Source organism: Providencia sp. PROV174 (assembly GCF_028480685.1).
GTDB lineage: Bacteria > Pseudomonadota > Gammaproteobacteria > Enterobacterales > Enterobacteriaceae > Providencia > Providencia rettgeri.
Window position 1 is genome coordinate 1 of sequence record NZ_JAMPOT010000010.1, and the last position, 57,671, is coordinate 57,671.

General features: G+C 40.5%; 49 protein-coding genes and 1 other annotated feature (1 of these 50 running past the window's edge). Of the genes, 29 read left to right on the plus strand and 20 right to left on the minus strand.

The window, feature by feature from the left end; translation table 11 throughout:
* Positions 1 to 2,006: DNA translocase FtsK 4TM domain-containing protein (locus PSE60_RS10160; protein WP_272665340.1), on the minus strand; the 2,006-nt coding region annotated here is incomplete at its 3' end.
* A 423-nt stretch (positions 2,007 to 2,429) separates the two neighbouring features.
* A complete protein-coding gene (gene lrp, locus PSE60_RS10165; RefSeq protein ID WP_004256338.1) occupies positions 2,430 to 2,924 on the minus strand; it encodes a leucine-responsive transcriptional regulator Lrp in 495 nt (164 codons plus the stop codon).
* A 535-nt stretch (positions 2,925 to 3,459) separates the two neighbouring features.
* Between lrp and trxB the strand changes: the two genes are divergently transcribed.
* From trxB to infA, 6 genes are all read left to right on the plus strand, one after another.
* Positions 3,460 to 4,419, plus strand: a complete 960-nt coding sequence (gene trxB / locus PSE60_RS10170; protein WP_109911028.1) for a thioredoxin-disulfide reductase — start codon at positions 3,460 to 3,462, stop codon at positions 4,417 to 4,419.
* Positions 4,420 to 4,601: 182 nt separating this feature from the next.
* A complete protein-coding gene (locus PSE60_RS10175) occupies positions 4,602 to 6,281 on the plus strand; it encodes a DUF7057 domain-containing protein (RefSeq protein WP_272665341.1) in 1,680 nt (559 codons plus the stop codon).
* Between the two features lie 414 nt (positions 6,282 to 6,695).
* Complete coding sequence (gene cydD / locus PSE60_RS10180; protein ID WP_272520076.1) at positions 6,696 to 8,462, plus strand: heme ABC transporter permease/ATP-binding protein CydD; 1,767 nt, start codon at positions 6,696 to 6,698, stop codon at positions 8,460 to 8,462.
* 2 nt (positions 8,463 to 8,464) lie between these two features.
* Positions 8,465 to 10,207, plus strand: a complete 1,743-nt coding sequence (gene cydC / locus PSE60_RS10185; protein WP_272665342.1) for a heme ABC transporter ATP-binding protein/permease CydC — start codon at positions 8,465 to 8,467, stop codon at positions 10,205 to 10,207.
* A gap of 7 nt (positions 10,208 to 10,214) precedes the next feature.
* Positions 10,215 to 10,916 carry a leucyl/phenylalanyl-tRNA--protein transferase gene (gene aat, locus PSE60_RS10190; protein ID WP_210836811.1) on the plus strand — a complete coding sequence of 234 codons (702 nt, stop codon included), beginning with the start codon at positions 10,215 to 10,217 and terminating at the stop codon, positions 10,914 to 10,916.
* A gap of 141 nt (positions 10,917 to 11,057) precedes the next feature.
* A complete protein-coding gene (gene infA / locus PSE60_RS10195; RefSeq protein ID WP_004244560.1) occupies positions 11,058 to 11,276 on the plus strand; it encodes a translation initiation factor IF-1 in 219 nt (72 codons plus the stop codon).
* 60 nt (positions 11,277 to 11,336) lie between these two features.
* On the opposite strand, the gene clpA is transcribed toward infA, so the two are convergent.
* Together clpA and clpS are read right to left on the minus strand one after the other, a co-directional pair.
* Positions 11,337 to 13,619 (minus strand): ATP-dependent Clp protease ATP-binding subunit ClpA, encoded by a 2,283-nt coding sequence (gene clpA, locus PSE60_RS10200; RefSeq protein WP_210836810.1) that lies wholly within the window; start codon positions 13,617 to 13,619, stop codon positions 11,337 to 11,339.
* A 31-nt stretch (positions 13,620 to 13,650) separates the two neighbouring features.
* Complete coding sequence (gene clpS, locus PSE60_RS10205) at positions 13,651 to 13,971, minus strand: ATP-dependent Clp protease adapter ClpS (RefSeq protein WP_004256357.1); 321 nt, start codon at positions 13,969 to 13,971, stop codon at positions 13,651 to 13,653.
* A 390-nt stretch (positions 13,972 to 14,361) separates the two neighbouring features.
* On the opposite strand from clpS, the gene cspD reads away from it, so the two are divergent.
* Positions 14,362 to 14,607, plus strand: a complete 246-nt coding sequence (gene cspD, locus PSE60_RS10210; RefSeq protein ID WP_272665343.1) for a cold shock domain-containing protein CspD — start codon at positions 14,362 to 14,364, stop codon at positions 14,605 to 14,607.
* A gap of 77 nt (positions 14,608 to 14,684) precedes the next feature.
* Here cspD and PSE60_RS10215 read toward each other — a convergent pair whose 3' ends face one another.
* From PSE60_RS10215 to PSE60_RS10245, 7 genes are all read right to left on the minus strand, one after another.
* Positions 14,685 to 15,632: a DUF1177 domain-containing protein gene (locus tag PSE60_RS10215; RefSeq protein WP_272665344.1), complete on the minus strand. Its 948-nt coding sequence runs from the start codon at positions 15,630 to 15,632 to the stop codon at positions 14,685 to 14,687.
* Positions 15,633 to 15,876: 244 nt separating this feature from the next.
* The gene (locus PSE60_RS10220) at positions 15,877 to 16,650 is read right to left on the minus strand and encodes an IclR family transcriptional regulator (protein WP_272665345.1); all 774 of its coding nucleotides are present in this window, start codon (positions 16,648 to 16,650) and stop codon (positions 15,877 to 15,879) included.
* Positions 16,647 to 17,480 (minus strand): nitrilase-related carbon-nitrogen hydrolase, encoded by an 834-nt coding sequence (locus PSE60_RS10225; protein WP_272665346.1) that lies wholly within the window; start codon positions 17,478 to 17,480, stop codon positions 16,647 to 16,649. The genes PSE60_RS10220 and PSE60_RS10225 overlap by 4 nt, the downstream gene beginning before the upstream one ends.
* A gap of 10 nt (positions 17,481 to 17,490) precedes the next feature.
* Positions 17,491 to 18,837, minus strand: a complete 1,347-nt coding sequence (locus tag PSE60_RS10230; protein ID WP_004909397.1) for a purine-cytosine permease family protein — start codon at positions 18,835 to 18,837, stop codon at positions 17,491 to 17,493.
* Positions 18,838 to 19,245: 408 nt separating this feature from the next.
* Positions 19,246 to 21,189: a macrolide ABC transporter ATP-binding protein/permease MacB gene (gene macB / locus PSE60_RS10235; protein ID WP_210836804.1), complete on the minus strand. Its 1,944-nt coding sequence runs from the start codon at positions 21,187 to 21,189 to the stop codon at positions 19,246 to 19,248.
* Between the two features lie 2 nt (positions 21,190 to 21,191).
* Positions 21,192 to 22,298, minus strand: coding sequence for a macrolide transporter subunit MacA (gene macA / locus PSE60_RS10240; RefSeq protein WP_272665347.1), 1,107 nt, complete (start codon positions 22,296 to 22,298; stop codon positions 21,192 to 21,194).
* Between the two features lie 210 nt (positions 22,299 to 22,508).
* Complete coding sequence (locus PSE60_RS10245) at positions 22,509 to 24,173, minus strand: ATP-dependent nuclease (RefSeq protein WP_109911018.1); 1,665 nt, start codon at positions 24,171 to 24,173, stop codon at positions 22,509 to 22,511.
* Between the two features lie 402 nt (positions 24,174 to 24,575).
* On the opposite strand from PSE60_RS10245, the gene PSE60_RS10250 reads away from it, so the two are divergent.
* The 7 genes from PSE60_RS10250 (at position 24,576) to PSE60_RS10280 (ending at position 31,337) form a co-directional block, all read left to right on the plus strand.
* A complete protein-coding gene (locus PSE60_RS10250) occupies positions 24,576 to 25,475 on the plus strand; it encodes a lysine exporter LysO family protein (protein WP_115167661.1) in 900 nt (299 codons plus the stop codon).
* A 51-nt stretch (positions 25,476 to 25,526) separates the two neighbouring features.
* Positions 25,527 to 27,008, plus strand: a complete 1,482-nt coding sequence (locus tag PSE60_RS10255) for a DUF2867 domain-containing protein (RefSeq protein ID WP_004909389.1) — start codon at positions 25,527 to 25,529, stop codon at positions 27,006 to 27,008.
* 98 nt (positions 27,009 to 27,106) lie between these two features.
* A complete protein-coding gene (gene artP / locus PSE60_RS10260) occupies positions 27,107 to 27,835 on the plus strand; it encodes an arginine ABC transporter ATP-binding protein ArtP (RefSeq protein ID WP_210840301.1) in 729 nt (242 codons plus the stop codon).
* Positions 27,836 to 27,853: 18 nt separating this feature from the next.
* Entirely contained in the window at positions 27,854 to 28,597 is a 744-nt protein-coding gene (gene artJ, locus PSE60_RS10265; protein WP_004256405.1) for an arginine ABC transporter substrate-binding protein, read from the plus strand.
* Between the two features lie 12 nt (positions 28,598 to 28,609).
* Positions 28,610 to 29,350, plus strand: a complete 741-nt coding sequence (gene artQ, locus PSE60_RS10270) for an arginine ABC transporter permease ArtQ (RefSeq protein ID WP_210840300.1) — start codon at positions 28,610 to 28,612, stop codon at positions 29,348 to 29,350.
* Positions 29,347 to 30,015 (plus strand): arginine ABC transporter permease ArtM, encoded by a 669-nt coding sequence (gene artM, locus PSE60_RS10275; protein WP_210840299.1) that lies wholly within the window; start codon positions 29,347 to 29,349, stop codon positions 30,013 to 30,015. Before artQ ends, artM begins: the two co-directional genes overlap by 4 nt.
* A gap of 146 nt (positions 30,016 to 30,161) precedes the next feature.
* A complete protein-coding gene (locus PSE60_RS10280) occupies positions 30,162 to 31,337 on the plus strand; it encodes a hypothetical protein (protein ID WP_272665348.1) in 1,176 nt (391 codons plus the stop codon).
* 66 nt (positions 31,338 to 31,403) lie between these two features.
* On the opposite strand, the gene rlmC is transcribed toward PSE60_RS10280, so the two are convergent.
* The 3 genes from rlmC to PSE60_RS10295 all read right to left on the minus strand — a co-directional run bounded on the left by rlmC (position 31,404) and on the right by PSE60_RS10295 (position 33,529).
* Positions 31,404 to 32,537: a 23S rRNA (uracil(747)-C(5))-methyltransferase RlmC gene (gene rlmC / locus PSE60_RS10285; RefSeq protein WP_272665349.1), complete on the minus strand. Its 1,134-nt coding sequence runs from the start codon at positions 32,535 to 32,537 to the stop codon at positions 31,404 to 31,406.
* A 9-nt stretch (positions 32,538 to 32,546) separates the two neighbouring features.
* The gene (locus tag PSE60_RS10290; RefSeq protein WP_210840384.1) at positions 32,547 to 33,062 is read right to left on the minus strand and encodes a YbjN domain-containing protein; all 516 of its coding nucleotides are present in this window, start codon (positions 33,060 to 33,062) and stop codon (positions 32,547 to 32,549) included.
* 140 nt (positions 33,063 to 33,202) lie between these two features.
* Positions 33,203 to 33,529 carry a YbjC family protein gene (locus tag PSE60_RS10295; protein WP_272665350.1) on the minus strand — a complete coding sequence of 109 codons (327 nt, stop codon included), beginning with the start codon at positions 33,527 to 33,529 and terminating at the stop codon, positions 33,203 to 33,205.
* A 160-nt stretch (positions 33,530 to 33,689) separates the two neighbouring features.
* Between PSE60_RS10295 and PSE60_RS10300 the strand changes: the two genes are divergently transcribed.
* The gene (locus tag PSE60_RS10300) at positions 33,690 to 33,953 is read left to right on the plus strand and encodes a GrxA family glutaredoxin (protein ID WP_004256424.1); all 264 of its coding nucleotides are present in this window, start codon (positions 33,690 to 33,692) and stop codon (positions 33,951 to 33,953) included.
* A gap of 247 nt (positions 33,954 to 34,200) precedes the next feature.
* Here PSE60_RS10300 and PSE60_RS10305 read toward each other — a convergent pair whose 3' ends face one another.
* Positions 34,201 to 34,629, minus strand: coding sequence for a secondary thiamine-phosphate synthase enzyme YjbQ (locus PSE60_RS10305; RefSeq protein ID WP_272665432.1), 429 nt, complete (start codon positions 34,627 to 34,629; stop codon positions 34,201 to 34,203).
* A 199-nt stretch (positions 34,630 to 34,828) separates the two neighbouring features.
* Between PSE60_RS10305 and ybjG the strand changes: the two genes are divergently transcribed.
* From ybjG to PSE60_RS10320, 3 genes are all read left to right on the plus strand, one after another.
* Positions 34,829 to 35,437, plus strand: coding sequence for an undecaprenyl-diphosphate phosphatase (gene ybjG, locus PSE60_RS10310; protein ID WP_210840385.1), 609 nt, complete (start codon positions 34,829 to 34,831; stop codon positions 35,435 to 35,437).
* Between the two features lie 851 nt (positions 35,438 to 36,288).
* Positions 36,289 to 37,605 (plus strand): serine/threonine transporter, encoded by a 1,317-nt coding sequence (locus PSE60_RS10315; RefSeq protein ID WP_115167670.1) that lies wholly within the window; start codon positions 36,289 to 36,291, stop codon positions 37,603 to 37,605.
* A 75-nt stretch (positions 37,606 to 37,680) separates the two neighbouring features.
* Positions 37,681 to 39,048: an L-serine ammonia-lyase gene (locus PSE60_RS10320; RefSeq protein ID WP_272665351.1), complete on the plus strand. Its 1,368-nt coding sequence runs from the start codon at positions 37,681 to 37,683 to the stop codon at positions 39,046 to 39,048.
* A gap of 81 nt (positions 39,049 to 39,129) precedes the next feature.
* On the opposite strand, the gene PSE60_RS10325 is transcribed toward PSE60_RS10320, so the two are convergent.
* A complete protein-coding gene (locus PSE60_RS10325; RefSeq protein ID WP_272665352.1) occupies positions 39,130 to 40,335 on the minus strand; it encodes a serine hydrolase in 1,206 nt (401 codons plus the stop codon).
* A gap of 218 nt (positions 40,336 to 40,553) precedes the next feature.
* Here PSE60_RS10325 and PSE60_RS10330 point away from each other — a divergent pair, with 218 nt between their 5' ends.
* A complete protein-coding gene (locus PSE60_RS10330; RefSeq protein ID WP_272665353.1) occupies positions 40,554 to 41,177 on the plus strand; it encodes a glutathione S-transferase family protein in 624 nt (207 codons plus the stop codon).
* On the opposite strand, the gene PSE60_RS10335 is transcribed toward PSE60_RS10330, so the two are convergent.
* On the minus strand, positions 41,178 to 42,005 hold the full coding sequence (locus PSE60_RS10335) for an SDR family oxidoreductase (RefSeq protein WP_272665354.1): 828 nt from the start codon (positions 42,003 to 42,005) through the stop codon (positions 41,178 to 41,180).
* A gap of 268 nt (positions 42,006 to 42,273) precedes the next feature.
* Positions 42,274 to 42,401: a sequence feature (His leader region), on the plus strand.
* A 53-nt stretch (positions 42,402 to 42,454) separates the two neighbouring features.
* On the opposite strand from PSE60_RS10335, the gene hisG reads away from it, so the two are divergent.
* From hisG to hisIE, 8 genes are read left to right on the plus strand one after another with little or no spacing between them, the layout of a single operon-like run.
* Complete coding sequence (hisG, locus tag PSE60_RS10340) at positions 42,455 to 43,354, plus strand: ATP phosphoribosyltransferase (RefSeq protein WP_210838862.1); 900 nt, start codon at positions 42,455 to 42,457, stop codon at positions 43,352 to 43,354.
* Positions 43,355 to 43,360: 6 nt separating this feature from the next.
* Positions 43,361 to 44,677: a histidinol dehydrogenase gene (gene hisD, locus PSE60_RS10345; RefSeq protein WP_272665355.1), complete on the plus strand. Its 1,317-nt coding sequence runs from the start codon at positions 43,361 to 43,363 to the stop codon at positions 44,675 to 44,677.
* A gap of 3 nt (positions 44,678 to 44,680) precedes the next feature.
* Positions 44,681 to 45,751, plus strand: a complete 1,071-nt coding sequence (gene hisC / locus PSE60_RS10350; RefSeq protein WP_272665356.1) for a histidinol-phosphate transaminase — start codon at positions 44,681 to 44,683, stop codon at positions 45,749 to 45,751.
* Between the two features lie 13 nt (positions 45,752 to 45,764).
* Positions 45,765 to 46,832, plus strand: coding sequence for a bifunctional histidinol-phosphatase/imidazoleglycerol-phosphate dehydratase HisB (hisB, locus tag PSE60_RS10355; RefSeq protein ID WP_272665357.1), 1,068 nt, complete (start codon positions 45,765 to 45,767; stop codon positions 46,830 to 46,832).
* Complete coding sequence (gene hisH, locus PSE60_RS10360; protein ID WP_115167675.1) at positions 46,832 to 47,425, plus strand: imidazole glycerol phosphate synthase subunit HisH; 594 nt, start codon at positions 46,832 to 46,834, stop codon at positions 47,423 to 47,425. Before hisB ends, hisH begins: the two co-directional genes overlap by 1 nt.
* A 5-nt stretch (positions 47,426 to 47,430) precedes the next feature.
* Positions 47,431 to 48,168: a 1-(5-phosphoribosyl)-5-[(5-phosphoribosylamino)methylideneamino]imidazole-4-carboxamide isomerase gene (hisA, locus tag PSE60_RS10365; protein ID WP_272665358.1), complete on the plus strand. Its 738-nt coding sequence runs from the start codon at positions 47,431 to 47,433 to the stop codon at positions 48,166 to 48,168.
* Complete coding sequence (hisF, locus tag PSE60_RS10370) at positions 48,150 to 48,926, plus strand: imidazole glycerol phosphate synthase subunit HisF (protein WP_210838850.1); 777 nt, start codon at positions 48,150 to 48,152, stop codon at positions 48,924 to 48,926. Before hisA ends, hisF begins: the two co-directional genes overlap by 19 nt.
* Positions 48,920 to 49,531, plus strand: coding sequence for a bifunctional phosphoribosyl-AMP cyclohydrolase/phosphoribosyl-ATP diphosphatase HisIE (gene hisIE, locus PSE60_RS10375; RefSeq protein ID WP_004909325.1), 612 nt, complete (start codon positions 48,920 to 48,922; stop codon positions 49,529 to 49,531). The genes hisF and hisIE overlap by 7 nt, the downstream gene beginning before the upstream one ends.
* Positions 49,532 to 49,564: 33 nt before the next feature.
* Here the strand turns inward: hisIE and PSE60_RS10380 are convergent, their stop codons facing one another.
* Entirely contained in the window at positions 49,565 to 50,551 is a 987-nt protein-coding gene (locus tag PSE60_RS10380) for an ABC transporter substrate-binding protein (RefSeq protein WP_272665359.1), read from the minus strand.
* Between the two features lie 58 nt (positions 50,552 to 50,609).
* The gene (locus PSE60_RS10385; protein WP_442959776.1) at positions 50,610 to 52,676 is read right to left on the minus strand and encodes a TonB-dependent receptor; all 2,067 of its coding nucleotides are present in this window, start codon (positions 52,674 to 52,676) and stop codon (positions 50,610 to 50,612) included.
* Between the two features lie 462 nt (positions 52,677 to 53,138).
* On the opposite strand from PSE60_RS10385, the gene PSE60_RS10390 reads away from it, so the two are divergent.
* Positions 53,139 to 53,615 (plus strand): YbaK/prolyl-tRNA synthetase associated domain-containing protein, encoded by a 477-nt coding sequence (locus PSE60_RS10390; RefSeq protein WP_371031507.1) that lies wholly within the window; start codon positions 53,139 to 53,141, stop codon positions 53,613 to 53,615.
* A gap of 48 nt (positions 53,616 to 53,663) precedes the next feature.
* Here PSE60_RS10390 and PSE60_RS10395 read toward each other — a convergent pair whose 3' ends face one another.
* Positions 53,664 to 54,305, minus strand: coding sequence for a CatB-related O-acetyltransferase (locus PSE60_RS10395; protein ID WP_272665362.1), 642 nt, complete (start codon positions 54,303 to 54,305; stop codon positions 53,664 to 53,666).
* Positions 54,306 to 54,643: 338 nt separating this feature from the next.
* On the opposite strand from PSE60_RS10395, the gene PSE60_RS10400 reads away from it, so the two are divergent.
* Positions 54,644 to 57,671, plus strand: partial view of a M66 family metalloprotease gene (locus PSE60_RS10400; RefSeq protein ID WP_272665363.1) — the 5' portion only. 206 nt of this gene lie beyond the right edge of the window; 3,028 of the gene's 3,234 nt are visible here — the first part of the coding sequence; the start codon lies at positions 54,644 to 54,646; the stop codon falls past the right edge of the window.

Here is a 57,671-nt window from a genome sequence, read left to right on the forward strand (position 1 = left end):
TGTGCAAAAGTTTGTGTTACCGATTGTGGGTTGCCAAGCCCTTTAGCAATATTATCAATATTATTTTGCGAAGCCGCAGGTGGAACAGAAGACGCACTAAATGACGGCATAAATAATGGGTCAGCCGGCTCGTTATCAACCAAGTCATCAATAGGGGTAAAACTATCCAGTACAGAAAACTCTTTTCTTAAATCAATCCTAGGTTCAAAGTCCTCTTGTACTTGCGGAGAATACTCTTGCGTGAACTGAGGTTGATAGCCATTATCCACGATTGGCGTAATCTCCTCAGGCTCTGGAATTGTATGTGTATTATTAGACAATTGCGAAGCCGACGCCCAACGGTGTTCAATTTCTGGCTGTGTAAATGAGCTGATTTTGCTTTCTGTTATTGGCTCATCTTGCAATGGTTCCTCATCTGAATGTACGTTATTCAACGGAGCTTCATAATCCGTTTCATCAACTTCACCATAACGTTCACGTTGCTGCTCTAAAAACTGCGCTCGTAGTAATTCACCTTGTTGTGCTTCATCATCAGTTTCAAGTTGCTCAGACTCACTCGCAGACCACTGCTGATATATCTGCTCACGCTTAGAGGCTTCTTCTTCACGCCGTTGTAGTTCTGCATCACGTAACGATGGAATGCGAATACCATATAACTCACGACGAGTCGGTAAGCGAACAGGGTTTGGCCGTGGAAGCTCTGGTTCCATATTTTGTTTAACCTGAGCATGACGTTCCAGCGCAGCCACTGAAATACCCGCAGCTGCTAATGCCGCAGGGTTAGAGCCCCTTTCAATGACTGATGAAGGAATAACACTTTGCGTTATATTTGCAGCGTCAAGTGGTGGAGCTGAGTGAGTTTGTGGTTCAAAAGCAGCTTGCTGAACAGGCGTTTTTTGTTTATCTGAATACTCTTGGTAAGCGGTATTACCTTGTTTCTGTGGTTCTGTTTGTTGATGATGTTGAACACTAAACAGCTGTTCTTCTGGTGCAACATATGGCGACGCTTGAACTAACGGCTCATTAACGGTATCAGATGTTATATCAAAACCAGCACCCAGCTTAGGCTGGTAATCTTCAGGTACTTCAAAATGATAAGTGCTCGGCTCATCCACTGCCGAGAAGGTCGGTACTGGAACTTGCTCAGATACGCTTTGATTCGCTAATGGGATTGAGTTTTCTGTCGCAGTAATCGTTTCATTCGTCGTTTTTTCTGTTGTTGGAACGATTTCAGTGACTAATTCAGCCACTGTGGGAGCAGAAAATAAAATATCATCCGCATCAATATTTTCTAGATCGTCATTAGCCCTGTGCTCAGCTTCTTGCGCACGCTGTAAAGCCCCTTCAGTCTCTTCAACGTCATAATCATAGTTATCTAAATCATCTCCCCTAGCTCGATTTGTCAGCAACGTAATTGGGAGAAGCACAGCCGCACCAATTTTTTCTGCTATTGTAAGCCATGACCACCCAGTAAACAGGGTAAAGCTTATTGCCCATAAAAATAGCAATGCTAACGTAGCACCTAATGAATTGAACCACGGCATAATTGCACTGCTAAATACACTGCCAATCACACCACCAGAGGCGAAGTTAGGTAAGTCATCAAAATTGAGAGCCGCGAGCCCACAAGAGGATAAAATAAGTGCTAAACCACCAATTAATCTTAATGATAAAGAGAAAAAGTCAATATATCGGCGCTGACTTTCGTATTGGAAAATCGCCCAGCACCCTAGAAGTAATAAGGGAGGAATAGCAAATGCAAGAATACCAAAAGCAGAGAAAAGGATATCAGCGCTCCATGAACCAACACTCCCCCCTAAATTTTTCACTGGGGCATTCCAAGTTGTCTGTGACCAGCTTGGATCTGAAGGGCTGAAGCTCAATAAAGCCACCATTAAGAAGAGTGCGCTCAAGCATATTGCGAGCAAAATAACCTCTAATAGCCGTCTTCCGCTACTTAGTTTTTTAAATTTGATGTGTTTATCTTCTGTATATTCTTGGCTCATTATTGTTTCTTTGCTAACTGATGTTCTTGACTAACCTAGGTTTATTCTACCATTAAACGCCTGACTCTGCCTGCTTTACAACATCTAAGGTAAATCAGGACATTATGAAAACGCTAAGATGCAGTATTCCATCTAATGTATGACGATTCAATTTCTATTTCTCATCAAAAGTCCTAAATATTTATAGCTTTAGAATCAATAAATTGGAAATAAAATTTATCAATTGCTAAGTAATCTTTGCAAAATAACACAGAAAGACTTGGATTACGGTCAGACAATGCCTTTTAAAGGAGAGATATTACGTTTTTATCTAGCTGCAAATGAGGTGAGAAAACGGAACAACGCTGAGTAAACTCAGCGTTGAAACTGCAGTGCGGCAACAAAGCTGAAATGCTGTGCTGAAGCGAGGTTAAAAAGCTATGATTAGCGAGTTTTGATCACTAAGCGGTTGCTTTGTTTAACTTCTTCCATAACTACATAGGTGCGAGTGTCGTTCACGCCTGGTAAACGTAACAGAGTTTCACCTAACAGTTTACGATATGCGGACATATCTGGCACACGCGTTTTCAACAGGTAGTCAAAGTCACCAGAAACCAAGTGGCATTCCTGAATTTCTTCCAGTTTTTGAACTGCAGTATTGAATTGCTCAAACACATCAGCTGCACCGCGGTTGAGTGTAATTTCAACAAACACGAGTAAAGATGCATCTAAGTAGTGTGGGTTTAATAACGCCGTATAGCCAGAGATAAATCCTTGTCTCTCAAGACGACGCACACGCTCTAAACAAGGTGTTGGGGATAAACCAACTCGTTTAGATAATTCTACGTTAGAAATTCGCCCGTCTTTTTGTAACTCGTTTAATATATTCCTGTCGATACGGTCAAGGTCTTTGCCTGGACGCTTTTTATTGTCAATCATCTCTTTATCTCTCTTTCTCTAATTGTTATTTTCTACATCTAAAAATAAGCACCTTAGCCGCCACCTTTTTTATTTAGGAATTCGTGTTCAGGAGCAAATTTTATTCGTAATGCTGAAGTTAGTGTGAATGTAATTATCACCCACAATTTTTACTTGTATTTTAAATTTGTAAGTAGTGTAAAGTTAATTTTCCAGTGAGAACAAAAATGCGCCATTTCCATTGATCCGCTAGATAATTAACTCTTACACTGATGTTTTCGCAAATGCGCAGCCGATTGTCAAAGCAAATGAATAAAAATCAGTACAAGATTTCGCTTTTTTTTCCAGTAAAACGTTTCGCAGCCTTAATTCAAGATAATTCCTAAAAATTGTGATGCGTGACACAAGCAACTTTTTGTCACATTTTTTTACATTTTGTCGGTTTTACCTATTGATGAAATAAGCCAAATGAAACTAAGTCGCACTTAAACCACTTTTGTTAGCCTCTTATTTCTCCTACAATCTGATAAATGCTTTTTAGATTAAAGAGGAATTCATGAGCACAACAACACATCGCAAGTTAATCATTCTTGGTTCTGGCCCAGCAGGCTATACTGCGGCTGTCTATGCTGCACGTGCAAACTTAAACCCAGCATTGATTACTGGGGTGGAAAAAGGCGGTCAATTGACCACCACAACTGAAGTTGAAAACTGGCCTGGTGACCCAGAAGGTTTAACCGGTCCAGGGCTTATGGAACGCATGCATGAGCACGCGTCAAAATTTGATACTGAAATCATTTCTGACCATATCCAAAAAGTGGACTTAAAACAACGCCCTTTCCGTTTAATTGGCGATGAAAATGAATATACCTGTGACGCTTTAATTATTGCGACAGGCGCTTCCGCGCGTTATATCGGTCTGCCTTCAGAAGAAGCGTTCAAAGGCCGTGGCGTTTCAGCTTGTGCAACCTGTGATGGTTTCTTCTATCGCAATCAAAAAGTGGCTGTCGTTGGTGGTGGAAACACTGCAGTAGAAGAAGCGTTGTACCTTTCTAATATTGCATCAGAAGTCCATTTAATTCATCGCCGTGATAGCTTCCGCGCGGAAAAAATCCTTATTAACCGTTTAATGGATAAAGTTGAGAACGGTAATATTATCCTGCATACCGACCGTACATTAAATGAAGTCTTAGGTGATGACATGGGAGTAACGGGTGTACGCTTAGAGTGTACTAAAACACACGCAACAGAAGATATCCCTGTTATGGGTGCATTTATTGCTATCGGCCACAGTCCAAATACAGGCATTTTTGAAGGCCAACTCGATTTAGACAACGGTTATATTAAAGTGCAATCAGGCACCCAAGGCAATGCAACCCAAACCTCTGTTGAAGGTGTGTTCGCTGCCGGTGATGTCATGGACCACATCTACCGTCAAGCCATTACCTCTGCGGGCACAGGCTGTATGGCAGCCTTAGATGCAGAGCGTTATCTTGATGGCTTAGCATCTAAATAATCAATAAATTATTGTGATTTAAATAGGCTTCAATGTTTATTCAATTGAAGCCTTTTTTGTTACTGATATTATCCATCTTAACTATTGGTTTTACATATATTTTTAAGAGCAAGTTTATATTGTACTTCTCGAATACTCCCTATACTGTTTTTACATAACATTTACGAATATAGGGTGTAGGTATGGGGCAACAGTTAGAACGTGATGCCATTCGCGGTTATTCTTATTTTATTATTGTCATACTTGCCGTGATGCAAGGCATCGTCATCACTGCCACCACTGATTACGCCATCCGTATAGAAAGCCAATTAAGCGCGACCACTCTATATCTGCCTATTTTGCTCGCTATTTTTGTTCCTTCAGCAATAAGTTACCTAATTACCAATGCAAAATCCGGTATTTTTTATCTCAACATCGTCGTTATTATTGGGTTAATTTTCTGGCTCAATTACTGGCATGCCCAAGACTTTAAAAATCCTGCAGATACAGACCCATTCTTCGCCTTTATCACCCTAACCGTCCTGTTCTTTTTTATGCTTCCTTGGATGCAACTGTGGCAAGCAACAAGAACATGGAAAATCGATTACGGTTGCTTAATGGGGCTATATATTAAAAATACCTTTTTAGGTGTTCTAGCTGCTGCTATCGGTGGGTTGCTAACTTTAATCATAAAAATAGCCAGTTTCCTATTTGATATTGTTAACCTTAATTTTTTGAGTGAGGCTCTTGATAACGACGTTATCTACTGGGTGAGCTTTGCACTTGGCTTCAATGTAAGTTTAGTTTTTTTACGGGCAACACTAAATGTACAGCTCAGTAATTTTGCTAGCTTTATTGCTCGTTTTTTCTTACCTCTCTTAAATATAGTTGCCGTTATTTTCTTAGGTGGTTTTGTTGTTTCCTACTTTTCAGGTTTAAGCTACTCGGAATTAGGCTCCGCCGTGATGCTATGGTTTTTAATTTTAAATCTCATTTTTATCAATTTTGTGTATGGCGATGGCACGAGCCAATATCAATACCGTACAGGTTTAAATGGTTTTGTCTTAATTAGCATTATTCTACTCAATGCATTTTCAGTGCTTTCTCTCTATGGCATTTTGGTTCGAGTTAACCAGTATAGTTGGAGTGTTGAACGCCTGTATGCATTTACTATTGCCTTATTCCTATTTGTATTGGTTTTTGCTTACAGCATTGCCATTATTTATAAAAGATCAGCTTGGATGTCCTATTTAGGGTTTATCAATAAAGCGGGGGTCTTGTCTCTAATTGCCATTATATTGGTCACTAACAGCCCTATTGCTGATTTTAAACGTATCACACTAAACAGTATTCTTGCTGGCGTTGAAAATGGCAAAATTAAAGTCAATAGCTCGCTAGCTTATGACTTAAAACAATTAGGTGAAAAAGGGCAACAGGCTTTTGAGCAACTCAATAACAACCCTGAATATCAAAAACTATTCCAAACTAGCCCTTATGAAGAAGAACAGCGCAAACCACTGAAATCAGTATTAATTCAGGCTCAAAATAGCCCCACAATACCAGACAGCTGGTTCGATCTCGGAGAAAATGTTAGCAGTGCGTGGTATTGCACTTCACAATATGACCCATACCCATGTGTGGGCTTTATGGCCGATGTAAACCAAAACAACCAAAATGATGTAGTTATGTGCTATTCCTACCCAAGTAGTTCGAGTATTGATTGCAATATATGGCAACAAACGGAACAGACCTGGGAGTTAATGGATACGCAAACTCGCACATTTAATAGCATGCAAGAAAAAGATCAGGCTTGGGATAATTTATTAAAAGGAAACTTTAAACTAAAACCCAAAGAATGGTTAATGATAGACCCCACTTCTTAATACTAATTAAAAATGCAGGTGGCTTAACATTTCTTTGTTAAGTCACCTTTTCATTACGTAAAAATACAGTAACATCTCAAGATTATTACATTCCAAACCTTACTGAAATATTAAATTTACCTTTACAAAACAATTTAATAACAAAACACAACTCACCGTAAATAACCCACTTTTATTATGTAACATATCGTGGTGAAACTGTTATGATGTACCCTAGTACCCGAATTTATGGGTAAGATCAAAAACGCAGATTTCCTTATAACCACCAATTGCGTTACCAGATCAAAAAATTATCGTTCTCATGCGGTATAAAATAGTCCAGCTGCAATATAGCGCATGGTAAAAGCAACGTTAGGTTGGTATTTCCTAACTATACTCAATGACATTAAAACTACACCTGCTAACTAAATCATTATGGATAAATCAAGACAGACTGAATTGGTACGTTGGTTAAAACAACACAGTGCCCCTGCCAAGCGCTGGTTGCGGATCTCTATGTTACTAGGTATTTTGAGCGGATTACTGATTATTGCTCAAGCCTGGTTCTTAGCTGTTATCTTACAAGCATTGATTATGGATAACGTTCCTCGAGAACAGCTATTAACTCCCTTTATTCTTCTGATTTGCGTTTTCGTCTTACGTGCAATTGTCACCTATATACGAGAACGTGTTGGCTTTCGTTGTGGCCAAGTGGTGCGCCAAGAAATACGCACCATGGTACTCGATAAACTCCAAGAACTCGGCCCTGTTTGGGTTAAAGGTAAGCCAGCGGGTAGCTGGGCTACGATTATTCTTGAACAAATTGAAGACATGCAAGACTACTATTCACGCTATCTTCCACAAATGTATTTAGCGGGGATCATCCCCATTATGATCCTGATTGCTATTTTCCCATTTAACTGGGCTGCTGCACTTATTTTATTCGTCACTGCCCCGCTAATTCCTATTTTTATGGCATTAGTCGGGTTAGGCGCTGCGGATGCTAACCGCCGTAATTTTATTGCATTAGGCCGTTTAAGCGGTAGTTTTCTCGATAGATTACGAGGCCTTGATACCTTGCGGTTATTTTTTCGTGAAAAAGCAGAAATTAAGCAAATTCGCGAATCAACAGAGGATTTTCGTTCTAGAACGATGGAAGTACTAAGAATGGCATTTCTATCTTCTGGTGTACTTGAGTTTTTTGCATCGATTTCTATTGCTGTTGTTGCCGTCTATTTTGGTTTTTCTTACCTAGGTGAAATGAACTTTGGTAGCTACGGTCTACCTGTCACACTATTTGCCGGTTTTCTTGCCCTGATACTGTCTCCAGAGTTTTTCCAACCACTACGAGATCTTGGCACATACTACCACGCCAAAGCACAAGCTGTTGGTGCCGCTGAAACACTCGAAACATTGTTAAACAGTGATGGAGAACAAAACACTCAACAAGGAACCCAAACACTGAGCGATGATGCTATCTATATTCAGGCTAAACAATTAGAAATTTTATCCCATGATGGCGTGCGCCTTGCTGGGCCATTAGATTTCAATATTGAACCACAACAGCGTATTGCGATTGTTGGTCAAAGTGGCGCAGGGAAAAGCTCATTACTCAATTTATTGTTAGGCTTTTTACCTTATCGTGGCTCCATCACCGTCAATGGTGTTGAACTTCGTGAATTATGCCCTGATAAATGGCGTGAATTACTTGGTTGGGTTGGGCAAAACCCTCACCTTCCAGAGCAAACACTGGTTGAAAACATCTGTTTAGGCAAGCCAAATGCTACAGAGGCAGAAATTCAACAGGCTATTGATAATGCATATGTTTCCGAGTTCTTAGCCCATTTGCCTGACGGTCTAAATACCAAATTAGGTGACTATGCCGCCCGCCTTTCGGTCGGACAAGCTCAACGTGTTGCCGTTGCACGAACCCTGTTGAAACCTTCTCGTATGCTACTTCTAGATGAGCCCGCTGCGAGCTTAGACTCCCACAGTGAGCAACGTGTCATGCAAACACTTAACCAGCTATCAAGTCAGCAAACAACCCTTTTAGTCACCCATTTGCTGGAAGAAACCCTTGATTATGACCAAATTTGGGTAATGGCTAATGGGCAAATCATTCAGCAAGGTAATTACACACAATTAAGTCAATCAGAAGGCGCTTTTGCCCAATTACTTGCCCATCGTAGTGAGGAGCTTTGATAATGAAAATTTTATTACCTTTCTTAGCTCTTTACCGCCGCCATTGGTTTTTAATTACATTAGGTATCATCTTAGCGATTGTGACCTTACTGGCGAGTATTGGCTTACTTACCCTTTCCGGTTGGTTTTTAGCCGGAACCGCAATTGCTGGTTTTCCGGGTCTTTACTATTTTAATTACATGTTACCCGCTGCGGGCGTCCGTGGCGCCGCTATTTTTCGTACCGCTGGCCGCTATGGAGAACGCCTAGTTAGTCACGATGCCACCTTTAAAGTACTTGCTCATTTGCGAGTTTTCGCTTTTAGTAAAGTATTACCCCTTTCACCGGGCGGTATCAGCCGTTTCCGTCAGGGGGAATTACTCAATCGCCTCGTCGCCGACGTAGAGACCCTAGATCACCTCTATTTACGCGTTTTATCGCCGATCATTACTGCGTTTTTTGTTACCTTTGTCCTTATTTTTGGTTTAAGTTACCTCGACCCTCGTCTTGCATGGACTCTGGGTGGCATCATGTTGTTCTTACTGTTTACCATGCCATTTATATTTTATCGTGCTGGTAAACCTATCGGCCGTGAACTAACCGAATTACGTGGAAGTTATCGCACTATTTTAACCTCTGCACTGCAAGGGCAAGCTGAGCTAACATTGTTTGGCGCCACTGACCGTTTTCGCCAAAATTTGCTTAATATTGAAAATAAATGGCAAATACGTCAACAACAGCAAGCAGCACTTACCGGGCTATCTCAAGCCATTATTTTATTTGCCTCTGGTGTGACTGCTACACTACTTCTTTGGATGGCAGCCGACCATGTCGGGGGGGATACCAAGCCGGGTGCTCTGATTGCTTTGTTTGTTTTCTGTGCGCTGGCTGCTTTCGAAGCATTAGGCCCTGTAGCGGTAGCCTTCCAACATATGGGGCAAGTGATTGCGTCTGCTACTCGCGTTTCCCAATTAATGACCGCAAAACCGGAGGTAACTTTCCCGAGTGAAAGCCCTTCAATCGCAACATTGGAATGCCTGACTGTCGACAATATTTCATTTACCTATCCAGAACAACCATTTGCCGTTCTTCACAATGTATCTTTAACGTTAAATAAAGGCCAACACCTTGCTTTATTAGGTAAAACTGGCTGCGGTAAATCAACACTCCTTCAATTATTAACTCGAGCTTGGGATGTTGATAGCGGAACCATCTACTTAAATGGCACGCCTATTAACGAATTTAGCGAAAAATCGTTACGCAATATGATGTCTGTTGTGCCACAACGAGTTCATGTCTTTAGTGATACATTACGCAATAATCTATTACTCGCCAATGAACAAGCGACTGATATCGAATTAAGTGAAGTATTACAACAAGTTGGCTTGGGAAATTTATTAGAAAACGAATTAAAGCTTAATGCATGGATGGGTGAAGGCGGTCGACAGCTTTCTGGTGGGGAACAGCGCCGCTTAGGCATTGCCCGTGCTTTATTACATAATACCCCATTAATTCTAATGGATGAGCCAACGGAAGGGCTTGATGCGCAGACAGAACAACAGATTTTAGCGCTACTCAAAGAAAAATGTGCTGATAAAACATTAATTGTCATTACTCACCGCATGCAGGGCTTAGAGGAAATGGATAACATTTGTGTGATGGATAATGGTAAAATCATCGAACAAGGTACCCATCAAGCGTTGTTAGGCATGCAAGGCCAGTATTATCAGTTCCGCCAGCGCCACTGGGCACAGCAACCGCTCTGAGGCGTATATGTATCAATTAGATGACGACTCCTATTTATTCCCTCCCGTGTCTGAAGCCATGCGGGAGCCCAATGGTTTATTAGCGATTGGCGGAGATCTTTCATCAAAAAGGCTGCAAGCCGCTTATTATGATGGTATCTTTCCTTGGTTCAATCCAGGAGAGATGCCTTTATGGTGGTCTCCGGACCCGAGAGCAGTACTCATGGTTGGTGAGCTTCATATTAGCCGGTCAATGAAAAAAGTATTAAAAAAGCAGACTTATCGCATTACTGTAAACCATGCATTCAAGCAAGTTATTGAAGCTTGTTCTGTACGCCAAGAAGGCACATGGATTTTACCGGAAGTTCAAGCGGGGTATTTGGCATTACACCAAGCAGGTATGGCGCATTCCATCGAAGCTTGGTATGACGATAAACTCGTTGGAGGCCTGTATGGTGTGAACATGGGGCACCTATTTTGTGGGGAATCTATGTTCAGTAGAATGAATGATGCATCCAAATTTGCTTTTATTACATTCTATTTTCATTTTTTGCGCTATAATGGGCAACTTTTTGATTGTCAGGTACTTAACCACCATACCGCCTCAATCGGCGCAAAAGAGATATCCCGTAGGGATTTTTTACATATTCTTTATCGGTGGCGTGACAAAGCGATTGACCCCGCCTGCTGGATACCGCAATCGATTGAAATACCGCCAATTTTCGATTAATGAATTTTGGTTTTACATTAATTTTATTCCTTCACTTAAAAATAAAGATCGCGTTAAAATGCGACACTTCTTTACTTAGTGCGGGTTTTTGGGCATTATCTTGCCCGTTAAAAATCACGGTTATTAAACTTAGAGGATTAGATGGCCAAAGAAGACAATATTGAAATGCAGGGCACAGTTTTAGATACCCTGCCAAACACAATGTTCCGTGTTGAACTGGAAAACGGTCACGTGGTGACTGCTCATATTTCTGGAAAAATGCGTAAAAACTATATCCGCATCCTGACAGGCGACAAGGTAACTGTAGAGTTAACACCTTATGACCTGAGCAAAGGCCGAATCATTTTCCGTAGCCGTTGATATTCGCTTCAGGCAAGGCCTGACAACCACAGGTGCATTGATACACCTGTGGTCTATTCGTCAGAATACCGCATCCTCCGGAGAGGCCTTGTGCACGCTACTGAAGCTGTATGTCAGTGTGTTACTTTTTTCATCAAGCCCGATACTTACAGAGCCACCATTCGTTAGTGAACCAAATAGCAACTCGTTTGCTAATGGTTTTTTCAGGTTATCCTGAATGGTGCGAGCCATAGGTCGGGCACCCATCGCTTTATCATAACCTTTTTCACATAACCAACGGCGAGCCGCGGCGCTAACTTCAATTGATACGCCTTTTTCATCAAGTTGAACTTGTAATTCTACAATAAACTTATCAACAACTTGCGTAATAATTTCCGGAGTTAATGAGTTAAACCAAATGATACCATCAAGGCGGTTGCGAAACTCTGGTGAGAATGTCTTTTTGATTTCAGACATCGCATCAGTACTATTATCTTGCTCAGCAAAACCAATAGAACGACGCTGAGTTTCTTGCACCCCTGCGTTAGTTGTCATTACCACAACAACATTTCGAAAATCTGCTTTACGGCCGTTGTTATCCGTTAAAGTACCGTGGTCCATTACCTGTAAGAGGATATTAAACACATCAGGATGGGCTTTTTCGATCTCATCTAACAACACCACTGAATGTGGATGCTTGATAACAGCATCTGTCAGTAAACCACCTTGGTCAAAGCCGACATAGCCAGGAGGAGCACCAATTAAACGACTAACAGTATGACGCTCCATATACTCGGACATATCAAAACGTAATAATTTAATATCCAGCGCTTTGGCTAACTGAACAGTGACCTCCGTTTTACCCACCCCCGTCGGACCTGCAAACAAGAAAGAACCCACCGGTTTATTTTCTAACCCTAAACCTGCCCGATTCATTTTAATTGCCTCAGACAATGAATCTATCGCTTTGTCTTGCCCAAACACTAACATTTTCAAACGAGAGTCGAGTGTCTTGAGTTTGTCTTTATCACTTGAAGAAACAGTTTTTTCAGGAATACGAGCGATACGCGCCACAACAGTTTCAATTTCGGGTACACCAATAGTTTTTTTACGCTTACTTGGTGCAACCAATCGCGTTCGTGCACCAGCTTCATCGATCACGTCAATGGCTTTATCAGGCAAATGTCTATCAGTGATATATTTAATGGATAAGTCTACTGCGGCTTGAATCGCTTTTGCGGTATACCGAACATCATGATGCGCTTCATATTTAGGTTTTAACCCATTGATGATGCGAATTGTTTCTTCTGGAGTTGGTTCCACAATATCAATTTTCTGGAAACGACGCGCCAAAGCTCTGTCTTTCTCAAAAATACTGCCAAATTCTTGGTATGTTGTAGAACCAATAACACGAATTCGGCCACTGGATAGCAACGGTTTAATTAAATTTGCAGCGTCAACTTGCCCACCAGAGGCCGCCCCTGCACCGATGATAGTGTGTATTTCATCAATAAATAAAATACTCTTCGGATCTTTTTCCAGCATTTTTAATAATGCTTTGAAGCGTTTCTCAAAGTCACCACGGTATTTGGTTCCCGCCAGTAATGAGCCAATATCTAATGAATAAATTGTGCAACCTTTCATTACGTCAGGAACATCATCTTGCTCAATACGCCACGCCAGCCCTTCGGCAATCGCGGTTTTACCGACACCTGACTCGCCAACTAATAATGGGTTATTTTTACGACGGCGGCACAGTACTTGAATAGTACGCTCTAATTCAGCCTGACGTCCAACTAGAGGGTCGATATTCCCTTTCTTGGCCTGCTGGTTCAAGTTGGTCGTAAAGTTGTCCATATGGTCTTCTGAGACCGGCTGCTCTTCATTTTGCATGCTACTAGAGGGGATATCTTGTTCTGATGACGCCTCTTCGCCTTTTATCGTGCCATGAGATATATAATTAACCACATCTAAACGGCTAACATCATGTTTACGTAATAAGTACGCAGCTTGGGATTCTTGCTCACTAAAAATTGCGACTAATACGTTTGCGCCGCTAACTTCGTTACGCCCAGATGATTGCACATGAAAAACGGCGCGCTGTAATACACGCTGAAAACTCAACGTAGGCTGGGTGTCTCTGCTATCATTTTCGGGTAACAAAGGTGTCGTTTGCGCGATGAAGTGTTCAAGTTCTTGACGTAATGCAACAAGATCAACCTTACAAGCATCTAAAGCTTCGCGAGCAGAGATATTACTCAGTAGCGCTAGCAATAGGTGCTCTACAGTCATAAACTCATGGCGGCTGTCTTTCGCTTTCGTAAAAGCTACGTTTAAACTAAGCTCCAGTTCTTGATTGAGCATAAGCACCTCCCAAAATTGATATTAAGCCAAATTAGACTTTCTCTATAGTGCAAAGCAAAGGGTACTCATGTTCACGAGCAAAAGTATTGACTTGTGCCGCTTTTGTTTCAGCAACCTCTGCAGTAAAAATTCCACAAACGCCCTTTCCTTGAATATGGACATCTAACATTATCTGTGTAGCGCGTTCTTCATCAAAAGAAAAGTATTTTTGTAACACTTCGACAACAAAATCCATCGGAGTGTAATCGTCATTATTTAATAGCACCTTATACATCGAAGGTGGCTGTAAGGTTTGTTCTATTTCATCTTTAAAAATGACGTCAGTTTTAAATGTGCCCAGAAAATCACTCATTACTTTCTTGCTCAGTGTTTAACTTCAATTTAAGCATAGTCTTTATTATCAACGATTTCTATCAATCATATTGATAACACCACAAAACTATACCATTTCGTAACCATGCTGTTTTTGTCTATATTGCTTCAAGTCACAGTGTACCATGGGAATCACCTTTGCTTCCATGGTTAGCAATCTGTGAGCCACATCAAATATTATAGAAAATGAGCGCTATTGATTAGCGAATTCTTAACACTTTCCACTAATTCCTGTACCTCGCCTCTTGACCTTAGAAGGCAATTTATTACAGTATATTTTACGAACAAATGACATCGTACTTATACTTATTTTGTGTGTTTTTTATACATTGCTTTAAACGCAAATATTGGTAAATCTGAAGGATGAAATATGGAGACGGGTATCGTTAAGTGGTTCAATAACGCAAAAGGCTTTGGTTTTATTTGCCCGGCTGATGGCGGAGAAGATATTTTTGCTCATTATTCCTGTATTCAAATGGACGGTTACAGGACACTAAAAGCTGGCCAGAAAGTTCAATTTAGTGTGACTATTGGCCCAAAAGGTAATCATGCAAACCTCATTGTTCCTATTAACATTGAGGATGGCCCAGACAATATTACCGAATTAAATCAATAGCTCAGCAATAGAGCACAGTTAATTATTTTAGTAACACTGACAACACTAATAATTAACTGTGACTATTTATCAATTAATCACTTCTTTACCGCACCATTGCCTGCGGTTTGCAGGTGCGACATATCACCATATAATGACGTTAATAAATCATACTGTTCAACATCATAAAACGCACATTGCTTTCCTGTGAATGCTTTAGCCACTTCTATCATAAATTTCACTGTCGCTGCAATGTCGACCTCATGGCTAGCCCCTGTAGAGCAACCAGGCACCACCGTTTCTGAGCAAATAGCGACACCAACCACTGGCGCAGATGTAGATACTGCAGGTTGTAATATACTGTTGATATGATGTAGGCCATTACCATATGGCGTGATGTCTTGAATGGACAACGGGAATGTCACCGCTTTTTGGCCACTGCTCCACTCCATCAAACGGATTAAATCCTCTGATACAGGTAAAATATAACCATTTTTTACCGTTGGAGACAACGCATACCCTTTATGATTGAGTAAACGATTTCCCTTTGTGGTATCTACAGACAAAATAGCATCCGCTTCTGGGATCGCTTCATGTTGATTCATCGTATCATCTTCAAGGGGGGAATCCATGAAATCAACAGGTGTATGCGGACGTGTTGGCGCATTGGGGCAAATATGTGTTGTGATCACGACATCGCCGAGTAACCGATCACCCTTTTCATACATTTGTGCCAGTTTAAGTGCTGCTGCAAGTGCGGCAATCGCACCATCTGCATCAGACACGACACCAATGCGAGAAGGCCTAGCACCTATCCCACCTAAACGCCCAATGATCCCCAGCGTTGGCGCGTCTTTATGGTGTGATTTACCTTGTATTCCAGGAATAAGGATACGAACAAAATCGCTTTGCCCTTTATTATCCTTAACCGTTTTAGATATGACTTCAATGTGTGGGAAATCTTGGAACAATGCAACAATGTCTTCACCTTTAACACTAGCGCAATCGATTAGCTCATATACGCAAAGAGTTTGTTTTAGACTCATTGTACTTCCTTTAATTTTTTTTATGGGAGTGAAGAACTACTTTGAGGTTAACTCGCATAAAATAACGAGTTAACCTCATTTCGCTCTAGATGGAGCCTCATATAATTGAGGTTCCATTTTTCCTGATGAAGGCGTATTCACGCACTTAAAATAATAACAATATAAATATTTATAATTTACTGATTACTTCTACTGCCTACTTCTTACTACTGTTTGCTTTTATGACACGAAATAAGTTCATGACTTATTCATGCTTTTTTGCAACCAATGACTTATTCATGCTTTTTTGCAACCAATACGGGTCACCCACCATACAACCAAGATAAGCGGCTTTATGGCAAAGACTTTTGGATAACAGCGCCATAACCTCATCATTCATTTGCGTTGCAGGCAAACTTAAACACAAGGCATATAACGTATTTTGCGCTGGGTCGAACACCGTGCTAGATATGGAAGCGACTCCAGCAACGGATTCATCCATCGAAAATTCCCAGCCGCGCTCAGCCACTATGTCCAAACGCTCAACTAATTTACCGCGCTCTTCTTTGGGTTCACGGTCAATAATTTTTGACCGCTCATTTAGCGGTAACCTTGCTAATAATGCACGCCCCGTTGACGTTCCCAGTATGGGTAAGCGTGTCCCCGGTTGAGTAATCACTTGCAACATGCTATTGCCAAAGCGTGCATGAACGACGCGAACCATATCATCGTCAAGTGCTGACACATAGCTGGTAAAACCGCTATCTTTCGCAAGTTCATCAAGCGCTTCAAGCATCATATCGATTAACGGATTCATTCCCCTAGCTCGATGCGCTAATTCCATAATCAGCAAACCTGGCCGATATATCGGTGCATTGTTTTTCTTTTCTAACAACCCAAGCTCTGCCATTTGCTTTAAAAGGCGGGAGGCCGAACTTTTAGGCATGCCTAATTCATTAACCAACGTTGTCACAGTCAGCTCATTTCCAGAACGCAGGAACAATTGGTAAACGTCAACAACGCTAGATAAAATACTCATGACCCTAAACCTTGGGTTAATACACCGTAGCTTTGTGGCTTTCTATCTCTTAGATAAGGCACTTTTAAGCGTGTATGGGCTTGGTTTAAAAAATCAACCTCACCAATTAATAGCGCCTCACCTTCACAGCTGGCTTCACAAAGTACTTGGCCGCGAGGACCTAAAACCTTACTACCACCAAATAAATGCAGATCTTCTTCATGACCCCAACGGTTCACTGCAAGTAAATGAGTTCCATTTTCTAATGCACGACAAGCACTGTTAATATCCCAGACATCTCGGTCTTGAACACACCAAGCTGAAGGAGCTAATAACAATTCGGCACCTTGTAATGTTAAAATTCGTGCGACTTCGGGAAAGCCCATGTCATAACAAATCATGATACCGATTTTACCAATCGGTGTTTCAAACACCGGGAAACTATCACCGCGCCCAAACCACTGTTTTTCAAGCCCAAAGGCATGAACTTTACGAAAAACACCACTGATACCTTCACATCCCGGATTCCAAACACCGACAGAGTTATAGATATCACCTAAATATTCACCACGCTCAACAAAGCCGCTCACAATAGTGATATTTAGACGAGTAGCAAGCTCGCTAAATAGCCTATAGGTTTCACTTCCGATGGAATCGCTTAAATCCCACAACTTAGTGGTCAGTAAGTCACCACGGTAACCTGTTGTCGCCAATTCAGGGAAACAAATCAATTTTGCCCCTGAATCTGCGGCTTGTTGGCATAACTGCGCCATACGTTGCAAGTTATTGGTTTTATTGCCAAGTTCTGAATCAAACTGAGCCAGAGCAACTTTAACTTTTGTACCTGACATTGTTTAATCCTTAATCTAAATGAGAGACTTTGCGAAAGTGTACCGTTTCAACACCTTTCGCTTTCGCCTGCCAGCGCATGCCTATCCAATAGGCTACTGCACCAGTAATCAAAGAGTTAAGCGCAGGGATACCATAGTCAGCGTGCAATGGACCTAATTCCGAGGTTCCCCATCCAACAGCCACAGCAATCACCCACACAACTAATGTAACAGGGTTATATGCTTCACAGCTTGGTGGTAATATGCCTTGCTCTCGAGTGATATCTAATTCTTTACGGTCACGCTTCAATAAATAATAGTCAACAACCATAATCCCTGCGACAGGCGGGATGGCTATTCCTAAGTAAATTAAGAAACCAATAAAGTTATCTAAGATCCCTAACATTGAAGCGATTGTGCCAAAGATACCAATCACCCACGTTAAATAACGGCGGTCAAAACGCTTATTGAAGATAGCATTTAGCAGTGTTGAAAAACCTAAAGATGACGAATACAGATTGATATCATTCATTTTTATTGTCGAGAAGATAACAATCGATGCACCTAATAGGCCAGTCAGCGCCATCATTAAATCAAATACTTGGCTTGTACGTAATGATAATGCCATTAGTACTGCTATCATATTGACCAATAGTTCACCAAAAAATGTGCCGATGAGAGTCATCCAAAACACATCTTTAGGCCCTTTCATAAAGCGACTGATATCGGGTGTTGTTACTGCAGCAATAATAAAACCACCAGCAACCATTGTAATGGCCGCAGGCATAGTCATTAATGGCCCGGCGGGTTCAGTGTCATTGATAAGCGTACCAATATCTTGACCTGATAATAAATTATATGTCGCCCAACCTAACGCGAATAAAAATAGCGGCGTTGAGATATTGGCAGTAATAGATAAAAATCGGTACCCATATACTGTTATAACCGTCACCGCAATACCTGTAATAAGTGACCAAGTCCCTGGTGTTAGCACATTAGTCGCTTTATACATTCCATCCGCAAAGAAACCATTTTGGACGCCAAACCAGCCCATTAAGGAGATAGCAATCGCGCCACCAATGAGAGCTGAGCCTAACTTACCAAAACCCGCCCACCGAGACAGTAGGCTGATTGACATTCCTTCACGGCACGCAGCCGCTCCAAGCCCCCAGCTGACAACCTGTAAAATTACAGAGCCAAGCATTGTTGCCCAAAACGCCTGCCAAAAAGTTAACCCATACCCAAGAGCTGCACCTAACATCACTTGTGAAACACAAGCTAGTGCGCCAATTCGTAGAATTAACACTTCATAGAACGGTCTACGAGCACTTTGGGGTACTCGAGCCAAAGAATAATCTTCACCTGCTTTATTCGCCATATCGCACCTGCTGTGTGGTTGTCTTTGCTTATTTTTTACTGGCTTTATTATAAGTTCCATTATATGGAACTAGGTTTCATTTATTCTACAAGGCAAATGATATCCATGATCGATACCAATTCGCAAGCAGAATTTATCTTTTCAGATAGTTTTTTATTATGAAATATTTTGGGAAACGAGGGAATATATAGATTGAAAAAAATATTATCAGGAAATGAAGAAGTTAAAAATAACACATTTAATTAGCAGAATTTATTTGAGGAACTCAGTTCCAATAAATGAGACTATTCTTGAGCAGATATCTCTTTCAAGTTAGCATTTAATGCCTTCTTTATATCTTCTGCACCAAACCCTGTGATGCAGAAGACACACAGTTATTATTTAGCTTATAAATGATTAAGCTATAAACTATTCCCTCGCTAATGCGTCAATTGGGTTTAAGCGAGCCGCATTTCGAGCCGGTAAAAAGCCAAAAATAATACCAATGGCTGTTGAACAAGCAAAGGCACTGATTAACGCCACAGGATCAAAAGAGAAAGTCCAGCCCGGTAGCGCCATTTGAGCCAATAAACTAATTCCATACGATAGGCCAATTCCCATCAGCCCGCCCATTAAACATACCAGCACGGCTTCGATGAGAAATTGCTGCATCACATCGCTGGTTCTAGCCCCTACCGCCATGCGAATACCAATTTCCCGCGTCCTTTCTGTCACAGAAACCAGCATAATATTCATCACACCAATTCCTCCAACCACTAATGAAATGACGGCCACTAGTGTGAGGAATAACTGCATTGTTTGGGTTGTTTTCTCTGCCGTTTTAATAAAGGTATCTAGGTTATAGGTAAAAATATCTTGCTTACCATGACGCAATGTCAATAAACGGATCAGTTGCTGCTCCGCTGTTTTAGCATCATAGCCCTCTTTAACCCGCACAGTGATACTGTCGTAGTATGGCCGGTTAAGCACTTTACTATTTACCGTGGTGTCTGGTAACCAAATGGATAATGACTTATTCGAACCAAAAGCTGATTTTTTTTCTTCAAGTACACCGATGACCGTTGCTGGCATATTACCAATGAGTAAAGTTTCGCCAATAACATGCTCTTGTTTAGGAAAAAAGCGGCGCTTGGTGTTAGCATCAATGACCACCACTTGGGCTCGTCTGTCCGCCATATCTTGAGTAAACCCCATTCCTTCTGAAAACCTTGAAGCATAAACATTAAAATAATCACGCCCAACACCTGAAAGTTGAGCTGATGCATCTAAATTGCCTTTTCTTAGCCGAGTTGAGCTATTTAATTCCCCAGAGACAGCATGGACATAAGGTTGCTTAGCAATCGCGTCAATATCCGACGACTTTAATGATTGCCTATTTTCCGCATCGTCACTCCCGAAGTCTTTCCCGGGATAGATAGAAATGGTATTGGTTCCGATCGATTTAATATCATTGAGTACCATGCCTTGCGCCGCATCGCCAATCACCATAATTGAAACCACGGAGGCAATACCAATTATAATTCCAAGCATCGTCAGCAGCGTGCGCATTTTATTGACAACCATGGCTCGCCAAGCCATTAACAATGCCTCACTAAATCGGCCATACATTTGATTTAATGTGAGTTTTCTTGCAGGAGCTTTTGGTAATGAATTCGTACGTATCGAGGCTTTACTCCCCGAATCTTTCAAAATTTCGCCATCTTTAATTTCTACGATACGTTCCGCTTGCTGAGCAATTTCGGGATCATGAGTAACAATAATCACTGTATGCCCCTGAGCACAAAGGTCTTTTAAAATACTCATGACCTCTTCCCCTGAATGGCTATCTAGCGCTCCTGTTGGCTCATCCGCGAGAATTATTTGCCCACCATTCATTAGAGCGCGAGCAATACTCACGCGCTGTTGTTGCCCGCCAGACAACTGACTTGGACGATATTCAATTCGCTCCCCAAGCCCTAAACGCTGTAATAGTTGAGCTGCTCGTTCACGACGTTGGTTTTTACCTGCCCCTGCATATACCGCAGGTACCTCAACATTTTGCTCCGCACTTAAATGGCTTAATAAATGGTAACGTTGAAAAATAAAACCGAAATGTTCTCGACGCAATTCTGCTAATTGGTCGTTATCTAATGTTGCAACGCTTTGGCCATCAATACAGTAATTCCCTTCTGTTGGTTTATCTAAGCACCCAATAATATTCATGAGTGTAGATTTACCTGAACCAGAAGCACCTATAATTGCTACCATCTCACCTGCATTAATTTGCAGTGAGACATTTTTTAAGACCGTAACTTGGTTTTCACCTTCCCCGTAGCGGCGAGTGATCCCTTGAAGATCAATTAGCGCAGCCATAGTTAGTATTCCGCCTCACTGTGCCCAATGACGACTTTGTCACCTTCATTTAGGCCTTTGGTAATTTCCACATACACATCGTTTCGGCTACCAATTTCAACTTGTTTTTTCTCGACTTTATTGCCTTGCAGAATATCCACTTCATAGGTTTGTGGTGAAATTTCATTGCCTAATGCAGATAGTGGTAGCAACAGCACATTCTTACGTGAATCTAATTCAATCGTGACCTGAGCGGTCATCTGTAATTTCAGCAAATGTTGCGGGTTAGGCACTTCAAAACGCGCATAATAGAAAATGGCATCATTAATTTTTTCAGGAGTTGGCAAAATATCCTTTAATTGCCCAGCAAACTTTTTATCTGGAGCGCCTAGAACAGTAAAAGAAGCATCTTGACCGGGTTCCAAATAAATTACGTCGGCTTCAGAAACTTCGGCTTTCACTAGCATCGTGTCCAAATCCGCAAGGGTTAAAATTGTTGGTGCTTCTTGGGCAGCAATAACTGTCTGCCCCTGTAGTGTTTTAATAAAGGTCACAATGCCATCCATTGGCGCTGTAATTTGCGTATAGTTTAAATTATTTTTTGCTGTGTCTAATGTGGCCTGATTACGTTTAATTTGTGCTTGATAAGTAGCAACTTGCGCTTTTTTCACCTCAACATCTGTTTTGGCTTTATCGAGATCTTGCTGAGCAACAGCTTGTAACTTCGCCAAACTCAGATGGCGCTGATAAGTCACCTGAGCAAGACGCAGCTCGGCTTGAGCTAATGATAAATTGGCTTCGAGCTCACGTGTTGTTGCCTCAGACTCAATAACATCATTTTGGGCTTTTTTCGGGTCAATAACCGCTAATAAATCGCCTTTTTTAACATAATCTCCCTCTTTGACATACAGAGTTTGCAGCTGCCCACTCACCTGAGCCCCCACATCGACTTTACGTACGGCATCAAGTTTCCCCGTTGCCAGTACTTGTTTATCTAAATTGCCTCGAGTGACATCTACGGTTTGAAAAACCTTGGCTTCCTCACGATTAAAAAGAAACCCAGCGGTGATTAGGGCAACAATAATGATTGCCAAATAAATCGGCCACTTTTTCTTAGGCTTTGCCTTCATGTTTACTTGCTTCCTATGAACAAAAAGAGGGCTTTGCCCTCTAAGATCGCTGACAACGTGTAAAAAGGTGGATCCAATTAGTTGCCAGCTAAAAACTAATGATCAAATTATATATCACTTAAGTTATCAATTGATTCAACATGTGATAAACCTGAGAGAGCCATTTCTTAATAATCAATCAACAACAAGTAATATTTATCGATATCACCATTAATTTGCTTTCCCCCTTGCCAACCATGCCACGCGAGAAAACATACTTTTTAATTGCAGAGGAATACTGTCTGGCCCTAGTTCTGCGGCTCTATTTACAGTAGCTAGCGCTAAATCTGGTTTCGATGTACGAGAAATCGCCTTAATAATGACTCGCCTGGTTGAAACCTTCGCATTATCTGGAATATCAGCAATTTCATGATAAAGGCTTCTAAACCCTTCACGATATAGGAAATGTTCCATATCTGGTGCGGGGAGCATCGTTAGCCTATCCCTATCTGAGGAATTAATTTTGTTGGCATAATGTGTCGCTGTTGCTGCATACTTGCGCCCAGCCTCATCACCATCGGTTAAAACATGCCATTCAATACCCATTTTATTGGCAAACTTCAGCAATGGTTTCAAACCACTTTGTGCAAATGCAATAACTTTTATTCCTTCAGTTTCAAAGTAATAGTTACACTGGCGCGAAAATTCATTCATCAACCAAATTTCAGTTTCCCCTTCAACTAATAACCAGCAGCGAGCAAACAGCGCTGATGGACGATTAAAGCGAATATGGAAAGAAATTTTACGTAATTCTTCAGCACTTAAATCATTTTCACTCAATCGATAAGCTGAAACTTTATTGGTATTGCGTACCAAACGACACAAATCTTCCAGAGGTGCTAATGAAAGTAACTCCCCTGAGTTCGTCGTGGTAATCCGCTGTAGAGAAAATAGGCTAAATAACCCCCATGCGATGGAGAGCATAATCGGGTGTAAGCGTGTTTCTGGATCTTCAACGATAATCAATGGCCGTGCATGTTTATCTAACTGAATATTACCTTTTGATTGTAATAACGAAGAAAACATTCCTAAGATAATTAAACGAATATTGCGTTGGTTTGGTTTAGCGATTAAACGGCTAATATTATCAAGTGCTTTCCACCCACGCTTGCGCGGTTCTATATTGACAATTGAGTTATCCAGTTTTATAAGATGCGCGCTCTGCCCTGAAAAATAATGACTGAGCAGCTGTTGCATTGCATCAATACCATCACCAAGGTCCTCGTCACTTAAACATTCAGGATTATTGACCAATGCATGGGTTAATTCTTTAATGCGAACGTTGAACAAATCACGTAAATCTTTTTGGCCCGTAACGATAGTTTCAGTGTTAAGTGTATGCAAAAAGCGGGCATCTCGCAGGCGAATAACCGGATACAACCTAATAATTTCTTTAATGTATTTACCTACATTATCTAAAGAAAGCTTATTACCGCCTGAGTTCAAAAAGTTTTTATCTACAACTATCGTGTCATCATCTCTCAGCTCTGCGCTAACACGATAGAAAATATGTTTAAGGCCATCTCCGTTATCGACCCAAACAGAGTTAAGATTATGAAAACGATATGATTGATGACGTCCTTTTCGGCGTTCACAAAATTTTAGAACAATCTGTAATGAGCGGTAACGTGATTCATCGTTCCCTGCTGGGTGATGGAAGTCATGAAGGCTGAATTGGTAATCTGTATGCTCAGGGGAAAGAAGAAGGTCAAGTGCGTCCAGTAAACTCGATTTTCCCCAGGAATTCTCACCGACTAAAACCGTACTATTATTCAGTTCTAAAGAAAGCCGGTTAATCCCTCTAAATCCGTATATTTCCACACGTTCCAGGTACATATTACTCTCCTTGGAAGATTTTTAATTCACCCTCAATATTATTAGTTTTCATTACATACCGGGTGATTCCGTCAATTAAACAGACTAAAAGACACTATTTAGAGCTTACCGATTAAGCGCCTTTATTACTATAAATATGTAAGCAAAATAAAAATACTTATAACAAAACAGCGAACTGTGTTGAGCATCTAATTACAGTGTTATAAAATAGTAAAACTTTCATTTTTAGTGTTTTTGACCTATTTTTCTTTCTTTAACCAATAAAAAAATTTTATAACAATAAATTCTTTTAGCACAGGGCGCTAAATCAGGTTTATGCTTCGATAACCTAAATAAAAAAGATAAGCATAACCCTTTGTTTACATTAACCTAGTCGATGGGATAACCTCTAAGGAAACGGCCATGTATTCAGGACTCTTAATTATTCTTCTACCGTTAACACTCGGTTATCTTATTCCTATTAAAAATAAACGTATTCTCCATCGAGTTCATCAATCTCTGAATTCAATGGTATATGTTATTTTATTTTTAATGGGAATTACCCTCGCACTACTTGAAAACTTAAGCGTTCACTTATTTTCTATTTTAATTTATGCAGTTACCTTTTTTGGTTGCATATTTTCATTGAATGTAATCTCACTGTTATTGCTCGATAAATTTGATCCATGGAGAATTCCGCAACATAAACAAGAAAAGCCACCTTCACGAATCAAAATGGTTCTCGAATCCTTACAGCTATGCGGTGTGCTACTACTCGGATTTGCCGTTGGCTTGACGCATTTTGACTTTCTACACTATGCCGACAAAGGCAGCCAAGTGGCGTTAATGCTATTGCTATTACTTGTCGGTATTCAGCTACGCAATAGTGGCATGAGCATCAAGCAAATTTTAATCAATCGCCGTGGTACCACCATCGCGTTTGTCATGGCAATCAGTGCGTTAGCCGGTGGCGCGTTAGCTGCATTTTTACTCGATCTTCCAGTGAAAATGGGGCTAGCGCTCGCTTCTGGCTTTGGCTGGTACTCATTAACAGGCATCGTACTTACCGATGCATATGGCCCAGTCATGGGAAGTGCGGCTTTTTTCAATGACTTAGCAAGGGAACTTGCTGCCATCATGCTCATTCCTATTATTATCAACCGTTACCGCTCAACGGCTCTTGGCATTTGCGGTTCAACATCAATGGATTTTACATTACCTGTTTTACAACGCAGCGGTGGAGTTTCAATTGTCCCTGCCGCCATTGTTCACGGCTTCGTACTTAGTCTAATTACGCCAATTCTTATGGCCTTCTTTACATAGGTAAAATTTCAGTCACAATAGCCGTTAATTTGCGTGAAACAGGAAATTAACATGACAGATAAACAACGTGTTTTAGTGTTGGGCGCTAGTGGCTATATTGGTCAGAATTTGATCCCTAAACTCATTGAGCAAGGATATGACGTAACAGCAGGTGCACGCCGTGTTGATTGGATGCTATCTCAAGGCTGGCAAGACACCCAATGCATTTATGTAGATCTTCACGACCCCGAAACATTAAAAGGTGTCATGGAAGGCATCGACATTGTTTATTTCCTCGTTCATAGCATGGCTGACCAAGCCAATTTAGTCGAACGTGAGCGCGCAGCCGCTCGCAATGTGCAACAAGCCCTTGAAGGCTCAAGCGTTAAACATGTTATCTATCTCAGCGCATTACAACACGGGCATACCTATTCACCACACCTAATAGCACGGCGTTTAACCGGTGATATTTTACGTGAGAGCCAAGTCCCTGTTACTGAAATTCGTTCATCCATTATCGTTGGCTCTGGTTCTGCTGCATTCGAAATCATGCGCGATATGGTCTACAACTTAGCGATTTTAACGCCACCGCGTTGGGTTCGCTCTAAGTCGTCACCTATCGCCCTGTCGAATATTTTGTATTATTTAACGCAACTAGCAAAAATACCAACAACCGAGAACCGAATTTTCGATGCGGGTGGTCCTGAGTTTATTAGCTACCAAGAACTATTTAAACGCTTTATTAAAGTCAGTGGTAAACGGCGTTTACTTATCCCTATTCCGATCCCCATCAGTATGATCTCTGTGCATTTCATCAGTTTGATCACCTCTGTGCCACCATCAATTGCTAAGGAGCTAATCCAAGGCTTGCAGCACGATCTCCCGGCAGATGATAAAGCGTTACGAGAACTGATCCCACAAACCTTAATTTCTTTTGATGACGCGGTTAGAACCACTTTAGCTGAAGAAGCCGATGCCGTTGATAACGCAGATTGGGGTTATGACCCAGAAGTCAGAAAGCGTTGGCGTCCTGGTTATGGCTATTACCCAAAACAAGCGGGAGCAACCCTTGGAACAACGGCCAGTTCAGAATCGCTCTGGTATACAGTGCAACAGATTGGCGGAAAAAACGGCTATTTCTATGCCAATGGTCTGTGGAAAACCCGCGCCATCATGGATGATATGATGTTGAATAAAGTGAAATATGGCCGCCCCGATCGTGAACAGCTCCAACTCGGTGATGAGATTGACGGCTGGCGCGTGATTAATCTTGAGCCTAATAAACAACTTAGCTTGTTATTTGGTATGAAAGCTCCAGGACTTGGCCGCCTAACTTTTACTATTCATGATAGCGGAAACCGCCGTTCAATCGATGTTCGGGCATGGTGGCACCCTGCTGGCTTTTGCGGTCTACTCTATTGGTTTGCCATGATGCCTGCACATTTATTTATTTTTAAAGGCATGGCAAAACGCATCAGTGAGCTAGCTTATGAGCGGGATAAACAACTCGCTAAACAACAGCAAGCAGAGCAACTGACCGTTAAATCAGAATAAATTTAGCGTAAAAACCAAATTTTTATGCAGAAATTATTGCATAAATATGCTCATAGGATTAATATCGCGGGTAGTGAAATAAGATATTATTGGTACACATGAGCATTCAATTAAAAAACATCAACTGTTTCTATGGTTCCCATCAGGCACTCTTTGATATCAATCTAGAGTGTTCTTCTGGTGAGACTATGGTATTACTCGGGCCAAGCGGAGCAGGTAAAAGCTCATTGTTACGTGTCCTCAATTTATTAGAAATGCCACGTTCAGGCCACTTAAATATTGTGGGTCAGCAATTTGACTTTTCTTCAGCTCCAGATGCGAAAGCGATTCGTGAGCTGCGTCAAAATGTGGGAATGGTATTTCAACAATATAACCTATGGCCTCATTTGAGCGTTATGGACAACTTAATTGAAGCACCGTGCCGCGTGTTAAAATTGTCCAAGCAAGAAGCGCAAGCAAAAGCCTCTAAGCTATTAGAGCGCTTACGGTTGTCTCAATTTGCTGATCGCTACCCCTTACATTTATCGGGTGGGCAGCAACAGCGTGTTGCGATTGCTAGAGCATTGATGATGGAACCAAAAGTTTTATTATTTGATGAACCAACTGCTGCACTTGACCCAGAAATCACCGCACAAGTTGTTGATATTATTCGAGAACTATCTGCAACTGGAATTACGCAAGTCATCGTTACTCACGAAGTGGAAATTGCTCGTAAAACCGCTAGCCGTGTAGTGTATATGGAAAATGGCCATATAGTAGAACAAGGGGATGCAAGCCATTTCACTGCACCTCAAACAGAAGCATTTGCAAATTATCTGTCACATTAATAGATATAGGATTAAGCAATGAAAAAAATTATATTAGCTGCACTACTGGGCGCTGTAACCCTATCTGCAACTGCTGCGGAAAAAGAAACCATCCGTTTTGCAACAGAAGCGACTTACGCACCTTTTGAAATGTTCGATAAGAATAACCAAATCGTTGGCTTTGACGTTGATTTAGCCAATGCCATGTGTGAAAAAATGAATGCAACTTGTACATTTACTCACCAATCTTTCGACAGCTTAATCCCTAGCTTAAAATTCCGCCGCTTTGAAGCATTAATGGCAGGTATCGATATTACCCCTGAGCGCCAACAGCAAGTGGATTTCACTGAAACTTACTACCCTAACTCAGCAGAGTTTATTGCTGTGAAAGAAAAAATCAGCTCAGTAGACCAATTAAAAGATAAAAAAATTGGTGTTCAAAACGGAACCACTCACCAAAAATATATCATGGAACAACATAAAGGTATGACAACCGTTCCTTATGATAACTACCAATCTGCTATTTTAGACCTGCAAAATGGCCGTATCGATGCCGTCTTCGGTGATACCGCAGTTGCTGACGAATGGTTAAAAGCTAAAGGTAACGAAAACTTAGCCGCTGTAGGTGAAAAAGTGACTGATCCACAATATTTTGGTATTGGGCTTGGTATTGCGGTGCGTAAAGGAAATAAAGAGCTGTTGGATAAAATGAATAAAGCCTTAGCTGAAGTTAAAGCAGACGGCACTTATGATGCTATCCACAAAAAATGGTTTCAACAGTAATTGATATAATTAATGAGCAACTTTCTATTTTTAACAAGTGCCGCCGGTATTACCGTCGGCCTTGCTGTTTCTGCACTGGTTTTGGGGCTGATCCTCGCCATGCTATTTACCGCGTGGGAATCCGTCCGTTTTAAACCTATTGCCTTTTTAGGGACTTGTTGGGTTACTTTGATTCGCGGTCTACCTGAATTACTGGTCGTGTTGTTTGTCTATTTTGGTACATTACAACTGATCAATTTGTTTGGTGATGGGTTCGATATAAACCTCGGTTTTTGGCAAGGCACTATCCAGATTGACCCCAGCATATTCTTTGCTGATAGTGGTGAATTTGATTACACCCCATTTGTTTGTGGTGTTATTGCCCTCGCCTTGTTATACGCATCTTATGCATCACAAACATTAAGAGGGGCTTTAAAAGCAGTACCTTATGGTCAATGGGAAGCCGGTTTTGCATTAGGCTTAAACAAACGTACTATTTTCTTTCGGTTCATTATGCCGCAAATGTGGCGCCATGCGCTTCCAGGCTTAGGTAACCAATGGCTTGTATTATTAAAAGATACTGCGTTAGTTTCACTCATCAGCGTTAATGATTTGATGTTGCAAACAAAAACAATCGTCAATAGGACTCACGAACCATTCACATGGTACGCCATTGTGGGTTTGATTTACCTTGCCATTACGTTAGTCAGCCAGGTTATTTTAAAACGTATTGAATTGCGTACGACTCGCTTTGAGCGAGGTGAATCAAAATGATGGATTTAATTTTAGATATTCTTCCTGGGCTACCAACCAGCTTATCACTGACATTTAGTGCTCTTATTGTAGCTTTTATCTTAGCGATATTATTTACTTTAATTCTTTCACTTAAAACCCCCGTGGTTTCTCAAGCCGTTAAAGTCTATATCACGCTTTTCACTGGTACGCCTTTATTGGTGCAGTTCTTCTTAATTTATAATGGTCCAAGCCAGTTTAAATCGCTGCAGAATTACCCAATGCTATGGGAGTTTATCTCAACCCCTTGGGTATGCGCCATGATAGCATTGGCACTAAATAGTGCAGCATATTCTACTTTGTTATTCCACGGTGCAGTTAAAGCTATTCCGTCAGGCCAATGGCAATCGTGCCAAGCCCTCGGGATGAGCAAAATGCAAACCATGCGTATTATTTTGCCTTATGCCTTTAAACGTTCGTTATCGTCCTATTCCAATGAAGTCGTCCTGATTTTCAAAAGTACTTCACTTGCCAGTACGATTACAATGCTAGATGTTATGGGTTACAGCCAACTGATCTTTGGTCAAAGCTGGAATGTGATGGCGTTTGTTGCAGCAGGAATTATTTATTTAGTGGTCAATGCAATTTTGACCATTCTAATGCGCTTAATTGAACGCAAAGCGTTGGAATTTGAGCACAGAGGTTAGTCCTTCTTTCTCGCCGACAAGTAAAAAAAGCTTGGTGTTATGCCAAGCTTTTTTTAATAAGATTCATTGTTTTTTGAAAGAACATTAAAATTACAAATACCATAATTCAGGTCATTGCATAAACAAAATAAATAATTGAGATGACTATGCCTAATATTAAATTTGACATTCCTTTTAATCAAAATAAATTAATTACCTATTTTAAAAAAGACAAAAAAAACATAATAAGTAACAAACTATCTCTTGTAAAGAATACATCACATATAACTAATGGCCTTTGTTATGGATTGTCCTCTGCTTATCTTTGTAATGAAAACAAGAATCAAGGTGATAAATTAATAAAAACCATAACTTCACAATTAAAAAAATGCAACCAAGATAAAGCATCAAACAAATTTAAGTTACTTAGTACAAAAACAAAGAAATACAATTATAATATATCGACATTGAACACTCATTTAGCTAATATTTTAAACATTCAAATAAATTGCTCACGCGCATATAATTTCAATTACATCTCATACAACTTAGATTCAATTATTGGAGAAACAGTGTCCCAAAAACTCTCTCTAGATAAAAAGATAAGCTACCTAAATACCAATGAAGAAACTAAACCATTAATAATTGATAATAAAAAAAACAACAGCTTATATAACATACTATTTTTTCTTAATGAAAGAAAAGATGTAATTAATGATAAAATATCATTTTCAAAAGAGAGTCATGAAGTTTTAAAACTGGTGAATTTATACTACAATCTGTTAAAAACAGAAAATATTGAATTCTATCCTAAATCAGATTTAAATATAGATATCCTTCATAAAATAAAAAATGACATAGAATTAAGTGAAGCTGAAGTAATAGATTTTTTAAAAAGCTCATTTAAATTTTTAGCCAAAAATGAAATGTATAAAAATACGTCTAAAAAATTAAACTTTGGTTTAGTAAACTGTAAAGAACGAAAAATCAATGACGATGAAAATTTAATTTTCAATAATAACCGTTCATCCATTCAAGAACTTAAGGACAGAATAAAAAGCATAATAAACAATGAAAGGGATTTTCATTCATTAATTATTTATGATAATCATTGCATGGCTATTTCGATTAAACGTAACTCAACAAGCTCCGATTATATCTATAAATTCTTTGATTCTAATAAAGGGATAAAAAAATATAAAACTCAAGAATCTTTTTTTGATGATATTGAAGAGTTACTTTCCAATCATAGTTCAGATAAAACTCTAATCAAAACACTGGATTTTCCAGTTGAAATAATCTCAATGGAATCACTTAATAATTCTAGTTATAATATTTTATAAAATAACTAGAATAAATTTTGAAAATAGAGCATAAAAATGTCGAACAATAAGCTGTTCAAATAGGCTTTACTGTTCGATTCGCTTTAGCAATGTCAGCACTTCAAAGTGTGCAGTATGAGGAAATAAGTCAAATAACTGGACTTTACAGACTTGATAGCCAGCCAACAGTTGTAAATCTTGCGCCATGGTTTGTGCATTACAGCTAGAATACAAAATATATTCAGGCTGCATATGCGTAAGGTAATCGCATAATTCCTTACCGATCCCTCGACGTGGCGGATTAACTAAAATAAGCTGAGGGATATCCTGATTCGCCGTGGCAAAACGCGTTGAATCAAGGGCTTTAAACTCAACATGCTTTAATCCAAGTTCATCCGCTGATTGCTGTGCGCTGGCAATCGCTGGTGCACTGATTTCTATCCCTGTTAAGCGAGCGTCTTTTTCAGCACAGTGCAACCCAAAACCGCCCACGCCACAAAACAGATCCCACAAGCTATCGATATCTAACGCTTTAACCCATTCTCTAGCGGTTTGGTATAATTTTGCAGCCACTATAGGATTCGTTTGGAAAAAACCTTGTGGACGAATAAATAAAGGGACTTGATTAAACTCTTCACGAAGTGTGCGCTGCTCCGTTAAGAAAATTTCATCCTCACCTTCAAGTATTGCCATATGCACGGGTTGAATATTGGCGGTGATCACCTCAAGCTGTGGCAACTGTTCTTGTAGCCATGGCAGTGCCTTTTTTAATTGCTCAATTTTTTTCTCTGAGCGCAACACAAACCGCAGCATAAATTTCCCAGTATGATGACTTTGAGTCAATAATAGGTATTTTAACTCACCACGTTTGCGTTCAATGTTATAAGGCGTCAGCCCTGCCCTTGCAATAAAAGGAATAATGGCACTAAACACATCAGAAAAGGCATCTGGATACAACGGGCAGTCCGTTAAATCTACACCTTGCCCATCTCGCCCAACAATACCTAAAATGGGCTTCTCAACACTACCACTAACGACCATTTTAGCTTTATTGCGAAAAGCCGCTTGCGGCCCTGTAGCTGGAGGCTGAAATAGGGAGGTATCAATAGCAGGTAAAAGAGCCTGTAGTTGGCTCTGCTTTTCAATAATTTGCTGTTCAGGAGTTAGTGTTAGCCATTGGCATGAATGGCATTGCCCTGTGGCATACTTTTCACAATGCATAACAAAGACTTAGTGGATGATTATCGAAGGTTTGTCGTCAAGAGAATGCTCAGAGTCTTCATCAACATTGTCATCGTCTTCACTGAAATCATCTTGATTCGCATACAGCAAGTTATTGCTAAAAATTTCAAATACAATAGCTGAAATTTGTTCTTCTGCTTGCTGTAAAAAATGACCGAATTGACGATATGTCATTCCTGCTGCTAATGAAAATGATTGGCTAACAATCAATTTAGGCAAGTTTTCATTATTTATTTCAAGGAAAACTTTTGCCGTTAATGAGCTGGCATTAATTTGGCTGATATTCGCCACTAACGTCACAATCGCTGTCGGTTTGAGCTCAGCTAATGCAGACAACACCAAAACATTATTTAAAATATCGAGCTTCGCATCAAAAATACCGTCAATATTTTGCATATGAGGTAAATGTAATGCAGAGCAGGAATCACACTCGAAATAAGAGGTTTTGAGTTGGTCTAGCCATTCACGTAACTTAGTGATGTCAGGGTAACAAATAGAATCCATGGGCAGTAACCTTCTTCAACTCAAAATAGTCGTGCAATATTGATTTGTTAGGGTTTTGGCACATTTTCCCCCTAACGAAAAAAACGAATAATTCTCACATATTGTAGGCCGAAACACCAGTAAAACCGCGTTTAATCTGCTTATTCATCGAGTTTATTATCTGTAGAGTCTGATTTTTTAGAGGCTTTCTTTTCTGGTTGTTTATTATCTATCCCCAAAAAACTCAGGCCATGAATTGCTCGCCAGACAATATTGATCATTGCAGGTACCAAACAGCCAATACCGACCATAATAATGCTGACGATAGCCCCCGGCTGCATTAAAGGCTCCGGCAGGGTGATATAGTCATTTAATGCCAACAACACAATGATAAGCAGAATGATCCCGACACCTTCTAACACGATAATGGGCTTTGGCATATCCGCCAATGAACGCATCGTCCCTTTAGACTGAGGTTTATTACTCATTCTTCCTCTCCTCTCATTATTGTGTCACTTCCTCAAACTGAGGATTATATGCCATACCTATAGGTATAACAGGAAAATTCGACTTTTATTTCATAATTTATGTAGGCATAGTATTGAGCATTGTAATTAGAATCTGAGTTCAAGATAAAAAGGAGATACTATGTATACTGTTATTTTTGGTCGTCCTGGCTGCCCATACTGCGTTCGTGCAAAAGAACTCGCTGAAAAACTGAAAAATGAACGTGAAGATTTTGACTACCGCTATGTTGATATTCAAGCAGAAGGTATTTCTAAAGAAGATTTATCTAAAACTGTCGGCAAACCTGTTGAAACCGTTCCACAAATTTTCATTGATGAGCAACACATTGGTGGGTGCACAGATTTCGAAGCTTATGCAAAAGAAAATTTAAATCTTTACAAATAGTTAGCCACTTCCGTTTTTCATCTCAACAAGCAAAGTTGTTCACTTATTTATCGGTGCTGACACTTTGCTTGTTCTTTTTGTGCTATTTAAGCCAAATTTAATAAAAATATTGCACTTTTTTTCATCTAGGTGAGAACTTTCTTTTTTAGACGGAGTCTTAATTAATGCCACTGCTTTTCTTTGATGTCCCCATATTGAGGAGCCCGATAGCCAACTTTTTGTTTTCCTGCTATCGGGTTTTTTGTTTCTAACGACTGGGTTCACCTTGCAATGTAATGATTAACCTACGTTTTCCACCATAATTTCGGTGCTCACATAAATAAATCCCCTGCCACGTCCCCAAGTTTAAACGCCCTTTAGTAATCGGAATAGTCAAACTGGCACCTAATAAACTGCTTTTTAGGTGAGCTGGCATATCATCACTTCCTTCATAATCATGTTTATAATAAGGCTCATTTTCAGGAACGGCCTGATTAAAAAAACTTTCGAAATCTTCTCTGACAGTGTAATCCGCATTTTCATTTATCGTTAAAGATGCCGATGTATGTTGAATAAAAATATTGGCTAAACCAACATTGATTAAACTAAGTTTGGGAAGCTGCTTGAGAATTTCTTCTGTCACTAAATGAAACCCTCTTGCTTTTGCGCTAAGTTGTATCTCTTTTTGCCACCACATCACTTTTTTTCTTCCTTTTACTTATCAAAGTCTGTTACTGCACTAAATAATTATTGAGTAATAGTTAAACCGCAAGTAAATTTGTCGCACAAAGCTTTCAATAATAAGACAAAGGGACTTTACCTGCTCATTAAGAAACTTTAATCTCCCTTTTTGACTCTATTCTGTCTCACTAACTATCTGTCCGAGGTACTGAACTGTGCTGGAACAACTTAACCTTGATCTATTCAATTTGATCAATGCCACTCCAGAAACCGCAAGTGGAACCATTGCTGTAGCGAACGTGATTGCGAAACGTTTAATTTTGTTATTTCCACTATTTACTGTTGCTTGTTGGTTTTGGGGCGCCCAGCCAAATATGACTCGCCAACGTGCCTTTGCCTGTAAAGCCGCTATTGCTATCGTCATTGGTTTAACTATCTCATGGTTAATTGGTTATTTTGCTCCACATGACCGCCCATTTGTCATGGGGGTTGGTACCAATTTCTCTGATCATGAAGCTACGCCATCCTTCCCGAGTAATCATGGCACAATTGTCTTTACATTCGCCTTCGCATTCCTTTTCTGGCTAAGAACTTGGGTCGGGCTTGTGATGATGATCCCAGCTGTTGTGATTGCTTGGTCACGTATTTACCTCGGTGTTCATTGGCCTTTAGATATGGCTGGTGCTTTCATACTTGCGATGGTGGCATGCGGCTTAACTCAAATTCTCTGGTCTCTTGGTGCGAATAAAATTCAATTACCTATCACTCAACTATATAGCTTTATTTTTTCCCCACTTATTCGTAAAGGTTGGTTTCAACCATAACAATATAGACTCAAATACTGGCATTAATTAATGCCAGTATTTTTCGCCTTATAAAAATTGAGCTAAATCAAAGTTTCTGTTTATTTTCATTTTCATCATTAAAACTTTTTTGAAGTTATCAATAAAATTATCAAAACAATTAATTAACAAATATTTTGTTACCTTTTTCAATTATTTTTTTCGTTGCAAAAAAAGTGACAAATATAGGTCTAAGAAAAACATAAAATAATTAATATATAGTTCTATTCCCTCCAATTTTCAAACTAATTAATCACGCAATAAACCAATCAATAAATGAAAAATATTTTGTTATTTTTCATGTAAATACAAAAATACACAGCTTAGAAAATCGTACTACTATTACAGTACAGTTCAATATTCACATTGATATGGATGATATTTTAACCAGCTACATTCCGATCATTAATATAATAATATTTTTCTAATAGAATTTTATTCTACTCACATTTAAGCAAAGAAAAACTTATTTACTCAGTATTTAATCGCTAACAAAAATAAACTTAACACAAATTTATTTAACAATTTTATAAAATATGATTATTTCTCGCAATCTTGGGGGATATTTCTCTTTTGAGATAATGATCACGGCATTTTATTCTGGTAAAATATAAATTCACACACTCAAAATCCACTGTTAAAATTAAATGATAAAAATACAAAACTGATTGAAAATCAATTTACCGTAAATTTTAGTTTTATTTCCAATCAGATTGTTACGCAAAAGAAAACAATTGTTATTGAGTAATTGTTCGTACCAAAAGATTAAAAGTTCGTAACGCAATTGCCGTTACGCTAAATGATTTTTTTGACTTATATTTTCGGAGACTATTATGGATGCAACAAAAGTTGGTTCCATCGACAAAACAGCCTCGCAAACAGTAACGAGTAATGCTTGGCGCAAAACTGACACAGTATGGATGCTGGGTTTATATGGTACAGCTATCGGTGCTGGAGTGTTGTTTTTGCCAATCAACGCAGGTATGAGTGGTTTATTACCTGTTTTACTGATGCTGGTATTAGCCTTCCCAATGACATTTTTTGCTCACCGTGGGTTAACACGCTTCGTTCTCTCTGGTTCAAAACCTGACGGTGATATTACTGAAGTCGTCGAGGAACACTTTGGTCGCACAGCAGGTAACTGGATCACCCTACTCTACTTCTTTGCTATTTACCCTATTCTTCTTGTTTATGGTGTTTCCATCACCAATAACGTCAATAAATTCTTAACCGAATTATTAGGCGTTGGCGCACCACCACGCTGGTTACTTGCCTTGATCCTTGTCGGCGGAGTCATGGCGATTGTAGCATTCGGTGAAAAATACATCGTCAAAGTCATGAGTATGTTAGTGTTTCCATTTATCGCCGTACTGGTTGCATTCTCACTGTATATGATCCCACACTGGTCTGGTGATGTACTGAATACCTTAACTTGGGAAGGTATCACTGAAGCAACAAAAAATACGGGTGGGCAAAGTATTTGGGTCACCATTTGGCTGACAATCCCTGTGATGGTATTCGCATTTAACCACTCGCCAATTATTTCTGCTTTCTCTGTGGCAAAACGTGAAGAATACGGTGATGCCGCTGAACAAAAATGTTCACGGATCCTTGCATCCGCGCACATTTTGATGGTGCTGACCGTTATGTTCTTCGTGATCAGCTGTGTATTTACCTTATCTTCAGCAGATCTCGCACAAGCTAAAGCACAAAATATTAGTATCCTTGACTATTTGTCTGGCTATTTTGATCAGCCATTCATCAAGTATGCTGCTGCAATTATTGCCTTTATCGCAATTATTAAATCTTTCCTCGGCCACTATTTAGGGGCTCGTGAAGGTTTCAATGGCTTAGTTGAACGTGCTTATCGTGCAAAAGGTAAAACCATTGATGTTCGCAAATTAAACCGCGGTACTGCAATTTTCATGTTAGTCACCACTTGGATAGTAGCAACATTAAACCCGGGTGTATTGGATATCATTGAAAGCCTAGGTGGCCCAGTTATCGCTATCTTACTATTCTTAATGCCAATGTATGCAATTAGCAAAGTACCTGCGATGCGTAAATACTCAGGTAAAATCAGTAATGTATTTATCGTAATTATGGGTCTGGTCGCTATCTCTGCGGCAACATATAAGTTATTCTTCTAATTGAAGCCACTAGGTAGCAACCAGTAATGGAAGCTACCTAATTTCAATGACTTTCTACAAAAGGAAGCACTGAATATGATTAGTGTATTTGATATCTTCAAAATTGGTATCGGCCCTTCAAGCTCCCATACTGTCGGCCCAATGAAAGCAGGCAAACAGTTTGTTGACGACCTTATCCAGCAAGAATTACTCACTCGTACGACACGAATTTCAGTAGATGTCTATGGCTCACTCTCTTTAACGGGTAAAGGCCATGCAACGGATATGGCGATTATTATGGGCCTTGCGGGTAACTTACCAGACACCATTGATATTGACGCTATTCCTGCTTTTATGCGTAATGTAGAGCAAACTGAAAGGCTCTCCCTTGCACACGGGCAACATGAAGTTGATTTCCCTACTGAAGGTGGCATGAATTTTCATACTACCAACCTCCCCCTCCATGAAAATGGAATGAGTATTACGGCATTCAGTGGTGATGATGTTATTTACAGCAAAAATTACTATTCTATCGGTGGCGGTTTTATCGTCGATGAAGAGCACTTTGGCCAGTCTGATGAAAATGCAGTGCAAGTCCCTTACCCATTTAAATATGCGGCCGACCTGCAAAAGCATTGTAAAGACACAGGGTTATCACTTTCGGCACTCGTGATGCAGAATGAATTAGCATTACGTAGTAAAGAAGAAATTCAGCAATACCTCTCGTCCGTATGGGAGGTCATGAAATCCGGTATTGAACGGGGAGTGACAACCGAAGGTTTACTACCTGGACCATTACGTGTACCGCGCCGAGCAGCCGCATTACGCCGTCAACTCGTGACAACCGATAACACCAATATGGACCCAATGGCAGTCATAGATTGGATCAATATGTATGCGCTTGCCGTTAACGAAGAAAATGCAGCGGGTGGTCGTGTTGTCACGGCACCAACTAATGGCGCATGTGGCATCATTCCTGCGGTATTAGCTTATTATGATAAGTTTATTCGCCCTGTGAATGAAAATTCCTATACCCGTTACTTTTTAGTTTCTGGTGTGATTGGTGCGTTATATAAAATGAATGCATCAATTTCCGGCGCCGAAGTAGGTTGCCAAGGAGAAGTGGGTGTTGCTTGTTCGATGGCCGCTGCGGGGCTCGCCGAATTAATGGGCGGTAGCCCTGAGCAAGTGTGTATCGCAGCAGAAATTGCCATGGAGCATAACTTAGGTCTCACCTGTGACCCTGTCGGAGGGCAAGTTCAAGTCCCTTGTATTGAACGTAACGCCATTGCTTCCGTTAAAGCCGTGAATGCGGCACGCATGGCACTTCGCCGCGTCAGTGACCCACGTGTTTGCCTCGATAAAGTCATTGAAACCATGTATGAAACTGGTAAAGATATTAACGCGAAGTATCGAGAAACTTCTCAAGGCGGCTTAGCGATTAAATTGGCTCACTGCGAATAGTATTGGTTATCTATCGTCTCTAAAAAAATGCCTGCTAATGCAGGCATTTTTTTGTTCACATCATTTTCAACTCAACCATTATTAACCGAAAATGGCACTCCACCAGCCACTAATGGTTTTCATGATATAATCCCAAATACGCCCAAAGAACCCCGCTTCTTCAACCGCATTTTTTGCGACTAAAGGGTGCTGTTCGACGACTTCATCATTAAGAATAAAGTTAATCGTTCCCACTGTTTGGTTCTTAGCAAGAGGCGCTTCAAGTGAATCGTTGGTGAGTTGAATATCCACTTTTAAGTTTTGCAATTGCCCTTTAGGAATAGTAATAGAAACATCATCGGCAACACCTAAATCAACTTCTGAAGTATCACCAAACCAGACACGCTGCTTTTTCAATGTGGCATCAGCTTTAATTGGCGTGACAGTTTCAAAGAAACGGAAACCCCATGTTAGTAATTTTTCGCTTTCAGAAAAACGCACTCGGTCACTTGGTGCCCCCAACACAACTGAAATTAAACGCATATCACCTTCTGTTGCAGAGGCGACTAGATTATGACCTGCACCACTCGTGTGCCCAGTTTTTACACCATCCACCTTTAAATTTTGGTTCCATAACAGACGATTTCGATTAGGTTGACGAATTTTATTAAAGGTAAATTCCTTTTCCTTGTGCAATGCGTATTCATCGGGAACATCACGGATCATCGCTTGGGTTAACAATGCCATATCCCGTGCCGTACTGTATTGCCCTTCAGAATCGAGACCATGAACCGTTTTAAAGTGAGTATTTTTCAAACCAATCTTTTGCACGTATTGATTCATTAAGCTCACAAATGAATCTTGGCTACCTGCAACATAATCAGCAAGGGCGATACTGGCATCGTTCCCTGACTGGATCACAATCCCTTTATTTAAATCCAATACAGAAACGCGGTCTTTTGGCTTCAAAAACATCAAAGAAGAGCCTTTCAAAACAGGATTACCCGTCGCCCACGCATCTTCCCCTACCGTGACCATGTCTTGAGGGGTAATTTTCCCTGCATTTACTGCCTGACCAATCACATAGCTGGTCATAATTTTGGTTAAACTTGCGGGGTCTAAGCGTTCATCTGGATTCCCAGAAGCTAAAATTTTACCGCTATTATAATCCATCAGAACAAATGCTTTTGCATCGACTTGAGGAGCAACCGGTGTCTGCGCCGCATAAACACTGCTACTTACGGCAACCAAAAGACTCAACCCGATACCTGCTCGGCGGGTTTTTAAAGACAACATTTTCTTACTCATCGGTTATTCCTTCACTTAATTCTACACATTTAAAATACGGTCATTGACTCAGCATCACTAAACGAGAAACCATCGCCGTGACAAAATTCGATAACTAGACCTAATATAAGACTTTAATTTCACAGAGGCCACAGCTAACAAATAAACATTTGCCTATGAGTGAATTTAATCTATCTTAACCATAGTCGATACCAAAAAAATCAATTTAGGAGACTGCAATGTTAACTGTTTGGGGACGCGTCAACTCTTCCAATGTCAAAAAAGTACTTTGGTGCTTAGAAGAATTAAATATCGCTTACAATCAAAAAGATGTGGGTGGCCCATTTGGTGGACTAGATACACCTGAATATATAAAAATGAATCCAAACAGCACCATTCCAACTCTACAGGATGATGACTTTGCGCTGTGGGAATCAAATACGATTTTACGTTACCTTACGGAAAAATTTGATCATTCTCACTTATTACTCGCACAAGACCTACAAGAAAGAGCTGCCGCCGATAAATGGATGGATTGGGGTGGTGCTAATTTATTCGACCACATTAAGCAAATGATGAACAAAATTGTTCGTGTCCCTGAAGCAGATAGAGACCCAGAGCAAGCTAAAATTATATATGGCAATATTAATCGATTACTCACAATTGCTGATAATGCATTAGCCAACCAAGCCTATTTCAGTGGTGATAAATTTGGTATCGCAGACATCGCTATCGCGCCACTATTTTACCCTTGGCATGAAATTGTGACTGAACGCCCTGAATTTAACAATTTGGAACGCTGGTATCAGCAGCTGACCACGCGTCCTGCGTTCCAAAAAATTGTCATGATCCCGATTAAGTAATCACAGAGTCATACTCATCAAACTTGGGTTTGGGTACTGGTATTCAAACCCGAGTTCTTGGCAAATTTTATTACCGTTAATGACTTTCCCTTCTAATGCATTCCCCTCTTCAATAAATTGTGGTGGAACTAAACCAATAGATTGAGCGGCATGAGTATAAAATTCGGCTCGTGTTGGGTGGATTGGCGCACAAAGGTTATAAATATGCCCGCCTTGTGGCTGCTGGAGCAATAATAAAATGGCGTCAATGACATCGTCTTGATGCACCATATTGACAGGCTGACTTGCCCCTTTCACCCCGGTTTTACCTGCTAAAAAACGCCCTGCATGTCGTTTTTCCCCGACTAATCCAGCTAATCGCAGAATATCTACCGATATGTTCGGTAACTGATGCAACCACTGTTCTGTCGCCACTAAAGCTTTAGCCGAATCCGTCACGCCATCCAATGGGCTATCTTCGGTCATTTCACCATTTTGCTCCCCATAAACCGCAGTAGATGACGTGAAAATAACTTTGGGTACCTGAAATGCTATTGCACTATTCACCAGTGTTTCAATCGCTGCCATATAGTATTCGGTATTAATTTTAGAAGGGGGAAGCAAGATGACGATAGCATCGCTTTGCATCATCAATTGCGCTAAATCATCGTTATCACATTCAAGTTCTGGGGTTAATTTCAATGCATAGCACTCAATTCCTACCGCTTGAGCGGCTTCAATACCATCTGGTGTTGTTTTAGTGCCAACCACATGAATGCCTTGGGACAATAAAGCTTGGGCAAGGGGTAACCCTACCCACCCTAACCCAATAATGGTGACTTTCTTCATACGATAACTCCTCAATCGACCAACTGACTGAAATTAATCACAGAGTAGCTGAAAACCATAAAACTTCCGAACACAATTTCTGAGAGATTAATCACTATAAAAGCGCATCAACTAATTATTATTGGTTATTTTTTAAAAAAAGGTTGCATTCATAGGGGGAAATCGGATAGGTTGAATACCAATGAGTATTTAGTTAACACAATGAATGTTTAGTCATTCACTTAAATAACAGAACGGAAGACATTATGAATCGTATTTCACGCAACCATCATCATCACCATCATCCTGACTAGTCTTTCGGGCGATGTGTGCTGGAAGACGTTCAACGAATCTTCCGGTGGCTGAAATGCGAATTGAGAGAACCCTCGGAAGATAATCTTCCGAGGGTTTTTTTATTCTTGAACAAAGAGTTACTAAACAAAAAATTTTAAAGGGATAAGGGTAAAGTCATGTTGGATAAATCACGTTTACGTATTGCAATTCAAAAATCAGGTCGCCTGAGTGAAGAATCAAGAGAACTACTGGCTCGCTGCGGTATCAAAATCAACTTACAACAACAACGTTTGATTGCTTATGCAGAAAATATGCCTATTGATTTACTTCGCGTTCGTGATGACGATATTCCAGGGCTGGTCATGGATGGCGTTGTTGATTTAGGGATCATTGGTGAAAACGTTCTTGAAGAAGAATTATTAAACCGCCGCGCGCAAGGCGAAAACCCACAATACAAAACACTGCGCCGCCTCGATTTTGGTGGCTGTCGCTTGTCATTAGCGGCGCCATTGGACTTTAACTACACGGGTGCAGAATGCCTGAATGGTTCACGTGTTGCGACTTCTTATCCACACTTGTTAAAACGCTATTTCGACCAAAAAGGCATTCAGTTTAAATCATGTCTGTTAAATGGTTCGGTAGAAGTTGCCCCGCGTGCTGGACTTTCGGATGCGATTTGTGACCTTGTTTCTACTGGTGCCACATTAGAGGCAAACGGCCTAAAAGAAGTGGAAGTCATTTACCGTTCGAAAGCGTGTTTGATTCAACGTGACGGTGAAATGTCAGCTGATAAACAACAGCTTATCGACCGTATGATGACCCGTATCCAAGGTGTTATCCAAGCACGCGAATCTAAATACATCATGTTACACGCACCAAGTGAAACACTAGAAGAAATCATTGCCTTATTACCAGGTGCTGAACGCCCAACCATTCTGCCATTAGCTGGTGACAACAACCGTGTCGCTATGCACATGGTAAGCTCAGAAACCTTATTCTGGGAAACCATGGAAAAACTCAAGGCATTAGGGGCAAGCTCAATCCTTGTATTACCAATTGAAAAAATGATGGAGTAAGCCGCCATGAAAATGGGATTTAACCAACCTGTTCGCTGGTCGGCTTGTAACCAAGAGCAACAAAATGCTTTACTGATGCGCCCCGCAATTGCAGCCTCTGGCAGCATTAGTACTGCGGTGAGCCAAATTATTGAGCAAGTCCGTAACGAGGGCGATACCGCCCTCCAAGCTCTAAGCCGTCGTTTCGATAAAACTGAAATCGAAACAGTGCGAGTACCTGCAAATGCTGTTGACGCGGCAGAGGCTCGTCTTGGCGATGAAATCAAAACAGCAATGAAAACAGCCATTGGCAACATTCGTCGTTTTCACGAAGCCCAAAAACCCACTCCGATTAGAGTGGAAACACAGGCAGGCGTAGTGTGCCAACAAGTCACTCGCCCAATAGATGCGGTCGGCTTATATATTCCGGGGGGCTCTGCTCCCTTGTTATCAACAGTCATGATGTTAGGAACTCCGGCGAATATCGCAGGCTGTCGCAAAATCATTTTGTGTTCGCCCCCACCTATTGCCGATGAAATTTTGTATGCAGCGAAACTGTGCGGCATCAGCGATATTTTCCAAGTAGGTGGCGCGCAAGCGATTGCAGCAATGGCATTTGGTACCCAAAGCATTCCTGCGGTTGATAAAATTTTCGGGCCGGGTAATGCCTATGTCACTGAAGCAAAACGTCAAGTTAGCCAAAGCCACGAAGGTGCAGCTATCGATATGCCAGCGGGCCCTTCTGAAGTGTTAGTGATTGCGGATAACGGAGCAAACCCAGCATTCACCGCATCTGATTTACTATCACAAGCGGAACATGGTCCTGATTCACAAGTCATTTTATTAACTGACGATGAAAACTTTGCCCAGCGCGTGATTGAAGAAACAGAAAAACAATTAGCGCAACTTTCTCGTGCCGAAATTGCGAGAGAAGCACTAAGTGCCAGCCGTGTCATTATTGCTGATTCGATCGAACAATGTGTTGAAATTAGCAATCGCTATGGCCCTGAGCACTTGATTTTACAAACACGCAATGCCGATGACCTAATCGATTCTATCACTAGCGCAGGCTCCGTGTTTGTCGGAGACTGGTCACCCGAATCTGCGGGAGACTATGCTTCAGGCACTAATCACGTATTACCAACTTACGGATATACTGCAACCTATTCAAGTCTTGGGCTCGCGGATTTTATGAAGAGAATGACGGTGCAGAAACTGTCAAAACAAGGGTTATTAGGTTTAGCCAACACCATCGAAACCTTAGCGCAAGCAGAGCAACTCACCGCTCACAAAAATGCCGTTACCTTACGCGTTAACGAACTAAAAAAACAAAATCGGGAGTAAGTCATGAGCCAACCATTTAATGCCGCCAGTCTTGCACGTGAAAATGTTAAAACCATGACCCCTTATATGTCTGCACGACGTCTAGGAGGAAATGGAGATGTTTGGCTCAATGCCAATGAATACCCAATTGCACCTGATTACCAATTCAGTGAACGCAACCTTAACCGTTACCCTGAATGCCAACCGGTAGCCGTGATCAATAACTATGCGGCTTATGCGCAAATTACACCTGAACAAGTATTGGTTTGCCGTGGGGCCGATGAATCTATCGAGTTATTGATCCGCGCATTTTGTGAGCCGGGTAAAGATGCGGTGATGTTTTGCCCACCAACCTATGGCATGTACAGCGTTAGTGCAGAAACCTTTGGCGTTGAACAAAAGAAAATCATGGCATTGCCTGACTGGGCATTAAACGTTAACGCGATCCGTGAAAACTTATCTAATACCAAACTGATTTATATTTGCAGCCCAAATAACCCAACGGGCAATATCATCGATAATAAAGATTTGCGTGAAGTGCTAGATATGGCGGCAGGCCGCGCATTAGTCGTTGTCGATGAAGCTTATATTGAGTTCTGCCCACAATACAGTGTGGCAAGCTGGTTAGCACAATACCCCAATTTGGTGATTTTAAGAACCTTATCTAAAGCCTTTGCATTAGCCGGTTTACGCTGTGGCTTTACCTTAGCCTCTCCTGAAGTGATTGAAGTGCTATTGAAGGTTATCGCTCCTTATCCTTTATCAACCCCTGTTGCGATGATTGCTGCTCAAGCCCTTGAACCACAAGGCATTGAAACCATGAAAAGTCGTGTAGTAACGGTAACAGAAAACCGTATTGCACTCAGTGAAGCTCTGCGCGACTTGTCTGTGGTTGAACATGTTTATCCGAGTGAAACTAACTATATTTTGGTGCGTTTCACCGATGGTAGTAAAGTCTTTAAAGCCCTATGGGATCAAGGCATTATTTTACGTGACCAAAGCAAACAGCCGGGTCTCATTAATTGCCTGCGTATTACTGTCGGGACAGAAATTGAAAATACCCGTGTTATTGAAGCTATTGCCGCACTTTGCTAATTAGGAATGACTCATGAGCCAGAAAATTTTATTTATCGACCGTGATGGAACATTAATTACCGAGCCACCAACCGACTTCCAAGTTGATAGCTTAAGTAAACTCGCCTTTGAAAAAGCGGTCATTCCTAGTTTACTTGCCCTGCAAAAAGCCAATTACCGCTTAGTAATGATAACCAATCAAGACGGCTTAGGTACAGAAAGCTTTCCTACGGCAGATTTCGAACCACCGCATAATTTAATGATGCAAGTATTTGAGTCCCAAGGTATTAAGTTTGATGACGTGTTAATTTGCCCACATAAGCCTGAAGATAACTGCGCTTGCCGTAAACCTAAACTTCAGTTGGTTGAGCGCTATTTAGATAGCAACGTACTAGACAGCGAAAATAGCTATGTGATTGGTGATCGCGAAACAGATATTCAACTCGCTAAAAATATGGGTATTAAAGGGTTACGTTATAACCCTACAGAACTAGACTGGAAAGCTATCACCACACAATTAACCAAACGCGACCGCCATGCGCTAGTCAAACGCGTGACAAAAGAAACCAATATCCAAGTCGAAGTGTGGCTAGACCAAGAAGGTGGCAGCAAAATTAGCACGGGTGTGGGCTTCTTTGACCACATGTTAGACCAAATCGCGACTCACGGTGGTTTCCGGTTAAACATTGAAGTCAATGGCGACTTATTTATTGATGACCACCACACTGTCGAAGACACGGGCCTTGCTTTAGGGGAAGCACTGAAAATCGCGCTTGGTGATAAACGCGGTATCGCACGTTTTGGTTTCGTTCTGCCAATGGACGAATGCCAAGCACGCTGTGCACTGGATATTTCAGGTCGCCCACACCTTGAATATAAAGCAGAATTCAAATATCAACGTGTCGGTGACTTAAGCACTGAAATGATTGAGCACTTCTTTAGCTCACTTTCCTATGCTATGGGTTGTACATTACACCTGAAAACCAAAGGGAAAAACGATCACCACAAAGCCGAAAGCTTGTTTAAAGTTTTCGGCCGTACACTGCGCCAAGCGATTCGTGTTGAAGGGGATACGTTACCTAGCTCAAAAGGGGTTCTGTAATGAACGTTGTCATCCTTGATACTGGCTGTGCGAATTTAGCTTCCGTGGCCTATGCGGTGAAACGCCTAGGCTATGACCCGGTGGTGAGCCGTGATACCAATACCATTTTACAAGCCGACAAAGTCTTTTTGCCGGGTGTCGGTACGGCTAGCGCGGCCATGGAAAAGCTCACTGAACGTGAATTAGTGCCGTTAATTAAAGCCCTGACTCAACCCGTGTTAGGCATCTGTTTAGGTATGCAATTACTCGGTTCTTTCAGTGAAGAAGGTCAATCAACGGTGCCACTACTGGGGTTAATTGATAGCCCTGTACAAAAAATGGATGCCAATGGGCTTCCAGTTCCACATAGCGGCTGGAACCAAGTAAAAGCCCTAGCAGGAAATCCTTTGTTTAGGGATATCCCTGATAATGCCTATTTCTATTTTGTACACAGTTATTCGATGCCAATTTCCAGTAATACCATCGCACAAACTCAGTATGGCAACCCGTTTAGTAGCGCGGTGAATCGCGATAACTTCTACGGTGTCCAATTTCACCCAGAACGTTCTGGCACCGCAGGTTCACGCTTGATTCAAAACTTTTTGGAGATGTAATTACCATGATCATTCCCGCATTAGATTTAATCGATGGCACCGTAGTGCGATTGCACCAAGGGGATTACGCCAAGCAAACTGATTATGGCAATGACCCGCTCCCACGTTTGCAGCAATATGAAAAAGAAGGGGCAAAGCTCCTACACTTAGTGGATTTAACGGGCGCCAAAGATCCACAAAAACGCCAAATTCCACTGCTGAAAAAATTATTGGCTGGCGTGAATGTTCCTGTACAAGTTGGTGGGGGTATTCGTACCGAAGAAGATGTTAAGGCCTTACTGGAAGCCGGAGCGGCTCGTGTTGTCATTGGCTCAACTGCGGTGACCAAACCTGAATTGGTTAAAACATGGTTTGAAACCTATGGTGGGGAAGCCATTGTACTTGCGTTAGATGTACGCATTAATGACAAAGGCGTAAAAGAAATCGCCATTAGCGGCTGGCAAGAAAATTCAAATTTAACATTAGAACAAGCCATTGAAATATATCGTCCTTATGGCTTAAAACATGTCCTTTGCACCGATATTTCCAAAGATGGAACATTGGCGGGTTCTAATGTGAATTTATACCAAGAAATTAGCCAAAAATTCCCTGATATTGCCTTTCAGGCATCAGGGGGAATTGGCGATTTAGATGATATTGCGGCTATCCCGCCATCTGGTGCGGCTGGCGTGATTGTGGGTCGTGCATTATTAGAAGGTAAATTCACCGTTACGGAGGCAATCAAATGTTGGCAAAACGCATAATTCCTTGCTTAGACGTCCGTGATGGGCAAGTGGTTAAAGGTGTCCAATTTCGTAATCACGAAATTATCGGTGATATTGTTCCATTGGCACAGCGCTATGCCCAAGAAGGTGCAGATGAACTGGTATTTTATGATATTACCGCCTCTTCTGATGGTCGAGTAGTAGATAAAAGCTGGGTTGCCAAAGTCGCTGAAGTGATTGATATTCCTTTTTGTGTTGCAGGTGGTATCAAAAGCGTTGAAGATGCCTCGCAAATTTTATCTTTTGGTGCAGACAAAATCTCGATCAACTCCCCTGCACTGTCAGACCCAACCCTGATCAGCCGCTTAGCAGAACGTTTTGGCGTACAATGCATCGTTGTGGGTATTGATACTTGGTTCGATGAAAGTACGGGTGAATATCTCGTTTACCAATTTACCGGCGATGAAAAGCGCACAGCGCAGACGCGCTGGAAAACCCTCGATTGGGTGAAAGAAGTGCAACAACGCGGCGCAGGTGAAATCGTATTAAATATGATGAACCAAGATGGTGTACGCCAAGGGTATGATCTGGTACAACTGAAGAAAGTTCGTGAAGTTTGCCAAGTGCCATTAATTGCCTCGGGTGGCGCTGGCGAAAAAGTGCATTTCCTTGATGCCTTCACTGACGCAGGCGTTGATGGCGCTTTAGCCGCTTCTGTATTCCATAAACAAATTATTAATATCGGTGACTTAAAACAATACCTAGCCGAAAATGGAGTTCAAATTAGAGTATGTTAACCACAGAACAATCTAGCCAACTGGCATGGCAAAAAGTCGATAATTTAATGCCTGTGATCGTACAACACGCCGTTTCAGGTGATGTGCTAATGCTTGGGTATATGAACCCAGAAGCATTACAAGTCACTTTAGATAGCCGTAAAGTCACCTTTTTCTCTCGCACAAAACAACGTTTGTGGACGAAAGGCGAAACCTCGAATAACTTTTTAAATTTAGTAGATATCTACCCAGATTGTGACAGTGATACGCTGTTGGCTCTCGCACTGCCGGATGGCCCAACTTGCCATAACGGCACACAAAGCTGCTTCGCACCAGCACAAAGCGATTGGGGGTTTTTATTTGAGTTAGAAACGTTACTCAAAGAACGCAAAACTGCGTCGCCAGAAAGCTCCTATACCGCGCGTTTATATGCTAGCGGGACTAAACGCATTGCACAAAAAGTCGGTGAAGAAGGTGTTGAAACTGCATTGGCAGCCACCGTGAATGACCGCGCAGAATTGACTAATGAAGCTGCTGATTTGATGTACCACTTATTAGTCTTACTACAAGACCAAGAGCTGGATTTAAGCACGATAATCAAACGGTTAAAAGAACGCCATCAATAGTTAATCCGCTGCCAGTCTCACTGGCAGCCTATTTTATGGGTGCAAGATTTTATCTATTTGCTCATCACTGAGTGAAATAGCAAAAAATTTCAGATAGAAGTCCGCCGTTTCTTGCTTCATATCGATATCTGCAAAGCGCTCTGGGTACAGTGTTTGTGCTAGCCACAGAAACTGCAATGCCTCCTCTGACGTTTCTCGGCACCACCAAAACATCCCCTTTGGGTTCACATATACCTGCTGTTTTTTTACCGCGCTAATTGCTTTCCATTGAGGAGACGTGCGTATGATATTGGCATCTTCTTTATTCATCGCAACAATCACATCAGGGTTCGCAATAATAATGCTTTCCAACAAGACCTCACCTGAATTATTTTTTTTATCCGAAAACCACGTTTCAGCCACATTTTGTGCCCCCGCTAAATCCATCCAGTCTTGGTTTAATGACGGACGCCCAGAGGTAAATAACGCATTTCCCATACTGTGGTATACCGACCGTTTTTCTGCATCAGTCAGCCCCACTAAACGCTCACTCACTAATGCGACATTGCGGTCAAAATAACGTTGGTATTCAAGGGCTTTTTGTTTTGCATCAGGGCCTAACTCTTTCGCTGTTGCTTGCACCCTTGCTTGTAAAGCTTTTAATGAATTGGCAGGATATTCAACAACTTTAACTCCAGCACTTTCGAGTAAATCGCGCTGCGGTACTTCCATCCCCTTTGCAATAAATAGCAATTGAGCTCGCAATGAAATAATTTGCTCTGGGTTTAGTTGATTGCTAATACTGATCACTGGAACATTATCAATGTTGGGTAACATTTGGCGAAACAATGGAATTTTTTTCGCGATCATCGATGTGCCAACGATTTGCTCACCATATCCTAACATCATAATGATGGTATTTTGTGCTGGCCACGGCGTCGCAATTCGCAGTTCTGGGTTATCCGTCTTACCGTAAGACAGGCTGTGGATGAGTAGCCCTGCCAGCAAAATAACCGTTTGTAAAAACGTTGTTTTTCTCATATTTGTCACTCTTCCTGTCCAAAGAAAAGAAGAGTGCTCCTGATTTTTATTTAACCCATTAGAAATCAAAGGTCACCGTCGCGCGCACTTCTCGACCTGCTCCTAAGAAAGCACTGCCCCCTTTTCCTTCCCCATTAATCCCTGATGGGAAGATAGAAGCCCAATAACGCTCATCGGTTACGTTATTGACGGATAGCCTGACTGTCGTTGGGATTTGATTGATTTTCGTGCTATAACGCGTGCCTAAATCTAATGTCGTGTAGCTTCCCGCCCAACTGGTATTGGTGTCATTGGCGGCTCGTTTCCCCGTATAATGCACATTAGCGCTGTACACCAGTTCTGGCATCGACGACAAACTATATTCCACTAGCATATTGGCTTGAACTTTCGGTACACCAACGACACGTTTATTCCGCGTAGTGGCTAACTTAGTGTCTTTGAGTTTTGGGTCTAAGAAGGTAACACCGCTATACACATTCAACCCTTGCCATACATAGCCTGTGGCCGTGAGTTCTAGCCCTCGGTTCACTTGTTCACCTTGTTTGCGAAACACGTTATCGTCCCCCGCATAGGCAAATGGACGCTCCAAGTGAAATACGGCAGCACCCAGGTTTAAATCTGCCAAATCGGCTTTAATGCCCAATTCATATTGTTTGCTACGATAAGGGGCTAAGGTTTGTCCTTCATTTTTCAGATTTTGATTCATCGGCGCGGTATCACCCTCTTCCAACGAATCTGCATAGCTCACATACGTCATCACATTTGGGGTAATTTTATACATCAACGCGCCTTGAGGGCTAAGGCCATGGTCATTGGCTTGGCTAGTTTTGTGATTTTGTTTATCAAAGCTACGGCTTTCTATCCAGCTTTGACTAAGGTAAAACATGGCTGACCATTGTGGGTCAAAGGTGATGGTATCGCCGATAGTGATACTTTGTTGGCTATTTTCAGCAGACTTATAACGTGAACCTCCCGTATGAATTTTACCGTCCGATGGCTCTTCCATCGGCGATGGGTGATACATATTGGTTTGCCCTAAATCACGTCTCACACTCTTATCTTTGGCACTGTAAATCGACCAAACATAACCGTTTGTCGCTAATGATAAGTCATGGCCGATAGAGCCTGTGTCCACGTGGCCATTTAGTACTACTGAGTTACTCAACACACGAAAACGCCCCGAAGCAGGAGAATCGCTTAATGAGCGACTAATATTCCCATTGTTATCTTGAATGGCACTGGTTACTGTACGCATCGCTCTATCTGCTTGCTGGTAACCGACTGCAGCTTTTAGCGTCCAATCCTCATTAAAATCATGAAGTAATCGAGTGCTAACAGTATCCGTAGTTAAGTTATTACCCGCCGTATGTAACGCTAAATTCTTATCTTGTGGGTTAGAGGCTTTCGGTAATTTAATATCAGAACCATAGCTAAAACTACCCACATAACCTTTTTGCACAAAATTGTAATGACTCGCATTAAATTGAAGTTGCGTACCTGGCTGAATATTCCAATCTAGCGCTACATAAGCTAATTTACGGCGTAATGTACTGTCTTTCAGGTTGCCTGTTCCTTCCTCATCCAGCAAATTAAGACGATAACCAAAGCGTTTATCTGTATCAAAATAACCGCCTAAGTCAGCATGGCCACTATAGGCATTGCGGCTTTGGTAACCTAAAGAAAAACGCTGAATATCTTCTGGGCGTTTTGTGGTGAAATTAAATTGTCCAGCAGGACTTGCAGGGCCATACAATGCGCCCGTCAAGCTATTAATAATGTCTACTCTATCCAACATTTCCACAGGGAATGCGGTCGTTGACACCATATACAAATCATCAAGACGGCTATTTGTTACCACACCACCTTGCATACCACGGCTTTGTGGACGACCCACATCCATTCCCCCGCGAGCTTGCATTTGTGTACTTGGCGCATATTTCAATAACTCACTCAAACTTTTGGCTTGCTGGTTATTGATCATTTCACGGTGAATAGTGGTTGTAGAATATGGCGTATCAATCCACTCACGAGTACCTAATGGCCCAAGATCAATTTGTGAAGTAAAAAAACCAGTGCCAGCCTGAGCTTCTCTGGACACATCGCTTGGTGCTGCGATGACTAGCATTTTATCTTGCTTAAATTTAGCCAATTGTTCCGAAACTTGTGCAGCAACAATAGACGGTGCGATCCCTGTAATCAGCGGTAATATTACATATAAGTTAAATTTACGATTCATATTATCTTTTCGTTATATAAAACTTTATATTACCGATAATAAAATGCAGCGTAAATGATCAAACTCAATTCTTAACAATATGTATTCTCACTTCTTCATAATAAATCATAAAAATAACCTATTGATTTAATTTAGAATAAATAATCTTCCAGAGGATATAACAATAAAACCTCAAAACAGATTCGCAATATAGTTAAAAACCGCATCTGATATGCAATTTATAATATTTTCCACAATTACGATTTTTAGCTAGCACTATTTCTCGGTTGTATCTCTTGATGAACTTGTTATCATTCCCTGTTATTGATGTGGTTTTAAAGGGAAAAAACAGTGTCTGAAAATTCTATTTTTATGCAACTCACACAATTACTTGATAAAAATAATGCTAAATATCGTGTGATGGAACATTCCACTGCGGGGAAATCAGAAGAAGTGGCAAAAATACGTGGCACGCAACTTGGACAAGGGGCAAAAGGATTAGTATGCCATGTCAAAGGAAATGGTATCCGCCAACACGTACTGGCAATTTTACCTGCCGATAAACAAGCTGATTTGAGTAAAATTGCCACAGCAATTGGCGGAACTCGTGCATCTTTAGCAAGCCCCAAAGAAGTCAACGAGCTCACTCAATGCGTATTCGGGGCTATTCCACCTTTTAGTTTTCACCCTAACTTAAAGTTAATTGCTGACCCACTATTATTTGAACGTTTTGAGGAACTCGCCTTTAATGCCGGTACATTAGAGCGCTCTATTATTTTAAATACAGAAGATTACCAAAGAATAGCGGCGCCTAGTTTAGTTGAGTTTATTCGTACAGAAGAAAATTAGTTGTCTATTAAAAGGGGGATTCCATAGATCCCCCCTCAATAAGAAAAGCTAGCTAATCAATCGCTGGTCATATTTCTGACTGGCATTTTTTAATGCCAAAAAATCTGATCCACAAATAAACCGCTTTAATGCGGTAAATTTTTCCTCCGACCAATCATAGATTTTCAATGCCAATAGTTCAGTAATGACATCGTGTGAGAAGCGGTAGTTAATCGGCTTTGCAGGGTTCCCTCCCACAATGGAGTAAGGCTCGACATCTTTGACCACTACACTGTTAGCAGCAATTACAGCCCCTTCACCTATTTTAACTCCGGGCATGATAAAGGCACGCATGCCAACCCAGGCTCCGTCGCCAATCACTGTGTCGCCTTTTCCTACGTAAGCTTCTTCAATAAATTCAAGAAAAGGATATAAGCAAAACCAATCCATTCGGTGAGTATGGTTCCCTCCCATTAATATCACAGCTTCGCTACCAATACAGACATAATCACCGATATAAAGTTGGTCAACATCCCATGCTAGCTGCCAGTCTCGGCTTTGTTCATCACCTTGTAGATAACGCACAACTGACTGCTCAAACCCGTTATCCCAACAGTCGCTGTAATAACTATGCCTACCTTTGATATGGATATTGGGGTTTTGTACGACCTCATGAAGTAGTTCGTATTTTGACCAATGCTTTTGATTCATGGTACTAAACCTTTTAATTCGTTTATATTTACCATAGAACGCATTCTATGGTGATGCATTCGCGTTCAAAATACATCACCTTTAGCCACTCGAGGTTGTTTTAGTAATGGATTCAACATGTTATTCATCCTAACAAACCTGTTATTATTTAAATTACTTGTGCAAATAATATCATAGAAAATAATTTCCATATAATTAATTATCAATTAATAAAAAATGAACAAAAGAAATAGTATTTAAGACTAACTTTCAAATAAAAAATCACACAATTAATATATTTTATTATAAATTAAATAAAAATAATTTCAGCATACTGTTAAATAGACGAAAAATATAAAATGATAGAAAAAAAACCAATAATTCAAGATGTTATTAATTCCTCCCCTTATAACTCATTAGAATTTCCTTATTCAACAAGCGTGGCCAATAATATTTACGAAATATTTCATATATTAAATAATGAAAACAACGAATCAAACGTGGAAATAATTATCCATGAAGATAAAACAAACAATCCGCTTATTCACTCAGATAGAAACGACGAAAAAACCAGTAGAATAATACGATCGGATAACGCCATTTACTTTAATAAAAACAAGTTTATTGACCCTTTAACACATAAAGAAATCAGTGATACTAATGGTGAATTAAAGGGAAGTGTTTATTTCGCTCAAAACTCAATCATTCCTGCTGTTAATCGAATTGAAGGAGATATACAGCCTAAATTGGTATCCGGCCGAAAAACGTTAGTCATGTTTAAACCTCAATCATCAATTAAAAAAAATGAAAACATTAAATTAAATATTTATAATGAAAATAATAAATTGATAAGTAGTGAAAACCTACTCCCACCCATTAAATTACCTACAATAGCAGATAACAACATCATAGAAACAAATTTATTCCCCCATTGCTTCAAATTACCTAAAAGATTTGATATTTCCATTGAAAATGAAAATCATTTAAATGATATAGCTTCCAACCAAAAAGCTTTACATAATTTAATTTTAACCAATGAATCAATAGAGTTAAGTTTTAATCATAATTATATAAAGGAAACATTCATCCTAAATAATGACATAAAATATAAAGGGAAAACTGTAATTTTAAAAAACATTAATAAAAATGAAATTAACATTAGCTATGGGAATGAAACAGTCCCATTACCAAAAGGTGTCACAATTCAATTTATTTGTGACAACAGTGGCCATTGGCTCACTGAAGAGAATGTCAATTTAATCGAATATTGGAAGTCACCTGATATTTCAGCACTTAATTTGCCACCATTTTTCGATGCTGAAATTGAATTCCTGCCAGATATCGATGTTAGCGAAATTGATGCTAACTTTATGAATGATATCTTGAATAAACATTCAACAATAAAAATAACCAAGGTTGATTATGATACGACTAATAGTTTAATGTTAAAAGGTAATCTTAATCATGTATATAAACAAATCCTATTTACCTCAACATCCGATGAGCCGACTCTTATTCATACTAAATATAAATGTATTGAATTAAAAAAAGGAGACTTATATTTATTCAAGTGTAATACTAATGGGGATTGGGAAAATATACCTATAACCAGAGATATCCCACTGCTAGACTATTCACAACCAGAAAGTTATGATTTAACTTTAGATAATAATAAGTCAATTAATGAGTCATCTAAAAACAAAAAACACTTATTGGAATTATTAAAAAACAATGAATCAATAAAAATAGCCACAAGTGACGGAAATTGGGCACGTAACTTTACACTTATGGCAGATAATGACCTTCATAATAAAAAAATCCTTTTCAGCTCTAGTGCCGATTATAATAGCTACATTCATTATGGAAAAAATAGCCTAAAAATGAAAACGGGTGAAAGTGTACTTTTTGTTTATGACTTTCATAAAAAATGGATCCCTATTTATCTTAATAATGATTCTTCTATCGCAAAAAATGAAGATTCAACGAGTAATTTGGAATACATTGAAGATACATGGTCAGTGAAAATTTCTGAAGAGTATATTCACCCAGGTATAAAGCTAGAGTTTGTTTTGAAAGACCAAAAAGGCACACTATCAGATATTGATATTGGTGCCCCAAATGAATTACTGGTCAATACATTGGATATTGGTTTACTTACTCCTCCTAGGGATGCATTTCTTTTTCAAGAAAAGCCCGAACTTAATCGGCAATATTACCAAACTATCCCCGTCAAAAATTTCATTGTTTCTCGCTATGAGCCAATCCACCTTACAAAAGTGGTGATGCCTGATGGGCAAGTTTTCACGGATAAAGCAACGGGTGAAGGTGGTGGCCATAGTGGTAATATGAGGGAGTCGATAACCAAACGTTTCTATGCCGATGGCATTAATCTAGCGAATTATGGTGTGAACAGTTCAGCTTCTGATGCTGAGTCATTTAATCCTACGAGCCAAATAACCGCCTATAATTCTGTTGGGGTATATGAGAATGGGAGGGTCATTCATGGCTGGTCAGGCGGTGGTGGGAAAGCAACGTTAAATAGAACAGATAGTAATGAGCTTAGTCATGAGTTTGGCCATAACTTTGGTCTAAGTGATTACTATGGAGGCAAAGAAGGAGGAACGCATGCAACTGCTGATAAAAAAAATGCAACATGGCTACTGGATTCTGATAATAACTATTTTATCCCAAATACCTATCAAGATGGTTCATTAAACCATGACGCAATGAGTGGTGGGGAAGCTTACAATCCCAAATACAATGCCTATACCGCATACACACCCAACTCCCTTGTTGCTATCCAAAAGAAATTGGAAAGTAAATATACTTTTTGCCCAAAATCATCGACGGGATATAAAAAATGGGATCCAAATATTAAAAAAAGCGTTGATGCTAAATTAGATCTTTCCAATTTCAGTCTCATTAAGTTTTCCCCAAAAAATGGTTCTGATATTACAACTGATGGTATAAATGAATTGTTGAAAAAAAGTAACTTAGTCTATCTTTACCAAGGAAATGGCTATTATGCGCCGAATATTAATCTCCCTGTGGCATCCGAACATAATAAAAATAGTACTATTAAAATAAAGTCATATGCACAATACAACAGTAAAGTACATGTCAATAATAAGGTGGAGACAATCACGAAAAATGATTTATTTTGCTATCGTTCAGATGGAGTTAATTGGAAACGAATTTCGGAACCAGAGTCTGCTATCCATAAAAAAGCCACAAAGCAAGGTGTAGAGGTTGTCACTTTAATGGGCTTCTATGATCCTGAAGGAACCATTGATAGCTATATTTATCCCCCTTTATTTGGTTCTTATGGCATGGTTTATCAAAACGATCAGCGAGTTAATACTGACTCCTCTTACCTAGAGGTGAGCT

Excerpts from the sequence above, each read along its gene's own strand:
- artM (WP_210840299.1), top strand. The coding sequence starts at position 29,347 with ATGATGGATTTAATTTTAGATATTCTTCCTGGGCTACCAACCAGCTTA.
- hisIE (WP_004909325.1), top strand. The coding sequence starts at position 48,920 with ATGTTAACCACAGAACAATCTAGCCAACTGGCATGGCAAAAAGTCGAT.
- PSE60_RS10300 (WP_004256424.1), top strand. The coding sequence starts at position 33,690 with ATGTATACTGTTATTTTTGGTCGTCCTGGCTGCCCATACTGCGTTCGT.
- PSE60_RS10290 (WP_210840384.1), bottom strand. The coding sequence starts at position 33,062 with ATGGATTCTATTTGTTACCCTGACATCACTAAGTTACGTGAATGGCTA.
- PSE60_RS10335 (WP_272665354.1), bottom strand. The coding sequence starts at position 42,005 with ATGAAGAAAGTCACCATTATTGGGTTAGGGTGGGTAGGGTTACCCCTT.
- artP (WP_210840301.1), top strand. The coding sequence starts at position 27,107 with ATGAGCATTCAATTAAAAAACATCAACTGTTTCTATGGTTCCCATCAG.
- PSE60_RS10225 (WP_272665346.1), bottom strand. The coding sequence starts at position 17,480 with ATGTCAGGTACAAAAGTTAAAGTTGCTCTGGCTCAGTTTGATTCAGAA.
- PSE60_RS10215 (WP_272665344.1), bottom strand. The coding sequence starts at position 15,632 with ATGAGTCTAAAACAAACTCTTTGCGTATATGAGCTAATCGATTGCGCT.
- PSE60_RS10315 (WP_115167670.1), top strand. The coding sequence starts at position 36,289 with ATGGATGCAACAAAAGTTGGTTCCATCGACAAAACAGCCTCGCAAACA.
- trxB (WP_109911028.1), top strand. The coding sequence starts at position 3,460 with ATGAGCACAACAACACATCGCAAGTTAATCATTCTTGGTTCTGGCCCA.
- macA (WP_272665347.1), bottom strand. The coding sequence starts at position 22,298 with ATGAAGGCAAAGCCTAAGAAAAAGTGGCCGATTTATTTGGCAATCATT.
- aat (WP_210836811.1), top strand. The coding sequence starts at position 10,215 with ATGTATCAATTAGATGACGACTCCTATTTATTCCCTCCCGTGTCTGAA.
- clpA (WP_210836810.1), bottom strand. The coding sequence starts at position 13,619 with ATGCTCAATCAAGAACTGGAGCTTAGTTTAAACGTAGCTTTTACGAAA.
- PSE60_RS10305 (WP_272665432.1), bottom strand. The coding sequence starts at position 34,629 with ATGTGGTGGCAAAAAGAGATACAACTTAGCGCAAAAGCAAGAGGGTTT.
- hisG (WP_210838862.1), top strand. The coding sequence starts at position 42,455 with ATGTTGGATAAATCACGTTTACGTATTGCAATTCAAAAATCAGGTCGC.
- PSE60_RS10220 (WP_272665345.1), bottom strand. The coding sequence starts at position 16,650 with ATGAGTATTTTATCTAGCGTTGTTGACGTTTACCAATTGTTCCTGCGT.
- lrp (WP_004256338.1), bottom strand. The coding sequence starts at position 2,924 with ATGATTGACAATAAAAAGCGTCCAGGCAAAGACCTTGACCGTATCGAC.
- PSE60_RS10295 (WP_272665350.1), bottom strand. The coding sequence starts at position 33,529 with ATGAGTAATAAACCTCAGTCTAAAGGGACGATGCGTTCATTGGCGGAT.
- infA (WP_004244560.1), top strand. The coding sequence starts at position 11,058 with ATGGCCAAAGAAGACAATATTGAAATGCAGGGCACAGTTTTAGATACC.
- PSE60_RS10250 (WP_115167661.1), top strand. The coding sequence starts at position 24,576 with ATGTATTCAGGACTCTTAATTATTCTTCTACCGTTAACACTCGGTTAT.
- PSE60_RS10330 (WP_272665353.1), top strand. The coding sequence starts at position 40,554 with ATGTTAACTGTTTGGGGACGCGTCAACTCTTCCAATGTCAAAAAAGTA.
- clpS (WP_004256357.1), bottom strand. The coding sequence starts at position 13,971 with ATGAGTGATTTTCTGGGCACATTTAAAACTGACGTCATTTTTAAAGAT.
- PSE60_RS10380 (WP_272665359.1), bottom strand. The coding sequence starts at position 50,551 with ATGAGAAAAACAACGTTTTTACAAACGGTTATTTTGCTGGCAGGGCTA.
- PSE60_RS10390 (WP_371031507.1), top strand. The coding sequence starts at position 53,139 with ATGCAACTCACACAATTACTTGATAAAAATAATGCTAAATATCGTGTG.
- PSE60_RS10395 (WP_272665362.1), bottom strand. The coding sequence starts at position 54,305 with ATGAATCAAAAGCATTGGTCAAAATACGAACTACTTCATGAGGTCGTA.
- hisC (WP_272665356.1), top strand. The coding sequence starts at position 44,681 with ATGAGCCAACCATTTAATGCCGCCAGTCTTGCACGTGAAAATGTTAAA.
- hisB (WP_272665357.1), top strand. The coding sequence starts at position 45,765 with ATGAGCCAGAAAATTTTATTTATCGACCGTGATGGAACATTAATTACC.
- artQ (WP_210840300.1), top strand. The coding sequence starts at position 28,610 with ATGAGCAACTTTCTATTTTTAACAAGTGCCGCCGGTATTACCGTCGGC.
- PSE60_RS10175 (WP_272665341.1), top strand. The coding sequence starts at position 4,602 with ATGGGGCAACAGTTAGAACGTGATGCCATTCGCGGTTATTCTTATTTT.
- artJ (WP_004256405.1), top strand. The coding sequence starts at position 27,854 with ATGAAAAAAATTATATTAGCTGCACTACTGGGCGCTGTAACCCTATCT.
- hisF (WP_210838850.1), top strand. The coding sequence starts at position 48,150 with ATGTTGGCAAAACGCATAATTCCTTGCTTAGACGTCCGTGATGGGCAA.
- cydC (WP_272665342.1), top strand. The coding sequence starts at position 8,465 with ATGAAAATTTTATTACCTTTCTTAGCTCTTTACCGCCGCCATTGGTTT.
- cspD (WP_272665343.1), top strand. The coding sequence starts at position 14,362 with ATGGAGACGGGTATCGTTAAGTGGTTCAATAACGCAAAAGGCTTTGGT.
- PSE60_RS10320 (WP_272665351.1), top strand. The coding sequence starts at position 37,681 with ATGATTAGTGTATTTGATATCTTCAAAATTGGTATCGGCCCTTCAAGC.
- macB (WP_210836804.1), bottom strand. The coding sequence starts at position 21,189 with ATGGCTGCGCTAATTGATCTTCAAGGGATCACTCGCCGCTACGGGGAA.
- PSE60_RS10325 (WP_272665352.1), bottom strand. The coding sequence starts at position 40,335 with ATGAGTAAGAAAATGTTGTCTTTAAAAACCCGCCGAGCAGGTATCGGG.
- hisH (WP_115167675.1), top strand. The coding sequence starts at position 46,832 with ATGAACGTTGTCATCCTTGATACTGGCTGTGCGAATTTAGCTTCCGTG.
- hisA (WP_272665358.1), top strand. The coding sequence starts at position 47,431 with ATGATCATTCCCGCATTAGATTTAATCGATGGCACCGTAGTGCGATTG.
- rlmC (WP_272665349.1), bottom strand. The coding sequence starts at position 32,537 with ATGCATTGTGAAAAGTATGCCACAGGGCAATGCCATTCATGCCAATGG.
- PSE60_RS10385 (WP_442959776.1), bottom strand. The coding sequence starts at position 52,676 with ATGCTAGTCATCGCAGCACCAAGCGATGTGTCCAGAGAAGCTCAGGCT.
- PSE60_RS10255 (WP_004909389.1), top strand. The coding sequence starts at position 25,527 with ATGACAGATAAACAACGTGTTTTAGTGTTGGGCGCTAGTGGCTATATT.
- PSE60_RS10245 (WP_109911018.1), bottom strand. The coding sequence starts at position 24,173 with ATGTACCTGGAACGTGTGGAAATATACGGATTTAGAGGGATTAACCGG.
- PSE60_RS10230 (WP_004909397.1), bottom strand. The coding sequence starts at position 18,837 with ATGGCGAATAAAGCAGGTGAAGATTATTCTTTGGCTCGAGTACCCCAA.
- PSE60_RS10280 (WP_272665348.1), top strand. The coding sequence starts at position 30,162 with ATGCCTAATATTAAATTTGACATTCCTTTTAATCAAAATAAATTAATT.
- cydD (WP_272520076.1), top strand. The coding sequence starts at position 6,696 with ATGGATAAATCAAGACAGACTGAATTGGTACGTTGGTTAAAACAACAC.
- hisD (WP_272665355.1), top strand. The coding sequence starts at position 43,361 with ATGAAAATGGGATTTAACCAACCTGTTCGCTGGTCGGCTTGTAACCAA.